The sequence below is a fragment of the Bradyrhizobium sp. dw_411 genome (genome assembly GCF_018449695.1).
Taxonomy (GTDB): Bacteria; Pseudomonadota; Alphaproteobacteria; order Rhizobiales; family Xanthobacteraceae; genus Bradyrhizobium.
Window position 1 is genome coordinate 172,881 of record NZ_JAAVUY010000012.1, and the last position, 56,346, is coordinate 229,226.

Annotated in this window: 58 protein-coding genes and 1 tRNA gene (2 of these 59 running past the window's edge); 40 read left to right on the plus strand and 19 right to left on the minus strand. The window is 61.3% G+C overall.

The window, feature by feature from the left end; genetic code table 11:
• Together HB676_RS21325 and HB676_RS21330 are read left to right on the plus strand one after the other, a co-directional pair.
• On the plus strand, positions 1-52 hold the final stretch of the coding sequence (locus HB676_RS21325; protein WP_213740128.1) for an acetyl-CoA C-acetyltransferase. The gene continues 1,157 nt to the left of window position 1, outside the view; 52 of the gene's 1,209 nt are visible here — the last part of the coding sequence; its start codon lies beyond the left edge, outside the window; the stop codon is at positions 50-52.
• 155 nt (positions 53-207) lie between these two features.
• Positions 208-2,427 (plus strand): 3-hydroxyacyl-CoA dehydrogenase NAD-binding domain-containing protein, encoded by a 2,220-nt coding sequence (locus tag HB676_RS21330; protein ID WP_213740130.1) that lies wholly within the window; start codon positions 208-210, stop codon positions 2,425-2,427.
• Between the two features lie 149 nt (positions 2,428-2,576).
• On the opposite strand, the gene gstA is transcribed toward HB676_RS21330, so the two are convergent.
• On the minus strand, positions 2,577-3,191 hold the full coding sequence (gstA, locus tag HB676_RS21335; protein ID WP_213740132.1) for a glutathione transferase GstA: 615 nt from the start codon (positions 3,189-3,191) through the stop codon (positions 2,577-2,579).
• A 127-nt stretch (positions 3,192-3,318) separates the two neighbouring features.
• Here gstA and HB676_RS21340 point away from each other — a divergent pair, with 127 nt between their 5' ends.
• The 3 genes from HB676_RS21340 (at position 3,319) to HB676_RS21350 (ending at position 5,986) form a co-directional block, all read left to right on the plus strand.
• On the plus strand, positions 3,319-3,807 hold the full coding sequence (locus HB676_RS21340) for a helix-turn-helix domain-containing protein (RefSeq protein WP_213740133.1): 489 nt from the start codon (positions 3,319-3,321) through the stop codon (positions 3,805-3,807).
• Positions 3,808-3,903: 96 nt separating this feature from the next.
• A complete protein-coding gene (locus HB676_RS21345) occupies positions 3,904-5,274 on the plus strand; it encodes a glutamate--cysteine ligase (RefSeq protein ID WP_213740134.1) in 1,371 nt (456 codons plus the stop codon).
• Between the two features lie 217 nt (positions 5,275-5,491).
• Entirely contained in the window at positions 5,492-5,986 is a 495-nt protein-coding gene (locus HB676_RS21350; protein ID WP_249780375.1) for a PAN domain-containing protein, read from the plus strand.
• Between the two features lie 65 nt (positions 5,987-6,051).
• Here the strand turns inward: HB676_RS21350 and lepB are convergent, their stop codons facing one another.
• The 3 genes from lepB to HB676_RS21365 form a co-directional block, all read right to left on the minus strand.
• Complete coding sequence (lepB, locus tag HB676_RS21355; RefSeq protein ID WP_213740136.1) at positions 6,052-6,843, minus strand: signal peptidase I; 792 nt, start codon at positions 6,841-6,843, stop codon at positions 6,052-6,054.
• Positions 6,843-8,267 (minus strand): metalloprotease TldD, encoded by a 1,425-nt coding sequence (tldD, locus tag HB676_RS21360; protein ID WP_213740137.1) that lies wholly within the window; start codon positions 8,265-8,267, stop codon positions 6,843-6,845. The genes lepB and tldD overlap by 1 nt, the downstream gene beginning before the upstream one ends.
• 159 nt (positions 8,268-8,426) lie before the next feature.
• Positions 8,427-9,002: an invasion associated locus B family protein gene (locus HB676_RS21365; protein ID WP_213740138.1), complete on the minus strand. Its 576-nt coding sequence runs from the start codon at positions 9,000-9,002 to the stop codon at positions 8,427-8,429.
• Positions 9,003-9,477: 475 nt separating this feature from the next.
• Here HB676_RS21365 and coxB point away from each other — a divergent pair, with 475 nt between their 5' ends.
• From coxB to HB676_RS21405, 8 genes are all read left to right on the plus strand, one after another.
• Complete coding sequence (gene coxB / locus HB676_RS21370; RefSeq protein WP_213740140.1) at positions 9,478-10,320, plus strand: cytochrome c oxidase subunit II; 843 nt, start codon at positions 9,478-9,480, stop codon at positions 10,318-10,320.
• A 108-nt stretch (positions 10,321-10,428) separates the two neighbouring features.
• Entirely contained in the window at positions 10,429-12,051 is a 1,623-nt protein-coding gene (ctaD, locus tag HB676_RS21375; protein WP_213740142.1) for a cytochrome c oxidase subunit I, read from the plus strand.
• Between the two features lie 62 nt (positions 12,052-12,113).
• On the plus strand, positions 12,114-13,052 hold the full coding sequence (locus HB676_RS21380) for a heme o synthase (protein ID WP_213740144.1): 939 nt from the start codon (positions 12,114-12,116) through the stop codon (positions 13,050-13,052).
• An 18-nt stretch (positions 13,053-13,070) separates the two neighbouring features.
• Positions 13,071-13,238 carry a CoxF protein gene (locus tag HB676_RS21385; RefSeq protein ID WP_213740146.1) on the plus strand — a complete coding sequence of 56 codons (168 nt, stop codon included), beginning with the start codon at positions 13,071-13,073 and terminating at the stop codon, positions 13,236-13,238.
• A gap of 19 nt (positions 13,239-13,257) precedes the next feature.
• Complete coding sequence (locus tag HB676_RS21390) at positions 13,258-13,884, plus strand: cytochrome c oxidase assembly protein (RefSeq protein WP_213740148.1); 627 nt, start codon at positions 13,258-13,260, stop codon at positions 13,882-13,884.
• A gap of 96 nt (positions 13,885-13,980) precedes the next feature.
• Positions 13,981-14,838: a cytochrome c oxidase subunit 3 gene (locus HB676_RS21395; RefSeq protein ID WP_213740149.1), complete on the plus strand. Its 858-nt coding sequence runs from the start codon at positions 13,981-13,983 to the stop codon at positions 14,836-14,838.
• A gap of 215 nt (positions 14,839-15,053) precedes the next feature.
• The gene (locus HB676_RS21400; protein WP_213740150.1) at positions 15,054-15,440 is read left to right on the plus strand and encodes a DUF983 domain-containing protein; all 387 of its coding nucleotides are present in this window, start codon (positions 15,054-15,056) and stop codon (positions 15,438-15,440) included.
• Positions 15,440-16,222, plus strand: coding sequence for an SURF1 family protein (locus tag HB676_RS21405; protein ID WP_213740151.1), 783 nt, complete (start codon positions 15,440-15,442; stop codon positions 16,220-16,222). The genes HB676_RS21400 and HB676_RS21405 overlap by 1 nt, the downstream gene beginning before the upstream one ends.
• A 95-nt stretch (positions 16,223-16,317) precedes the next feature.
• Here the strand turns inward: HB676_RS21405 and HB676_RS21410 are convergent, their stop codons facing one another.
• Positions 16,318-16,491, minus strand: a complete 174-nt coding sequence (locus tag HB676_RS21410) for a hypothetical protein (RefSeq protein WP_213740152.1) — start codon at positions 16,489-16,491, stop codon at positions 16,318-16,320.
• A 541-nt stretch (positions 16,492-17,032) separates the two neighbouring features.
• Here HB676_RS21410 and thrC point away from each other — a divergent pair.
• From thrC to HB676_RS21430, 4 genes are all read left to right on the plus strand, one after another.
• Positions 17,033-18,451, plus strand: coding sequence for a threonine synthase (thrC, locus tag HB676_RS21415; RefSeq protein WP_213740153.1), 1,419 nt, complete (start codon positions 17,033-17,035; stop codon positions 18,449-18,451).
• A complete protein-coding gene (locus HB676_RS21420) occupies positions 18,448-19,737 on the plus strand; it encodes a pitrilysin family protein (RefSeq protein ID WP_213740154.1) in 1,290 nt (429 codons plus the stop codon). Before thrC ends, HB676_RS21420 begins: the two co-directional genes overlap by 4 nt.
• A 126-nt stretch (positions 19,738-19,863) precedes the next feature.
• Entirely contained in the window at positions 19,864-20,451 is a 588-nt protein-coding gene (locus HB676_RS21425) for a GNAT family protein (RefSeq protein ID WP_213740155.1), read from the plus strand.
• Positions 20,452-20,566: 115 nt separating this feature from the next.
• A complete protein-coding gene (locus HB676_RS21430; protein ID WP_249780376.1) occupies positions 20,567-21,364 on the plus strand; it encodes a hypothetical protein in 798 nt (265 codons plus the stop codon).
• A 95-nt stretch (positions 21,365-21,459) separates the two neighbouring features.
• Here HB676_RS21430 and HB676_RS21435 read toward each other — a convergent pair whose 3' ends face one another.
• From HB676_RS21435 to HB676_RS21455, 5 genes are all read right to left on the minus strand, one after another.
• A complete protein-coding gene (locus HB676_RS21435) occupies positions 21,460-21,945 on the minus strand; it encodes an ATP F0F1 synthase subunit B (RefSeq protein ID WP_213740157.1) in 486 nt (161 codons plus the stop codon).
• A 5-nt stretch (positions 21,946-21,950) separates the two neighbouring features.
• A complete protein-coding gene (locus tag HB676_RS21440; protein ID WP_213740159.1) occupies positions 21,951-22,508 on the minus strand; it encodes a F0F1 ATP synthase subunit B' in 558 nt (185 codons plus the stop codon).
• A gap of 65 nt (positions 22,509-22,573) precedes the next feature.
• The gene (locus HB676_RS21445; RefSeq protein ID WP_009796340.1) at positions 22,574-22,801 is read right to left on the minus strand and encodes a F0F1 ATP synthase subunit C; all 228 of its coding nucleotides are present in this window, start codon (positions 22,799-22,801) and stop codon (positions 22,574-22,576) included.
• Between the two features lie 55 nt (positions 22,802-22,856).
• Positions 22,857-23,600 carry a F0F1 ATP synthase subunit A gene (locus HB676_RS21450; protein WP_213740161.1) on the minus strand — a complete coding sequence of 248 codons (744 nt, stop codon included), beginning with the start codon at positions 23,598-23,600 and terminating at the stop codon, positions 22,857-22,859.
• A gap of 64 nt (positions 23,601-23,664) precedes the next feature.
• Positions 23,665-24,048 carry an AtpZ/AtpI family protein gene (locus HB676_RS21455; protein ID WP_213740162.1) on the minus strand — a complete coding sequence of 128 codons (384 nt, stop codon included), beginning with the start codon at positions 24,046-24,048 and terminating at the stop codon, positions 23,665-23,667.
• Positions 24,049-24,394: 346 nt separating this feature from the next.
• On the opposite strand from HB676_RS21455, the gene HB676_RS21460 reads away from it, so the two are divergent.
• The 3 genes from HB676_RS21460 (at position 24,395) to HB676_RS21470 (ending at position 26,293) form a co-directional block, all read left to right on the plus strand.
• Positions 24,395-25,018, plus strand: coding sequence for a 2-hydroxychromene-2-carboxylate isomerase (locus HB676_RS21460; RefSeq protein ID WP_213740164.1), 624 nt, complete (start codon positions 24,395-24,397; stop codon positions 25,016-25,018).
• A 60-nt stretch (positions 25,019-25,078) separates the two neighbouring features.
• Positions 25,079-25,663, plus strand: a complete 585-nt coding sequence (locus HB676_RS21465) for a hypothetical protein (protein ID WP_213740166.1) — start codon at positions 25,079-25,081, stop codon at positions 25,661-25,663.
• A gap of 156 nt (positions 25,664-25,819) precedes the next feature.
• A complete protein-coding gene (locus HB676_RS21470; RefSeq protein WP_213740167.1) occupies positions 25,820-26,293 on the plus strand; it encodes a secondary thiamine-phosphate synthase enzyme YjbQ in 474 nt (157 codons plus the stop codon).
• Between the two features lie 84 nt (positions 26,294-26,377).
• Here the strand turns inward: HB676_RS21470 and HB676_RS21475 are convergent, their stop codons facing one another.
• On the minus strand, positions 26,378-28,003 hold the full coding sequence (locus HB676_RS21475) for an MFS transporter (protein WP_213740239.1): 1,626 nt from the start codon (positions 28,001-28,003) through the stop codon (positions 26,378-26,380).
• A gap of 382 nt (positions 28,004-28,385) precedes the next feature.
• Here HB676_RS21475 and HB676_RS21480 point away from each other — a divergent pair, with 382 nt between their 5' ends.
• Positions 28,386-29,060, plus strand: a complete 675-nt coding sequence (locus HB676_RS21480; RefSeq protein ID WP_213740168.1) for a response regulator transcription factor — start codon at positions 28,386-28,388, stop codon at positions 29,058-29,060.
• Between the two features lies 1 nt (position 29,061).
• Here HB676_RS21480 and HB676_RS21485 read toward each other — a convergent pair whose 3' ends face one another.
• From HB676_RS21485 to hemA, 3 genes are all read right to left on the minus strand, one after another.
• Positions 29,062-32,571 carry a hybrid sensor histidine kinase/response regulator gene (locus HB676_RS21485; RefSeq protein ID WP_213740169.1) on the minus strand — a complete coding sequence of 1,170 codons (3,510 nt, stop codon included), beginning with the start codon at positions 32,569-32,571 and terminating at the stop codon, positions 29,062-29,064.
• A 172-nt stretch (positions 32,572-32,743) separates the two neighbouring features.
• Positions 32,744-33,073: a GlpM family protein gene (locus HB676_RS21490; protein WP_213740170.1), complete on the minus strand. Its 330-nt coding sequence runs from the start codon at positions 33,071-33,073 to the stop codon at positions 32,744-32,746.
• Positions 33,074-33,088: 15 nt separating this feature from the next.
• Positions 33,089-34,318, minus strand: coding sequence for a 5-aminolevulinate synthase (gene hemA, locus HB676_RS21495; RefSeq protein ID WP_213740171.1), 1,230 nt, complete (start codon positions 34,316-34,318; stop codon positions 33,089-33,091).
• Between the two features lie 198 nt (positions 34,319-34,516).
• Here hemA and HB676_RS21500 point away from each other — a divergent pair, with 198 nt between their 5' ends.
• The gene (locus HB676_RS21500; protein WP_213740172.1) at positions 34,517-34,780 is read left to right on the plus strand and encodes a hypothetical protein; all 264 of its coding nucleotides are present in this window, start codon (positions 34,517-34,519) and stop codon (positions 34,778-34,780) included.
• A gap of 48 nt (positions 34,781-34,828) precedes the next feature.
• Here HB676_RS21500 and HB676_RS21505 read toward each other — a convergent pair whose 3' ends face one another.
• On the minus strand, positions 34,829-36,355 hold the full coding sequence (locus HB676_RS21505) for an amidohydrolase family protein (protein WP_213740173.1): 1,527 nt from the start codon (positions 36,353-36,355) through the stop codon (positions 34,829-34,831).
• 228 nt (positions 36,356-36,583) lie between these two features.
• Here HB676_RS21505 and HB676_RS21510 point away from each other — a divergent pair, with 228 nt between their 5' ends.
• Positions 36,584-37,033, plus strand: coding sequence for a cupin domain-containing protein (locus tag HB676_RS21510; RefSeq protein WP_213740174.1), 450 nt, complete (start codon positions 36,584-36,586; stop codon positions 37,031-37,033).
• Positions 37,034-37,137: 104 nt separating this feature from the next.
• On the opposite strand, the gene HB676_RS21515 is transcribed toward HB676_RS21510, so the two are convergent.
• Together HB676_RS21515 and HB676_RS21520 are read right to left on the minus strand one after the other, a co-directional pair.
• Positions 37,138-38,199 (minus strand): MBL fold metallo-hydrolase, encoded by a 1,062-nt coding sequence (locus tag HB676_RS21515; protein WP_213740176.1) that lies wholly within the window; start codon positions 38,197-38,199, stop codon positions 37,138-37,140.
• Between the two features lie 201 nt (positions 38,200-38,400).
• Positions 38,401-39,129, minus strand: coding sequence for an outer membrane beta-barrel protein (locus HB676_RS21520; protein WP_213740179.1), 729 nt, complete (start codon positions 39,127-39,129; stop codon positions 38,401-38,403).
• Between the two features lie 444 nt (positions 39,130-39,573).
• Between HB676_RS21520 and HB676_RS21525 the strand changes: the two genes are divergently transcribed.
• The 10 genes from HB676_RS21525 (at position 39,574) to HB676_RS21570 (ending at position 49,191) form a co-directional block, all read left to right on the plus strand.
• On the plus strand, positions 39,574-40,764 hold the full coding sequence (locus HB676_RS21525) for an adenylate/guanylate cyclase domain-containing protein (protein ID WP_213740181.1): 1,191 nt from the start codon (positions 39,574-39,576) through the stop codon (positions 40,762-40,764).
• A 180-nt stretch (positions 40,765-40,944) separates the two neighbouring features.
• Complete coding sequence (locus tag HB676_RS21530) at positions 40,945-42,228, plus strand: hypothetical protein (protein ID WP_213740183.1); 1,284 nt, start codon at positions 40,945-40,947, stop codon at positions 42,226-42,228.
• On the plus strand, positions 42,228-43,400 hold the full coding sequence (locus HB676_RS21535; protein ID WP_213740185.1) for a restriction endonuclease: 1,173 nt from the start codon (positions 42,228-42,230) through the stop codon (positions 43,398-43,400). The genes HB676_RS21530 and HB676_RS21535 overlap by 1 nt, the downstream gene beginning before the upstream one ends.
• A gap of 160 nt (positions 43,401-43,560) precedes the next feature.
• Entirely contained in the window at positions 43,561-44,484 is a 924-nt protein-coding gene (locus HB676_RS21540; RefSeq protein ID WP_213740187.1) for a LysR family transcriptional regulator, read from the plus strand.
• A gap of 336 nt (positions 44,485-44,820) precedes the next feature.
• Positions 44,821-45,696, plus strand: coding sequence for an ABC transporter ATP-binding protein (locus tag HB676_RS21545; protein WP_213740188.1), 876 nt, complete (start codon positions 44,821-44,823; stop codon positions 45,694-45,696).
• 3 nt (positions 45,697-45,699) lie between these two features.
• A complete protein-coding gene (locus HB676_RS21550) occupies positions 45,700-46,467 on the plus strand; it encodes an ABC transporter permease (protein ID WP_213740190.1) in 768 nt (255 codons plus the stop codon).
• A gap of 43 nt (positions 46,468-46,510) precedes the next feature.
• The gene (locus tag HB676_RS21555) at positions 46,511-47,539 is read left to right on the plus strand and encodes an ABC transporter substrate-binding protein (RefSeq protein WP_213740192.1); all 1,029 of its coding nucleotides are present in this window, start codon (positions 46,511-46,513) and stop codon (positions 47,537-47,539) included.
• Positions 47,540-47,591: 52 nt separating this feature from the next.
• A complete protein-coding gene (locus HB676_RS21560; protein WP_213740193.1) occupies positions 47,592-48,068 on the plus strand; it encodes a nucleoside deaminase in 477 nt (158 codons plus the stop codon).
• A 17-nt stretch (positions 48,069-48,085) separates the two neighbouring features.
• A complete protein-coding gene (locus HB676_RS21565; protein WP_213740194.1) occupies positions 48,086-48,586 on the plus strand; it encodes a thiamine pyrophosphate-binding protein in 501 nt (166 codons plus the stop codon).
• A complete protein-coding gene (locus HB676_RS21570) occupies positions 48,583-49,191 on the plus strand; it encodes a thiamine pyrophosphate-dependent enzyme (protein ID WP_213740195.1) in 609 nt (202 codons plus the stop codon). The genes HB676_RS21565 and HB676_RS21570 overlap by 4 nt, the downstream gene beginning before the upstream one ends.
• Positions 49,192-50,215: 1,024 nt before the next feature.
• Here HB676_RS21570 and HB676_RS21575 read toward each other — a convergent pair.
• Positions 50,216-50,290: transfer RNA gene (locus HB676_RS21575), tRNA-Thr, on the minus strand.
• Between the two features lie 352 nt (positions 50,291-50,642).
• Between HB676_RS21575 and HB676_RS33900 the strand changes: the two genes are divergently transcribed.
• The 6 genes from HB676_RS33900 to HB676_RS21600 all read left to right on the plus strand — a co-directional run bounded on the left by HB676_RS33900 (position 50,643) and on the right by HB676_RS21600 (position 55,456).
• Entirely contained in the window at positions 50,643-50,867 is a 225-nt protein-coding gene (locus HB676_RS33900) for a hypothetical protein (protein WP_249780377.1), read from the plus strand.
• Positions 50,868-50,920: 53 nt separating this feature from the next.
• Positions 50,921-52,633, plus strand: coding sequence for an FAD-dependent oxidoreductase (locus HB676_RS21580; protein ID WP_213740196.1), 1,713 nt, complete (start codon positions 50,921-50,923; stop codon positions 52,631-52,633).
• A gap of 87 nt (positions 52,634-52,720) precedes the next feature.
• Positions 52,721-53,029, plus strand: coding sequence for a UBP-type zinc finger domain-containing protein (locus HB676_RS21585; RefSeq protein WP_213740197.1), 309 nt, complete (start codon positions 52,721-52,723; stop codon positions 53,027-53,029).
• A gap of 46 nt (positions 53,030-53,075) precedes the next feature.
• Entirely contained in the window at positions 53,076-53,903 is an 828-nt protein-coding gene (locus HB676_RS21590) for an alpha/beta hydrolase (RefSeq protein WP_213740198.1), read from the plus strand.
• A 139-nt stretch (positions 53,904-54,042) separates the two neighbouring features.
• Positions 54,043-54,546, plus strand: coding sequence for a hypothetical protein (locus tag HB676_RS21595; RefSeq protein WP_213740199.1), 504 nt, complete (start codon positions 54,043-54,045; stop codon positions 54,544-54,546).
• Positions 54,547-54,631: 85 nt separating this feature from the next.
• On the plus strand, positions 54,632-55,456 hold the full coding sequence (locus HB676_RS21600) for an alpha/beta hydrolase (RefSeq protein ID WP_213740201.1): 825 nt from the start codon (positions 54,632-54,634) through the stop codon (positions 55,454-55,456).
• 30 nt (positions 55,457-55,486) lie between these two features.
• Here HB676_RS21600 and HB676_RS21605 read toward each other — a convergent pair whose 3' ends face one another.
• On the minus strand, positions 55,487-56,113 hold the full coding sequence (locus tag HB676_RS21605) for a TetR family transcriptional regulator (protein WP_346347398.1): 627 nt from the start codon (positions 56,111-56,113) through the stop codon (positions 55,487-55,489).
• A gap of 104 nt (positions 56,114-56,217) precedes the next feature.
• Between HB676_RS21605 and HB676_RS21610 the strand changes: the two genes are divergently transcribed.
• On the plus strand, positions 56,218-56,346 hold the 5' end (the start) of the coding sequence (locus tag HB676_RS21610; RefSeq protein WP_213740203.1) for an SDR family oxidoreductase. Its footprint extends 810 nt past the window's final position; the window shows 129 of its 939 coding nt (coding positions 1-129); its start codon is at positions 56,218-56,220; its stop codon lies beyond the right edge, outside the window.

Here is a 56,346-nt window from a genome sequence, read left to right on the forward strand (position 1 = left end):
GCTGTGCATCGGCGGGGGCATGGGCACCGCGACGATCATCGAACGGGTGTGACGACGTATAGCCGTAGGGTGGGTTAGCCGAAGGCGTAACCCACCGATATCGGCGTTAGTGGGAATGGTGGGTTACGCTTCGCTAACCCACCCTACGATCCGCGATCAGAGACAACCGCCGCGCCGATGGGCTGCCGGCATCGAGGGAGCGACAACATGGCCTTCAAGAATTTCAAGGTTGAGACCGACGCCGATGGCATTGCGCTGGTGACGTGGGACATTCCCGGCCGTTCGATGAACGTGCTCGACGAAACCACGATTACCGAACTTGAGGAGATCGTGAAGCAGACTTCGGCCGATGCCGCCGTCAAGGGCGTCGTTGTTACCTCCGGCAAGGAAGCGTTCTCCGCCGGAGCTGACCTGTCGATGCTGGAGGGCATGAACCACCGCTACATGGATCTGCTCAAGGCAAAGGGCGAAGTCGCCGCCAACCAGATGCTGTTCGACGAGAGCCGCAAATCCTCGCTGGTGTTTCGTGCCATCGAAACATCGGGCAAGCCGTGGGTGGCCGCGATCAACGGGCTCGCGCTCGGCGGCGCGTTCGAATTAACGCTGTCGTGCCACTACCGCGTCGCCGCGGCCAACCCGAAAACCCGGCTTGGGCTGCCTGAAGTGAAGGTCGGGCTGTTCCCCGGCGCCGGCGGCACCCAGCGCGTGCCGCGCATCGTGCCGCCGCAGGACGCGATGCAATTGCTGCTCAAGGGCGAGGCGATTAATCTCGACAAGGCCAAGGCGCTGAAGCTGGTCGATGCGGTCGTGCCCGCGGCCGATCTGATCCACTCAGCCAAGGGCTGGATCAAGGGCGGCGGCAAGGCCGTCGCGCCCTGGGATGACAAGGCATTCAAGCTGCCGGGCGGCCCGGTCTACTCAAAAGCTGGCATGATGATGTTCCCCGCCGGCAACGCGATCTTCCGGCGCGAAACCTATGATAATTATCCGGCGGCGCGCGCGATCATGCAGTGCGTCTATGAAGGTTTGCAGTTGCCGATCGATGCGGCGCTGCGGGTTGAATCGCGCTATTTCGCCCAGATCCTGCGCAGCAAGGAAGCCGCGGCGATGATCCGCAGCCTGTTCCTGTCGATGCAGGAATTGAACAAGGGAGCGCGGCGTCCGCCCAATGTACCGGCCACCAAAGTGAAGAAACTCGCCATCATCGGCGCCGGCTTCATGGGCGCCAGCGTCGGCTATGTCTCGGCGCGCGCCGGCATCGACGTGGTGCTGATCGACCGCGATCAGGAAAGCGCCGACAAGGGCAAGGGCCACGCCAAGTCCGTGATCGACGATCTGATCGCCAAGGGCCGCGCCAAGGAAAGCGATCGTGACGCGATCCTGTCGCGCATCAGCGCCACTGCGGATTACAGCGTGCTCAGGGATTGCGATCTCGTGATCGAAGCCGTGTTCGAGGATCGCAAAGTCAAGGCCGAAACCTATGCCAAGGCGCAGCCGCTGCTGAAGCCCGACGCGATCTTCGCCTCCAACACCTCGACATTGCCGATCAATTCGCTGGCAGAGGAGTTCAAGGACCAGGGCAAGTTCATCGGCATTCACTTCTTCTCGCCGGTCGAGAAGATGATGCTGGTGGAAATCATCGTCGGCAAGAACACCGGCGATGTCGCGCTCGCGACCGCGCTGGATTATGTGCGCGTGATCGGCAAGACGCCGATCGTGGTCAATGACAGCAGAGGCTTCTTCGCCAACCGCTGCGTGCTGCGTTTCACCGCCGAAGGCCTGGAAATGCTGATGGAAGGCGTGCCGCCGGCGATGATCGAGAACACCGCGAAGATGGCGGGCATGCCGGTCGGGCCGTTGTCGCTGTCCGACGAAGTGGCGCTCGATCTCGTGCTCAAGATCATGAAGGCCACCGAGGCCGATCTCGGCGCCAATGCGATCGATCAGGCCCAGAAGAAATTGCTGGTCGAGATGGTCGAGAAACAAGGCCGCTTCGGCCGCAAGAACGCCAAGGGATTTTACGACTATCCCGAGAAGGGCAAGGGCTCGAAGAGCCTGTGGTCGGCCTTGGGCGGCCTGCAGCCGAAGCATCTCGATCCGGATACGCTCGATGTCGAGGAGATGAAGCAGCGCTTTCTCGTCGTGCAGGCGGTGGAAGCCGCGCGCACCGTGGAAGATCACGTCATCACCGACATGCGCGAGGCCGATGTCGGCTCGATCCTGGGCTTTGGCTTCGCACCGTTCACCGGCGGCACGCTGTCCTATATCGATTTCATGGGCACGAAGAACTTCGTCGCGCTGTGCCACAAACTCGAAGCCAAATACGGCTCGCGCTTTACCCCGCCGAAGCTGCTGATCGAGATGGCGGAAAAAGGCGAGACCTTTTACGGCCGCTTCCCGCCGAAGAAGAAAGCCGAGGCGGCGTAGCGTCGTTCGTCATTCCGGGATGGTGCGTTAGCACCAGACCCGGAATCTCGAGATTCCGGGTTCGATGCTTCGCATCGCCCGGAATGACAGCCAAACAAAAAAGGCCGGATCATCGATCCGGCCTTTTGACTGATAAGTGCGCAAATACCTTACGCCGCCTTCATCAGGCCTTCCTTGGTCAGGGCTTCCTGCACCTTCGGGCGCGCGGCGACGCGGGCCTTGTAGGCGACGAGGGTCGGCAGCCCCGAGAGATCGAACTTCATCCGGTCGGCCCAGCACAGCATCGTGAACAGATAGGCGTCGGCGACGGTGAATTGCTTGCCCATCAGGTAATCCCGGCCGGCCAGCGCGCCGTCGATATACTTGAACTTGCCCATCACCCGGTCCTTGAAGAACGCTTTGGTTTCGTCGGGGAGTACCGGGCTGAACATCGGGCCGAAATTCTTGTGCAACTCGGCGGTGATGTAGTTAAGCCACTCCAGCAATTTATAGCGCTCGGCGCTGTCGCGGGCGGGCGCGAGGTTCTTGGCCGCGACGCTGTCGGCGATCATCTGCACGATAACGGGACCTTCGGTCACCAACTCGCCGCTGTCGAGCGCCAGCGCGGGCACCTGGCCCTTCGGATTTACTTTCAGAAAATCGTCACCATTTTCGAGCTTCTTGGCGCGAAGATCGACCTTCACGAGATCGTAGGGCAGGCCGGCTTCCAGGAGCGCGATGTGGGGCGAGAGCGAGCAGGCGCCGGGTGAATAATACAATTTCATTGGAATTTCCCTCCCTGGGATTGCTGGTGTCGGGCGGCCGCGTAACTAAATGCATATGCATGTAATAGTCAACATTGATGCAGCTGCATTAAGTGCGCTACATTATACGCACATTATGGACCGGGCCATGAAACGCAAACCATCGACCGAGGCGACCGCCGCCTGGATTCGCCTGATGCGAATCCAGAGCCGGGTGCTCGATGCGGTCGAACAGGATCTGAAGAAAGCGGGATTTCCGCCGCTGGCCTGGTATGACGCTTTGCTCGAATTGTCGCGCGCGCCGTCGGGCGAGCTGCGTCCGGTGGAACTCGAGCGGCAGATGCTGATCCCGCAATACTCGACCTCGCGGCTGATCGACCGGCTGGTGGACGAAGGCCTGGCGGCGCGCCGCGAATGCAAGATCGACAAGCGCGGCCAGTTCGTCGAGATCACCGAGACCGGACGCGAGCTGCAGAAGAAGATGTGGAATGCCTATTCCGCTGCGATCGAAAAACATGTCGGCTCGAAATTGTCCGACGCCGATGCTGTGAAGCTGTGTGGACTACTCGACCGGCTCGGCTGCTCGTGCGAAGAGGCGCAGCTGCCTGCCGTGAGAGACAGCGCGTCCGCCCGATGATAGTGATTTTACCCCCTGGGTTTGCGGACGACGTTGTCCGTAACCTTCCCCGACACCGTGCGCGTTCGGTCGAAACGCCCCACATCCGGAATTTGTATGGCGCGTGACCAGATCGATATGACACCGCTGCAGTCGCGTGACGAGTTGGTCGCGTGGCTGGCGGCGGGCGTGAAGCCTAAATCCGAATTCCGGATCGGCACCGAGCACGAAAAGACGCCGTTTACGCTGCAGGGCCATCGCCCCGTCGCCTATGAAGGTGCGCGCGGCATCGGCGCGCTGCTGGAAGGCATGCAGCTTTTGCTCGGCTGGGAGCCGATCACCGAGCACGGCAATATCATCGGCCTCTATGACGTCACCGGCGGCGGTGCGATTTCGCTGGAGCCTGGCGGGCAATTCGAACTGTCGGGTGCGCCGGTCGAGACCGTGCACCAAACCCAGTCCGAGCTGATGGCGCATCTGGCGCAGGTGCGCGAGGTCGCAGCCCCTCTCGGCATCGGCTTTCTCGGATTGGGCATGACGCCGTCGTTCTCGCGGGCGCAGGTTCCGATGATGCCCAAGGGCCGCTACAAGATCATGACCGGCTATATGCCGAAGGTTGGCCGATACGGCCTCGACATGATGTACCGGACCTGCACGGTGCAGACCAATCTCGACTTTTCCTCCGAAGCCGACATGGTCAAGAAGCTCCGGGTGTCGGTGGCATTACAGCCGATCGCGACCGCATTGTTCGCCAATTCGCCGTTCACCGAGGGCAAGCCCAACGGCTTCCTGTCGTTCCGCTCCGAGATCTGGCGCGATACCGACAACGCGCGCTCGGGGATGATTCCGTGGGCGTTCGAGGACGGCATGGGGTTCGAGCGCTGGGTCGATTATGCGCTGGACGTGCCGATGTATTTCGTCAAGCGCGGTGACGATTATATCGACGTGTCGGGATCGTCGTTCCGCGATTTCTTCGCAGGCAAGAATCCGGCATTTCCCGGCGAGCGTCCGACGCTGTCGGACTGGGCCAATCATCTGTCGACGATTTTCCCCGAAGTGCGCTTGAAGCGTTATCTGGAAATGCGCGGCGCCGACGGTGTGCCGTGGGGACGGCTGCCGGCGCTGCCGGCGTTCTGGGTCGGATTGCTCTATGACGACACCAGCCTCGACGCCGCCTGGGATATCGTCAAGCACTGGAAAGCGCACGAGCGCCAGGCGCTGCGCGATGACGTGCCGCGGCTCGGCTTCAAGGCCCGAATCAAGGATCGCTATTTGTTCGAAATCGCCAAGGAATGCCTGGCGCTGTCGCATGCCGGGCTGCGGCGGCGCGGTCACGTCGATCTCCTCGGTCATGACGAAACGCGCCATCTCGAGCCGCTGGACCGCATCATCGAAGCCGGTCATACCCCGGCCGAGGAGATGCTGGAGAAATTCCACGGCGCCTGGCGGGGCTCGGTCGAGCCGGCCTATGACGAATACGCGTTCTAGCGCCTGACCGGTCGCATTTGTTGCAAATGCCCGGATCTCAACGGGAAAACCCGTCCATCGACGGGTTTTGGGGCCGTTCATCCGCCGTACAGGTTCATGGCGATCAAATGGCGGGCCGCGAAACGCGGCTAGTCTAATCAGTTGAAAGCGATCGCGAATGTGGGGAGGCCGCCTGCTCAGGGCGTGTTTGATGGTGCTTGCCATGTCGGCGGCCGTCATGGCCACGCGACCTGCACAAGCCCAGACCAATTTCGATCGTCCAGGCGGCGATTATCAGAGTTCGCTGGTGCCCTCAGGCGATCCGGCCGATTGCGCGCTGGTGTGCGAACGGGACCGGCGCTGCCGGGCCTGGAGCTTCAACTATCCAAGTGACACGGCCGGCAGCGCGGTCTGTTGGCTCAAGAACAGCGTGCCGGCCCGCATCGAGGATATCTGCTGCGTCTCGGGCGTGCGCGGCGCCGGCGTGGTCGAGCCGCGCAACGGCGCGGTCGAGACTTCGATCGACCGGTTCGGCGGCGACTATCGCAGTTTCGACCTCAAGGGCGGCGAGGGCGACGATGCCTGCAAGGCGGCCTGCGCCGGCGACAATAAATGCCGGGCCTGGACCTATGCGCGGCGGGGCTATGTCGGAAAAGAACCGCACTGCTTTTTGAAAAAGGACATCAAGCCGCCGCGCCGCAAGGCGGGGTTTATTTCGGGCGTGGTGAGGTAACTCGCGTCGCCGTGAATGGTGGGCACGCTTGCGCTTTGCCCACCCTACGGTCTGCGATTTCGCGTTCAATGCACCGCGGTGAAGAATCGCGCCATCCGGAAACCGGACAGCCAGGTCCACACCGGCTGGCTGCGGATGCCGAGATCCCACGATCCGACGACGGCATCGGCGCGGCCGACCAGATTGTCCATTGGCAGCAACCCGACGCCGCCTTCGCGGACCGGGACGCGGCTGTCGGCGGAATTGTCGCGATTGTCGCCCATCACGAACAGGCGGCCTGACGGCACCGTCACTTCAGGCGTGTTGTCGAGCCGGCCATTGTCGCGCAGCTTGAAGATCGCGTGCGTCACGCCGTTCGGCAAAGTCTCGATGTAGCGATAGGCCGGCTCTGCCCCGCCGCTGTCGTCCTCGGCTTCGCCGATGCCATCGGGCTTGAGCGAGGCGGCGCGATCATTGATGAAGAGCTGGCCCTGTCGCATCTGGATGCGGTCGCCGGGGAGACCCACCACGCGCTTGACCCAGGCTTGCGAGCGATCGCCCGGCCAGCGGAACACCACGACGTCGCCGCGCTGCGGCGTTCCGCTGAACACGCGCCGCGTTTCGGGCAGGTTGATCTGGATCGGCAGCGAAGAGGTGCCGTAGCCATAAGGAAATTTCGAGGCCAGCAGCGCGTCGCCGATCAAGAGCGTCGGCTCCATCGAGCCTGACGGCACATAGAATGGCTCGGCGATCGCGCCCTTGGCGAGGAAAACGATCGCCAGCGCTGCAGTGAACTGCAGGATCTGGACGCCCCAACTGCTCGCCTTCGACGCTATGGAAGACTTTTGAGAACCCTGAGATTCTTGCTCGACGCTCACTAGCCTGTTCCTCCGACCGTAATACGTTCCATCCGCAGCGTCGGCTGGCCGACGCCGACCGGCACGCCCTGGCCGTTCTTGCCACAGGTGCCGATCCCGGTATCGAGCGCAAGATCGTTGCCAATCATGGTGATTCGATGCAGGTCGGTCGGCCCGTTGCCGATCAGCATCGCGCCCTTCAGCGGCGCGCCGAGTTTGCCGTTCTCGATCTTGTAGGCCTCGGTGCACTGGAACACGTATTTGCCCGAGGTGATGTCGACCTGTCCGCCGCCGAAATTCGCGGCGTAGATGCCGTTCTTGACCGAGGCCAGGATTTCCGCCGGGTCGCGCTGGCCTGCCAGCATATAGGTGTTGGTCATGCGCGGCATCGGCACATGGGCATAGCCCTGGCGGCGGCCATTGCCGGTCGGCTTCATGTTCATCAGCCGGGCGTTCTGGCGGTCCTGCATGTAACCGACCAGAATGCCGTCCTCGATCAGCACGGTGCGGTTGGTGGGTGTGCCCTCATCGTCGATCGACAGCGAGCCGCGCCGCGACGCCATGGTGCCGTCATCCACCACCGTGACGCCCTTGGCCGCGACCTGCTGGCCCATCAGGCCGGCGAATGCCGAGGTTTGCTTGCGGTTGAAATCGCCCTCAAGGCCGTGACCGACAGCCTCGTGCAGCATCACGCCGGGCCAGCCGGCGCCCAGCACCACATCCATTTCGCCCGCCGGGGCGGGAACCGATTCCAGATTGACCAGCGCCTCGCGGATCGCGCCGTCGGCGGCCTCGCGCCACGCTTTGGTCTCGATGAAGCGGGCATAGCCCTCGCGGCCGCCATAACCCTTGCTGCCGCTCTCCTGACGGTCGCCTTGTCCCGCGACCACGGAAATATTGACGCGCACCAGCGGGCGGATATCGCGGTAGCTCTCGCCATCCGGCCGCATGATTTCCACCACCTGCCAGGTCGCACCCAGGCTGACCGTCACCTGCCGCACGCGCGGGTCCTTGTCGCGCACATAGGCGTCGATCTCGGCCAGCAGCTTGACCTTGGATTCGAAGCCGGGCGCATCGAGCGGGTTGTCATCGCCATAGAGCCGCACATTGGTATGGGCCGGCGCGGCCGCAAAGGTCCCGCTATAGCCGCCGCGCACCGCATGCACGGCGTCCGCGGCGCGAATCAGCGCCGGCAGCGAGACGTCGGAGGAATGCGCATAACCGACCGCGTCGTCCTTGACCGCGCGCAGGCCGAAACCCTGCGAGGTGTCGTAAGTGGCCTGCTTGAGCCGGCCATTGTCGAACATCAGCGCTTCGGTCTGGCTGTATTCCAGAAACAATTCGCCATCATCGGCCCCCTCCAGCCCGCGCGCGATTTCGTTGCGGACGGAATCGCGGTCGAGGTTGGCGCGCTCAAGGAGAGAGGTTGTGGCGGGATTGGTCATGAAGGCTCCGATCGAAGACAGATGCTCCTCGCGTCCCCGCCCGGTGCGCCGATCGCGCCCCGGATGTGGAGACCGATAATTGAAGAGCTTTGAAGATAGTCACGCTTGCCGGAAAAGGGGAGGGCCTGCCTCGGGTTCATCGCCGCAAAGCGGGCCCTGTCACGGCAACTTGTCATACCCATCGGCGAGCCCGTTCAAACTCAGCGGGAACCCGATGCCCTCTTCGGGGGTCTCGAAAATGATAAAAGTCGCGGTTTTGGCGGTGCGGAACTGGCCCAGCAGCTTGTCGTCCATCACAACCTCGGCCACGCAGCCGTTGGGCAGGCATCGGACAAAGCCGGCGCGGCCGACATCGACATTGTCGAGTTTGAGGCCGAGCCCCGAGGGCAGCAGCACGCCCAGGGGCGCCACCACCCGCATCAGCTTGCTCTTCTGGTCCGCGGTTTTCAGCACGATGACGGTAAGACCGGCATTGGAGCGGTCCTCGGCTACCACGCTCTGAATCAGGGCGCACTGCTCGCCTTGTGCGCCCGGCGGGGTGTCGCAGCGGATTTGCCAGTCGCCATGAACCGACTTCACCGCGCCTTGGGCGCTGGCGGCGGCGTTCAGGCCAAGCAGGAACATGAGGGCGAGGCTTGCCCTGGTAAGGAGGCTTGCCCCGGTAAGAAGGCTTGGAGCGATAAATGCCTTGCCGCGGCTGGCGGCGCTTCTTGCCGGGTGTTTCGAAGGCCCCATCAGGGTCGATCCCTCTAATATGTCCAATATGTCCTGGGCAATCTCAGTCCGAGACATTGGACTGATAGGCAATGACGGCGTCTTGAAGGCGATTTCGCGCCGGCAGGGACGCGGCGCAAGTCGCGAATCAGCTTCCTGTGGAGCACTGCGTCTGTGCCTACATCGGGCAATCTGGCTGTCAAGCCGCGTCGGGCTGCAAAACCGGCAGTTTTGCCTGTTGTCACGGGAAAATGTGACATCCGCATAATAGGCGCAGATGCAATGCTGTGTACCCTACTACTGCATTGCGAGAGCCGTCGAATTATGGTTTGAGAGGCTGGATTTCGACGCGTTCTAACGATCTGGCCCAGGGTACTTCCGAAGTACGTTGTACTTCCAAAGTATGTCCAAGGCCGTTTGTCAGGAGGCGGATCGTGCAGCATTTGTCGCCATCCGGCGGAATGCTTTGGGGTTCTATCAAGGGAGCGCGAGCGGCATGAAGATGTCGATGGGCCAAACGGGCCGGCGATTGCTGGGATTAGCGGTGGCCGGCGTTGCGCTGGTCACCTGCGGAGCGGCATTCGCCGAATTGGGGCAGCCGGCGCCATGGGAATACAAGCTGCAGGAAGCGGCCACACCGGTGATGGAAAACATCACCTGGTTCCATAATTTCCTGCTCGTCCTGATCACCCTCATCACGCTGTTCGTGCTGGTGCTGCTGGTCCTCGTCGTTGTGAAATTCAACGCCAAGGCCAACCCGGTCCCCTCCAAGACTACCCACAACACCCTGATTGAAGTCGCCTGGACGCTGATCCCGGTGCTGATCCTGGTGGCGCTGGTGGTGCCGTCGTTCCGGCTGCTGTTTCTCGAGCTGGACGTTCCCAAGGCCGATCTCACCGTCAAGGTGACCGGCAAGCAGTGGTACTGGAGCTACGCTTACCCGGATAACGGCAAGTTCGAATTTGATTCGCTGCTGGCCCAGGACAAGCAGCCCCGCCTGCTCGGCGTCGATAACGAGATGGTGGTGCCGGTCAACAAGATCGTCCGGATCCAGACCACCGGCGCGGACGTCATCCACTCCTTCGCGGTACCGTCCTTCGGCATCAAGATCGACTCGGTGCCGGGCCGCCTGAATGAAACCTGGTTCAAGGCCACCAAGATCGGCATGTTCTACGGCCAGTGTTCGGAATTGTGCGGCAAGGATCACGCCTTCATGCCGATCGTGGTGCGGGTGGTGAGCGACCAGGACTTCGTGGCCTGGGTCGAGACGGCGAAGAAGAAATTTGCGACCAACCCGGCGAACTCGTTCGCTTCGGCTGGCGCGGCGGCAGCGCAGTAAGCCAAGGCTTCTAAACAAGGCTCTAAACAAGCCAAGGCTTACGTGCTTTCAACGGACAAGGGCGACGGGACCGCAAGGTCCGACAAGACTGCAAGGCAGGATTTGAAAATGGCAACGACCGCAGCGACAGCTCACGACGATCACGCTCATGACGACCATGAGCACGCCCATCCGACCGGATGGCGGCGCTACGTCTATTCGACCAACCACAAGGACATCGGTACGATGTACCTGGTGTTCGCGATCATCGCCGGCATCATCGGCGGCGCGATGTCGATCATGATCCGCATCGAGCTGATGTATCCCGGTGTTCAGTTCTTCCACGAGACCCATACCTACAACGTGTTCGTGACCTCGCACGGCCTGATCATGATCTTCTTCATGGTGATGCCTGCGATGATCGGCGGCTTCGGCAACTGGTTCGTGCCGCTGATGATCGGCGCGCCCGACATGGCGTTTCCGCGCATGAACAACATCTCGTTCTGGCTGCTGCCGGCGTCCTTTGCGCTGCTCCTGATCTCTACCTTCGTCGAGGGTGAGCCGGGCGCCAACGGTGTCGGCGCGGGCTGGACGATGTACGCTCCGCTGTCGACCTCGGGCCATCCGGGACCGGCGGTCGATTTCGCGATCCTGGCGCTGCATCTGGCCGGCGCCTCGTCGATCCTGGGCGCGATCAACTTCATCACCACGATCTTCAACATGCGCGCGCCGGGCATGACCCTGCACAAGATGCCGCTGTTCGTGTGGTCGATCCTGGTTACCGTATTCCTGCTCTTGCTGTCGCTGCCGGTGCTGGCCGGTGCGATCACCATGCTGCTCACCGACCGCAATTTCGGCACCACCTTCTTCTCGGCTGAAGGCGGCGGCGATCCGGTCCTGTTCCAGCACCTGTTCTGGTTCTTCGGCCATCCCGAGGTTTACATCCTGATCCTGCCGGGCTTCGGCATGATCAGCCAGATCGTCTCGACCTTCTCGCGCAAGCCGGTGTTCGGCTATCTCGGCATGGCCTATGCGATGGTGGCGATCGGCGGCATCGGCTTTGTGGTCTGGGCGCATCACATGTACACCGTCGGCATGTCGTCGGCGACGCAGGCCTACTTCGTTGCCGCGACCATGGTGATCGCGGTGCCAACCGGCGTGAAGATCTTCTCGTGGATCGCCACGATGTGGGGCGGCTCGATCGAATTCAAAACGCCGATGCTGTGGGCGGTTGGCTTCATCTTCCTGTTTACGCTCGGTGGCGTCACCGGCGTCGTGCTGGCCAATGCCGGCGTCGACCGCGTGCTGCAGGATACCTATTACGTTGTCGCGCACTTCCACTATGTGCTGTCGCTCGGCGCAGTGTTCGCGATCTTCGCCGGCTGGTACTACTGGTTCCCGAAGATGTTCGGCTACATGTATTCGGAGAAAATCGGCAAGCTGCACTTCTGGGTCACCTTCATCGGCGTCAACCTGGTGTTCTTCCCGCAGCACTTCCTCGGGCTCTCCGGCATGCCGCGCCGCTACGTCGACTATCCCGACGCGTTCGCCGGCTGGAACTTCGTGTCCTCGGTCGGTTCCTACATTTCGGGGTTCGGCGTGCTGATCTTCATCTACGGCGTGATCGACGCGTTCGTCCGCAAGGAGCAGGCGGCGGACAATCCGTGGGGTCCCGGCGCCACCACGCTGGAATGGACGCTGTCGTCGCCGCCGCCGTTCCACCAGTTCGAAGTGCTGCCGCGCGTGCAGTAAGATAAATGAGACCCATGCCCCGATCGATCTGATCGGGGCATGATTTAAAGGAAGAGACCATCTTGTCGGTTGTCGATCACAACGCCATCGGACTGTCGCCCCGGATTTCGGAGGCCGAGGTTGCCGATTACATCGCGCTATTGAAGCCGCGCGTGATGTCGCTGGTGATTTTCACCGCGCTGGTCGGGCTCGTGATCGCGCCGGGTCATGTTCATCCGGTACTGGCGTTCACGTCGATCTTGTGCATCGCGGTCGGCGCCGGCGCGTCCGGCGCGCTGAACATGTGGTACGAGAGCGATATCGACGCCCTGATGTCGCGCACCGCCAACCGTCCGATCCCGCGCGGCCGCATCACCCGTCCGGAAGCGCTGGCGTTCGGAACCACGCTGGCGTTTTTCTCGGTGATGACGCTGGGCATTCTGGTCAACTGGGTGGCCGGCGGGCTGCTCGCGTTCACGATCTTTTTCTATGTTGGGATCTACACGATCGGGCTGAAGCGCTGGACCGCACAGAACATCGTGATCGGCGGCGCTGCCGGCGCGTTGCCGCCGGTAGTAGCCTGGGCGGCGGCGACCGGATCGCTGTCGATGGAGCCGGTGCTGCTGTTCCTGATCATCTTCTTCTGGACCCCGCCGCATTTCTGGGCGCTGGCGCTGTTTCGCAGCGACGACTATGCGCGAGCCGGGGTGCCGATGCTGCCGGTCGTCGCCGGTCCCGATGCGACGCGGCTGCAGATCCTGCTGTACACGATCGTACTGGTCGCGGTCGCCTTTGTGCCCTGGCCGCTTGGTTATTTCGACGCGGGTTACGGCGTGATGTCGCTGGTTCTCGGCGCCGGCATGCTGGCGCTCGCGATCAATGTCTACCGCCGCCGCGAGGGCAGCGAAGCGCTGCGCGCGACGCGCCGGCTGTTCGCGTTCTCGATTGTTTATTTGTTTATGCTGTTCGCGACTTTGCTGGTCGAGGTCGTCGTTCACGCCATCGCACCGTCACTCTGGTAGGGGGCGCATGGCGAAAGAATGGATGACAAGCAACAGCCGCCAGATGGAATCGTCCTCACCGAGGCGCAACAAAAAAGCCGCCGTCAGCGCTCGATCGCGATCGCGCTGGCGCTTGGCGTTCTTGTCATACTTTTTTTCGCCGTCACCATGGTCAAGGGGCCGGCCGTCCTAGTGCGGCCCATGTAACCGGGACGATGTGAACGACATGGACAACAAGCCGACGATGCCGCAACCGACTGCAAAAAGACGAGGTCTGGGCCGCGATGCCACGGTCGCCGCGCTGTGCGGTTTCGTGGTGGTGCTGATGGTCGGCGCGTCCTATGCGGCGGTGCCGTTTTATAACTGGTTCTGCCGCACGACCGGCTTCAACGGCACCACGCAGGTCGCGACATCGGCGCCGTCGGGTGCGCCGCTGGCGCGCAAGATTGCTGTGCGTTTCGATTCCAACGTCGCGGGCGGGCTGCCCTGGAAGTTCGAGCCCGAGCAGACCGAGATCGAGGTCAAGATCGGCGAAGTCGTCACTGTGTTTTACACCGTGACCAATCAATCGGCGCGGACCACGAGCGGGCAGGCGGCCTATAATGTGGCGCCGCTGACGGTCGGCGCGTATTTCCAGAAGATCAACTGCTTCTGTTTCACCGAGCAGACCATGGCGCCCGGTGAAAAGCGCGAAATGCCTGTCGTGTTCTATGTCGATCCGGCGATCATCAAAGACAGCGACAATGACGGGCTGAATACCATCACCCTTTCCTATACGTTCTATCCCGTGCGCGAGCCGGCCCCCAAGCCGCTGGCAGCAAGCGAACTGGACAAGGCTAAGGGAAACCTCTGAGACGCCTCTAAGACCTGGGATGACCGCGATCCCGGGATTTGATTTTGAGACCCATACGTGCCGAATACGAGCGGCATCGTTAACGGAGAGACCGCAATGGCTACGGCGCAAGTCAAGCACCACGACTATCACCTCGTCGATCCGAGCCCGTGGCCGGTCGTCGGCTCCATCTCGGCCTTTATTATGGCCCTGGGCGCGATCACCTGGATGCACCACATGACCGCGGCGGCGCCGATCATTTTCGGCATCGGCACCATCGGCGTGCTCTACACCATGGCGAGCTGGTGGACGGATGTGATCCGCGAGGCACAGTTCAAGGGTGACCACACCCGCGTGGTGCAGATCAGCCACCGCTACGGCATGATCCTGTTCATCGCCTCCGAAGTGATGTTCTTCGTCGCCTGGTTCTGGGCTTTCTTCAACTCCGCGCTGTTCCCCGGCGATCCCGTTCACATGACCCGCGACGCGCTGTTCGGCGGCGTGTGGCCGCCCAAGGGCATCGAGACCTTCGATCCCTGGCATCTGCCGCTGTTGAATACCCTGTTGCTGCTGACCTCGGGCACCACGGTGACCTGGGCGCATCACGCGCTGCTGGAAGGCGATCGCAAGGGTTTGAAATACGGCCTGATCCTGACGGTCCTGCTTGGCGCGACCTTCACCTGCGTGCAGGCTTTCGAATACAGCCATGCCGCGTTCAGCTTCGCCGGCAACATCTACGGCGCGACCTTCTTCATGGCGACTGGTTTCCACGGTTTCCACGTGCTGGTCGGCACCATCTTCCTGATCGTGTGTTTGGCGCGTGTCTATGCCGGGCACTTCACGCCGACCCAGCATCTCGGCTTCGAATTCGCCGCCTGGTACTGGCATTTCGTCGACGTGGTGTGGCTGTTCCTGTTCATCTGCATCTATGTCTGGGGACATGGCGCGGAAACCATGGCGCACGGCGCGCACTGATCTTCCAACTTACGTGCTAGAAGAGGGCGGCCGCAGGGCCGCCCTTTTCGTTTCGCCAGAGCGTTTTCGAGCGAAGCGGACACCGGTTCGCATAGCAATCAAGTTTACGCGGATTGTGTAGACTTATCTGCGGTAGAAACGCGTGAAGAAAAAAGACCGGAGCCCGGTTCTGATTCAATCAGAACCGATAAGGCTCTGGGCACGAAAGACCAGCCATGTCAGATCTGAATTTACCCACGGTGATAGAGAGCGCGATCCGCGGCATTGCCTGCAAATGTCCGCGCTGTGGCAAAGGCAAATTATATTCGGGATTCCTGACCTTGCGGCCGCGATGTGAATCCTGCGGGCTCGATTATGCCTTTATCGACGCCGGTGACGGCCCCGCCGTCTTCATCATCATGATTGCCGGCGCCATCGTCGTCGGCTGCGCGCTGATCGTCGAGATCAAGTATCAGCCGCCATTCTGGGTACATGCCGCGCTTTGGCTGCCGCTCATTCTGGCCACCACGCTGCTGCCGCTGCGCGCGATGAAGTCGCTCTTGATCGCGCTGCAATTCCACCACAAGGCTGCCGAGGGCCGGCTGATCGATCGCGAGCCGTAATGACCGGAATTTCCATATCCAGGCGCGGCGGTATTGGCTTTGGTCTTTTCACGCTGTTGATGGTGGCGTTGTTCGTGGGCCTCGGGGTCTGGCAGTTGCAGCGCCGCCTCGAGAAGCACGCGTTGATCGACGCGTTGACCGAACGGCTCGCGCTCGCGCCGGGATCGCTGCCGTCTGCCGCGCTGTGGAGCACGCTCACGCCGGCGCGCGATGAATTCCGCCGCGTCAGTTTCCCGGCGGTCTATCAATCCGCGCCGGACGCGATGGTCTACAGCTCCGGTTCGGCGGTGCGCGACGATATTTCCGGTCCCGGCACCTGGGCTTTCCTGCCGGCGCGGCTGCCGACCGGGGAGATCGTGGTGATCAACACGGGATTCGTGCAGAACACGATGCAGGACCGCGAGCAGCAGGATCGCGCTGTGACGCGGCTGATGACCACGGCGCCGGTGATGTTATCGGGCTATATCCGCTTTCCGGAAGCTGCGGGCGTGCTGACTCCGGCGGAGAATCTCCCAAAGCGGCTGTGGTTCACGCGGGATCATCTGGCGATGGCGCGGGCGCTGGGCTGGGGCGCGGATGCCAGGCCGGTGGCGCCGTTCTACATTGATCTGGAGCAGCCGGTGCCCGCCAGCGGCATTCCAAAACCCGGCCCGTTGCAGGTGCATCTCAAGGACGATCATATGCAATACGCCATCACCTGGTTCGGGTTGGCCGGTGCAGTGGTGATAGCCTTCGGGGTCTGGCTGTTCGGCCAGAAGCGGGCGTCGCGCGTCACGCGATGATCCCGGCCAATCTCAACGGCGGGTTGCCCGTATCGTATCGACTGCTGAGGTCACCGTGGCGCTGAAGTCTCGTGATTGCAGGCGGCGGTTCGGGCTTACGCGTGCTCGTCTTTGCCGCGTTTGGCCTGCGTCATCACGATCGACTGGTCGGCTTCCAGCCGCGCCATCATCAGGATGCTGGCGATAAAAGTGAGCCCAAGATCCTCCGCCTGTTCGATGGCGTTGTCGATGGCCTCGACCAGCGGTCTGTTTCTGCCCTCGCGTATCATCGATATCTCCTTTGACGTGACGTAATGCCGCTTCTTATCGAGCGTTTGAAAAGGATGCGGCTGTCAGGAAGCGCGAGCCGCTCGACTGAGAGCGCTCGCCCAGCCGGGCAGCGTCGGGCATCCACCGTCCCCTAGGTTCCGCCTGGAGATTGCAACCTCACCGTGCCACCGTCAATTAGAGATAAGGCTTACGTATGAGCCCATAACGAAAAAGTGGAATCCGTGCCGTCGCGGGGACAAAAGCGTACGCACTTCCAACGCGCCTGATGCCGGCGATGAGCGCAAGCCGAAAGTCAGCGATGGCCTTACCCGTTGTTTTACGGGGCTCGCAGAAACGGCTTTCACGCCGGAGCGTCCCACGGCACGCTCAATAACTCGAATCAGCCGGAATCGCCCGGTTGTCCGGGAGCGACGCCGGCAAGAACCGGTTTCCACTTCGGCCGAAAACGCTTTATGGTGCCGCGACTTTGCCGCCGGCATTAGTTCTATTATCGATCAATATCAAAGGCTTGGCAGGATGCCATGGCCTTTGGAGGCTGGTTTGACGCGCTACATTTCAACACGGGGGGAAGCCCCGGCCCTCGGTTTCTGCGACGTGATGCTGGCCGGGCTCGCCCGAGATGGCGGTCTTTACGTGCCGGAAACGTGGCCGCAGCTTTCGCCGCAAGCCATCGCCGGGTTTTCCGGCCGGCCGTATTGGGAAGTCGCTGTCGAGGTGATCCGCCCGTTTGTCGGCGGCGAGATTTCCGACGCGGATCTCGGGCGCATGGCCAATGACGCCTATGCGACATTCCGTCATCCCGCAGTGGTGCCGCTCAATCAGATCGGTCCCAATCAATTCCTGCTGGAGCTGTTTCACGGACCGACCCTGGCGTTCAAGGACGTCGCGATGCAGCTGATCTCGCGGCTGATGGATCATGTGCTGGCGAAGCGGGCGCAGCGCACCACCATCGTCGTCGCAACCTCCGGCGATACCGGCGGCGCCGCGGTCGATGCGTTCGCCGGTCTCGACAATGTCGATCTGGTCGTGCTGTTTCCAAACGGGCGGATCTCCGACGTACAGCGCCGGATGATGACCACCACGGGCGCCGGCAATGTTCACGCGCTCGCCATCGAAGGCACCTTCGACGATTGCCAGGCGATCGTGAAAGGGCTGTTCAACCATCACCAGTTTCGCGATGCGGTCGCGCTGTCGGGCGTCAATTCCATCAACTGGGCGCGGATCGTGGCGCAGGTGGTGTATTACTTCACGTCGGCCGTCGCGCTCGGCTCACCGGCGCGCCCGGTGGACTTCACCGTGCCGACAGGAAATTTCGGCGACATCTTCGCGGGCTTTGTCGCCAAGCGGATGGGCTTGCCGATCAGGTGGCTGCGCATTGCCGCCAACATCAACGATATCCTGCCACGCACGCTCAAGACCGGCATCTATGAAGTGCGCGAGGTTCACGCGTCGGCGTCACCCTCAATGGATATTCAGATTTCCTCGAATTTCGAACGGTTGCTGTTCGAGGCGGATGGCCGCGATGCGGCCGGTGTTCGCAGGCTGATGGCGTCGCTGAATCAGTCCGGCCGCTTCGTGCTACCGGATGCGGTACTGACCGCAATCCGCGAGGAATTCGATGCCGGCCGCGCCGACGAGACCGAAACCAGCGCTACCATCCGAGCGATGTGGCGCGAGGCCGGCACTCTCGTGGATCCGCATACCGCGGTCGCTCTCGCGGTGGCGGATCGCGACACGCCGGATTCGAAGATTCCCAATATCGTGCTGTCGACCGCGCATGCCGCGAAATTTCCCGATGCGGTGCAAGCCGCCTGCGGTGTGCGGCCGGAATTGCCGGCCTGGCTCGAAGGCCTGATGACCAGGCCCGAGCACATTAAAGTCATGAAGAACGACCAGGTTGAGGTCGAACAATTCGTGTTGTCGGTGAGCCGCGCCGCGAAGCAAGGAGTTTCCGGATGAGCGTCGATGTCACCAAGCTTCCCTCCGGCCTGACCGTCATCACCGATACCATGCCGCATCTCGAGACCGCGGCACTTGGTGTCTGGGCCGGTGTCGGCGGTCGCGACGAAAAGCCGAACGAGCATGGCATTTCGCATCTGCTCGAACACATGGCGTTCAAGGGCACCGCGCGGCGCTCGTCGCGCGAGATCGTCGAGGAAATCGAGGCGGTCGGCGGCGATCTCAACGCCGGCACTTCGACGGAAACTACCGCCTATTATGCCCGCGTCCTGAAGGCCGATGTGCCGCTGGCGCTCGATGTGCTGTCGGACATTCTCGCCAATCCGTCATTCGTGCCGGACGAGTTGGAGCGTGAAAAGAGCGTGATCGTGCAGGAGATCGGCGCAGCGCAGGACACGCCCGACGATGTCGTGTTCGAACATCTCAACGAACTGTGTTATCCGGACCAGCCGATGGGACGCTCGTTGCTGGGGACGGCGAAGACGTTGAAGGGTTTCAACCGCGATACGTTGCGGGATTACCTGTCGACGCATTATCGCGGTCCGGACATGGTGGTGGCCGCCGCCGGCGCCGTCGATCACAAGCAGGTGGTCGAGGAAGTGACGCAGCGCTTCTCCAGCTTCGAGGGCGCGGCTGCGCCCAAGCCGCAGCCGGCGATGTTCGGCAAGGGCGGCTCCCGGGTGGTGCATCGCGAACTTGAGCAGGCCCATCTGACGCTGGCGCTGGAGGGCGTGCCACAAACCGATCTGTCGCTGTTCTCGCTGCAGGTGTTCACCAACACGCTCGGCGGCGGGATGTCGTCGCGGTTGTTTCAGGAAGTCCGCGAGAAGCGCGGGCTGTGCTACTCGATCTACACCTTCCATGCGCCCTATGCCGACACCGGCTTTTTCGGGCTCTACACCGGCACGGATCCCGGCGATGCGCCGGAAATGATGGAAGTGATCGTCGACGTCATTAACGATGCGGTCGAGACATTGACCGAGGCCGAGATCGCGCGTGCCAAGGCGCAGATGAAGGCTGGACTGCTGATGGCGCTGGAGAGCTGCAGCTCCCGTGCCGAACAGCTGGCGCGCCACGTGCTGGCCTATGGACGTCCTTTGACGGTAGAAGAACTGGTCGCCCGGATCGATGCCGTGAGCGTGGAATCGACGCGGAACGCCGCGCGTGGCCTGCTGTCGCGCAGCCGCCCGGCGGTCGTAGCCCTTGGCAGCGGAAGAGGACTGGACACGGCAGTGTCTTTTGCGGAAGGATTGACCAAGTCGAAGGTCAAGGCGCGCCTTCATTAAAGGCCGGCCTGGGTTTTATTGAAGCATGATCTGCGCGCAAAACGCCCCTGCGTTTGTGGCGATGGAAACCGGTTTCCGCTTTTCCGGATCATGCGGTAGGTTCGGGGATCGGGAAGAGTAGAACCTATGGCCCTGTTTCGTTTGCCATCCAGTGGACCGGCTGCGCTTGCTCCGCGCGGCTACGGCCTGCTGCTGCGCGCGCCGCAGATGTCCGATTTTCTGCAATGGGCACATTTACGTGAATTGAGCCGTGACTACCTGACGCCGTGGGAGCCGATCTGGCCGTCCGACGATCTGACCCGCTCGGGTTTCCGGCGGCGCCTGCGCCGCTATGCAGAGGACGTCGCGGCCGACAGGTCATATCCGTTCATCGTGTTCCGGGAATCCGACGGCGCCATGATCGGCGGCGTCACGCTGGCGAATGTGCGCCGCGGTATCGTCCAGGCCGGCACGATCGGTTATTGGGTCGGCCAGCCCCATGCGCATCGCGGTTACATGACGACCGCATTGCGGGTGCTGCTGCCCTCCTTGTTCGGCGAACTCAATCTGCACCGTATCGAGGCCGCCTGCATTCCCTCCAACGCGCCGTCGATCCGCGTACTGGAGAAATGCGGCTTCAGCCGGGAGGGCCTCGCGCGGCGCTATCTCTGTATCAACGGCGTCTGGCAGGATCACCTGCTGTTTGGCCTGCTACATGAGGATTTCCGGGGTTAACCCTCGGATTCATGAATGTGACACATGCCTTTGGTTTGCCGCCATTGCGCTGCTATAAAACGCCAAAGCATGCTCCCGGCGCGCCGGATGCATGGCTGTCGGGGACATCTGGATAATGCGTATTAGGCTGATCGGGCGGAAGGCAAATACCGGTTGGGGGGACCATCTGCGTTATGCAGGCACGCTCGCCGTCGTGACTCTTCTGCTGTCCGGCTGCGGCGGCGGCAGCCTGTTCGGCGGCAGCAGCACACTCGCGCCGACGCTCGTCGCCGCCGACGGCGATACCCCTACGATCTCCGACCGGTTGAATCAGCTTCTGGGCCGGTCGCCATCCAGCGGTAGCAGCCCGTCGGCGCCAGCGCCGGTCACCGACGATACCCCTACGATCTCCGACCGGTTCAATCAGCTCCTGGGGCGATCGCCGTCGTCTCAAGCCCCGGCCCAGGCGGTGGACGGTGTCGAAATCGATTGTCCGGTCGTGAAAATTCGCGCGGGCGCCTCTACCTTTGCGGTGGGAGCGCCCGGCAAGCAGGCGGCGGGCAGCGATCTGCGCTATCAGGCGACCATCACCCGCACCGCGCGCGACTGCACGCGAAGCGGCAACCAGATCACCGCGCGGATCGGGATCGAGGGCCGCGTAATCTCCGGTCCGGCTGGCGCTCCGCCAGCCGTTGAAATTCCGCTTCGCGTCGCCGTGGTGCAGGCCGGGGTCCAGGAGCGGACGATTGCCACCAAGGTGTTCCGCACCTCGGTGTCGATGTCTGAGGGCAATGTGCCCTACAGCCTGGTGGGCGAAGATGTTGTCTATGAGTCGCCGCCGGGACGAAGCAGCGACAACTATATCTTCTATATCGGTTTCGACCCGCAGGCGCTGACGCCGGAGGCTCCTGCGAGACCTTCGCGGAAGAAATAACGGACGAGGGGATCGTCCGCCTTCGTGGATGATGGCATCAACAAAAAAGCCGGTGCGAGATCGCACCGGCTTTTTGTTTTTAGCTTGGAATTTCTTCAGTTCAGCTTTTGGCGAACTTCCGCAATGCCCTTGGCCAGGAGGTCATCTGCAACCGATCCCTTGACCGATTGCGACAGGATGGTGGTCGCGGCGGTCACGGCGGCGTTGGCGGCAGCCGAGCGGACGTCGGCCAGCGCCTGCGCTTCCGCCAGCGCGATCTTGCTCTCGGCGGTCTTGGTGCGCCGGGCAACAAAATCTTCCATCTTGGCCTTGGCTTCGGACGCGATGCGTTCGGCCTCGGCTTTGGCGGATGCGACGATGTCCTGGGCCTCGCGTTCCGCCGTGGCGTGACGCGCTTTGTATTCCGCGAGCAATTTGGCGGCCTCGTCCTTGAGGCGGCGTGCGTCGTCGAGTTCGGCCTTGATGCGATCGCGGCGGTGATCCAGCGTTGTCAGCACCGTGCGGTGAACGCCGACATAGGCGAACACACCAAGCAGGATGACAAAGCCAACGGCGACCCAGAATTCCGGTTCGGCGAACATCAAATCTATCCCTTCAAGGACGCGTCGACGGCGCTGTTCACGGACGTACCGTCGGGCGATATACCGGTGAGCCGTTGCACGATGGCGGCGGCCGCATCCGCGGCGATGCCCCGGACATTGCTCATCGCGCTTTCGCGCGTCGATGCGATGGTTTTTTCGGCGTCCGCCAGCTTGAGCGAAAGCTGCTCTTCCAGCGTCTTGCGTTCGGCTTCGGAGGCCGCGTTCAATTTGTCGCGGGTCTCGGTGCTGATCGCCTGGGCGCGGGCGCGCGCTGCCGCGAGCTCGCTTTCATAGGACTTCAGCGCGCTGTCGGACTCGTCCTTCAGCTTTTGCGCGGCGGCCAGATCGCCGTCGATCGCGTTCTGACGCGCGTCGATCACGCTGCCGACGCGCGGCAACGCAATTCGCGAGACGATCAGATAGAGCGCGACGAACGCGATCACGATAGACACCAGCTGAGAAGCGAACGTGCTCTTCTCGAACGGCGGGAAGGGAGCCTTGTGGCCGCCTTCCGTCTCGGTGTGGGCTACCGTGCCCTTGGCTTCGCCATGATCTTCAGCCACGGGTTTCTCCTGTTTGGCTCATCGAGATCCGGAACCGGAATCTCATCGGCCAGATCGGTGATGGATCAGAGCGCGAACAGCAGCAGCAGCGCGATCAGCAGCGAGAAGATGCCGAGCGCTTCCGTCACGGCGAAACCGAAAATCAGGTTGCCGAACTGGCCCTGAGCGGCCGAGGGATTGCGCACCGCAGCGGCGAGATAGTTGCCGAAGATGATGCCCACGCCTGCGCCAGCGCCACCCATGCCAATGCAGGCAATACCAGCGCCAATGTACTTCGCGGCAATCGGATCCATGAGACGAACTCCTTGTTGAGGTTTGTTAGAGAAGTGGATTTGCGTGAAAGGCCGATCAGTGGCCCGGATGAATAGCGTCGTTGATGTAGATGCAGGTGAGGATGGTGAAGACGTAGGCCTGTAGGAACGCGACCAGCAGTTCAAGCGCGGTCAGCGCGATCACCATGCCGAGCGGCAATACGGCGCCGAAGTAGCCGGCAATGCCGAGGCCCGCCAGCAGCGGAATGAAGCTTGCGAACACCGCCAGCGCGATATGGCCCGCGAGCATATTGGCGAACAGACGCACGGAGTGCGAGATCGGCCGCAGGAAGAACGAGAACACCTCGATGAACACGACCAGCGGCAGGATGAAAATCGGGATGCCCGAGGGCACGAACAATTTGAAGAATTTCAGGCCGTTCTTGTAGAAACCGTAGATCAGCACCGTCAGGAACACGATCATCGCGAGCACTACCGTGACGATGAGGTGGCTGGCAACCGTGAAGTTGTAGGGAATGACGCCGATCATATTCGATACGGCGATGAACATGAATAGCGAGAACACCAGCGGAAAGAACTTCATTCCGTCTTTGCCGGCGGTCGAGCGGATCGTGTTGGCGACGAATTCGTAGGAGATTTCCGCGATCGACTGGATACGCCCGGGCACCAGTTGCTTTCCGGCGCCGATCATCAGCAGCGAAATCAGCGCCACCGAACCGAACATGTAGGCGGAGGAATTGGTGAAGGCGATCTCTTGATTGCCGATATGGCCAATCGTGAAGAGCTTCTCGATATGGAACTGTTCGATCGGATCGATCATCCGCGAGGTATCTCTAGGCTACCGCCAGCCACGCCGGCGTTCTGCAATCAAATCTTCCGGCTTCTTAGCGGCCAGTCTTGCCCGGAGCAACACCTGCGGACCTGATCACGTTCACCACGCCGGCGATGAAGCCGATCAGGACAAACACGATGAGCCCGAAAGGTGACGTCGACAAAAACCGGTCGAAACCCCAGCCAAGCAGCGCTCCGACAACAACGCCCGCGATCAACTCCGAAGAAAGCCGGAAACCGATCGCCATCGCCGAAGCTCTGGCCGCACCGTCTCCATCTCCATCTCCATCTCCGGGTTGGTCAGTCCCGACTTTCCGGCTGTCCCGAATTTTGGACAACCGCTGATCCAGACTTCCGAGCCTTGCGGAAAGCGCAGCCTCGTCGGACGACGATTGATCGCCACTGCCATTTCCGCTGTTATTCGCGCCTTCAGCCATGCTGTGGAGACCCGAACCAATGCTGCGGTGGATGGAAATTGCGCCCGTCACCCTCAAAAGCCGCGCGGACCATACTGAGCGCATCTAATCAAGTCAAGATTGCGTCACAACCATATAAGTAATTGATTTTGATGCGTTTATAGTCGATGTCGCGGGTTCGTCATGGCGCGGTCGCCGCAGTGCAACAGCTTCACCTGCAATTGGCAAATCTGGCCGCGTTTTTGTGGCTCCTCGCGATGCCCAACGCGCCTCCAGGAGGCCAGCGATCTTGCGTCGGGCTGGCGGGTCTGTTGGGATGGGTGACAGTATTCTTATCGCTGCATTCTTATCGCTGCCCGGAGATCGCATGACGCGTCAGGTCGATTACTATTATTCGCTGCAATCCCCCTGGGCCTATATCGGGCACAAGTTTTTCCAGGAGGTTGTCGGCACGTACGGCCTCAAGGTGAATCATAAGCCGGTGGTCCTGGTCGATCTGTTTTCGGAAACCGGCGGCCTGCCGCTGTTGAAGCGCCATCCGGTGCGGCAGCGTTATCGTCTGGTCGAGCTGCAGCGCTGGCGCGACAAGCGCGGCCTGAATTTTCACCTTCAGCCGGCGAACTGGCCCTTCAATGCGCGACTGGCCGACGGCGTGGTGATCGCGGCGGTTGAGGCCGGTCACGATCCCGATGTCTTTCTGCGCAAGGCGTTCGCCGCGGTCTGGGAAGATCAATTGAATCTGGCCGATCCTGCAACGTTGATAAAACTCGCCGACGAGTCTGGTCTGCCGGGCAAGCAATTGGTAGAGCGTTCCGGAGCCGACGCGGTCAGTGCGATTTACGAGCAGAACCGGCAGGACGCGTTAACATCAGACGTGTTCGGTTCGCCGGCCTATGTGCTCGACGGTGAGGTATTTTGGGGGCAGGATCGGATCGAATTGCTCGCGGACGCGTTGAAATCCGGTCGCGGACCGTATGGCTCGCAAGTCTAGGATCAAGCGCAGGATAGCCAAGACAGGGAAGACCCAATCGGTTTTGAGGCGGAGCAACCCATGAGCATTGCGACATCGCCTTCGAAGTCCTTCACCGTCATTGCAGCCATAACCCTGATTTCCGGGCTGGGTATCGACCGTGCTGCTGCGCAGTCGATGCCCGATACCGAGAACGGCCGCTACGCGCTGTCGCCGGTTGCAGATGGGGTGGTCCGGCTCGATACCCGCACCGGCGCGGTGTCGACCTGCAGCCATGCCGGCGTGGGCTGGGCCTGCTACAGCGTGCCTGATGAGCGCGCTGCCCTCGACGCGGAAATCGGCCGGCTGCAGGCGGATAGCGAAAAATCCAAGACCGAGCTGGAGAAATCCAAAACAGAGCTGGAAAAATCAAAGACCGAACTGGAAAAACTCAAGGCCGAATTGGCGGCGCGTGAACCTGTCACCGGCAAGATCGACGAAGCGTTGCCGAAGACCGATCAGCTCAAGAAGCCGGAGCCGAAGGTGGCCGAGGGGCAGCGCCGGATCGAAATCCCGCTGCCGAGCGACCGCGATATGGATCGCGTGATGTCGTTTCTGGAGCAGGCATGGCGGCGGCTGGTCGAGATGGCCAACCGGATGCAGAAGGATGTCTCCGGGAAGATTTAGAACGGACGCGGCTCACTTCGTCGCTTCGTAGAGTGGGCAAAGGCGCGCTTGCGCCGTGCCCACCATTTCACTTGCTAAATAGGTTGGTGGGGACGCTTCGCTTTGCCCACCCTACGAAGAAGCAACATTACCGCGCGACTTGTCGAGAGATCATTTATGCCTCCACCCAAATCAGCATCCCGCACGCCGCCATCGATTGTCACCGCCGCCACGATCGTGTCGTCGCGCCTCACGGTTCAGACACCGGGGCGCAGCTTTCTCGATCTCACCGCCGAGGTCGCGGGGTTCGTGCGGGACGCCGGCGCGATCGAGGGCGCGGTGACGCTGTTCATCCGTCATACCTCGGCGTCCCTGACGATACAGGAAAATGCCGATCCGACGGTGCTGGCGGATTTGACGACCGCACTCGACCGGCTGGCGCCGGAACATGCCGGATGGCGCCACGACACCGAGGGGCCCGATGACATGCCGGCGCACATCAAGACCATGCTGACGGCGACCTCGCTGCAGATACCCGTCCTTGACGGCGATCTGGCGCTGGGAACATGGCAGGGGATTTACCTGATCGAGCACCGCGCCCATCCGCACCGGCGCGAAATCGTGCTGCAATTTGCGGGCAGGACCGGCTAGCCAAATGCAAAACCGGCCGCGGATCGCTCCACGGCCGGCTTGTTGCGTCTGTGTCGTTCGCGCGGCGAGCGCCGCGGGCGGCAATCAGTTCGACTTGATGTCGACGTCCTTGGTTTCCGGCAGGAAGAAGAAGCCGACGACCGCGGTGATCGATGCGAAGATGATCGGATACCAGAGACCCGCATAGATATCGCCGGTTGAGGCCACGATCGCGAACGAGGTCGCGGGCAACAATCCGCCGAACCAGCCGTTGCCGATGTGATAGGGCAGCGACATTGAGGTGTAGCGAATCTTGGTCGGGAACAGTTCGACCAGCATCGCTGCGATCGGCCCGTACACCATGGTGACGAAGATCACCAGGATGAACAACAGCCCGATGATCGCGGCGACCTGCGGACGGAAGATATCGAACGGATTGGCCATCTTCACGATGCCGGCATCGCCGGCCTTGGGATAGCCCGCGGCAGCAACAGCGGTCGTGATTGCCGGGTTGGAGGTCTTGGCGTCGGTGTAGGCCACGTCCTTGCCGTTGACGACAACCTTTACGCCCGAGCCGGCTGCACCAGCAACGGTCGTATACTTGACCGACGACTGGGCCAGGAAGGCGCGTGCGGTGTCGCAGGGCGACGTGAAGACGCGGGTGCCGACCGGATTGAAGAGATCGCCGCAGCCTGCGGGATCGGCGACGACTTCGACCTTGGTGGCTTCGATCGCCTTTTCCAGTGCCGGGTTGGCGTTGGACGAGATCATCTTGAAGATCGGGAAGAAGGTCAGCGCCGCGATCAGGCAGCCCGCCAGGATGATCGGCTTGCGGCCGATCTTGTCTGACAATGCGCCGAATACGATGAAGAAACCGGTGCCGAACAACAGCGACCATGCGATCAGAAGGTTCGCGGTATAGCCATCGACCTTCAGGATCGATTGCAGGAAGAACAGCGCGTAGAACTGGCCGGTGTACCAGACCACGCCCTGACCCATGGTGCCGCCGATCAGTGCCAGGATGACGATCTTGGCATTGCTCCAGTTGGCGAAGGCTTCAGTCAGCGGAGCCTTCGAGCTCTTGCCCTCGTCCTTCATCTTCTGGAACACCGGCGACTCGTTGAGGCGCAGCCGGATCCAGACGGAGACGCCGAGCAGAAGTACCGACACCAGGAACGGGATACGCCAGCCCCAGGCCGCAAAATCGGCTTCGCCGATCGCGGTGCGGGTAAACAGAATCACCAGCAGCGACAGGAACAGGCCGAGCGTCGCGGTGGTCTGAATGAACGAGGTGTAGTAGCCGCGTTTGCCCTGCGGGGAATGTTCGGCGACATAGGTTGCGGCGCCGCCATACTCGCCTCCGAGGGCAAGGCCCTGTGCCAGACGCAACGCGATCAGGATCACCGGCGCGGCAAAGCCGATCGTCGCGGCATTCGGCAGCAGGCCGACGATGAAGGTCGACAGACCCATGATCAGGATGGTGACGAGGAAGGTGTATTTGCGCCCCACGATATCGCCGATGCGGCCGAACACGATGGCGCCGAAGGGGCGCACCAGGAAGCCGGCGGCGAAAGCCAGCAGCGCGAAGATATCGCGCGTGGCCGGCGGATAGGCCGAGAAGAATTGCGCGCCGATAATGCTGGCGAGCGATCCATAGAGATAGAAATCATACCATTCGAAAACGGTGCCGAGCGATGAAGCGAGAATGACGAAACGTTCGTCCTTCGTCATGCCTCCGGTTCTCGCCTGCGGTACAGCTATTGTGGACATCTCGTTCGCTCCCCGAAATCATTGATCAAAGCTCGCCCATGCGCCGGACTTGGCCGGATTGTTCACGGGATTTATTCAACGGTAACATCGCCGTGAAACCTCTCCCAATAAGACTTTCGGCCCTGCGCACGGCAAAATCGGCAAAACGACGAACGCTGCCGACGACAGGCTGGGTCTCCGCTTCAGATTTGTTGCGACGCACAAATCGCCGGATTAACCGGTTTACCGCATGGCAACATTGTGCGCTTGCATGCAACCTCTCGTCAGTGGACAATTCCAGTCAGGAAAATGAGGTCCGCAAGCCGAGATGTTCCCGGCTCGCAACTCCTCTTGCAAGACATCAATGACTGCTGCTGCCAGCACACGCCTCATCATTGCCGACGATCATCCGCTGTTCCGCGATGCCCTGCGGCAGGCGGTGGCCAGCGTCGTGGCCTCGGCTGGAATCGATGAAGCCGGTTCGTTCGAGGAACTGACCGCTTTGCTGGAACAGGATTCCGATGTCGATCTGATCCTGCTTGATCTGACCATGCCTGGAATCTCGGGCTTCTCCGGCCTGATTTATCTGCGGGCGCAATATCCCGCGATTCCCGTGGTGATCGTCTCCGCCAGCGACGATGCCGCCACGATCCGGCGCTCGCTGGATTTTGGCGCCTCCGGGTTTATCCCCAAGCGTTTCGGGGTCGATACGCTGCGCGATGCGATCATGAAGGTGATGGACGGCGATGTCTGGGTGCCGGCGGATACCGACCTCACCGCCGTTGCCGATCCGGACATGACGCGCCTGCGCGACCGGCTGGTGACGTTGACCCCGCAGCAGGTCCGCGTGCTGATGATGTTGTCGGAAGGGCTGCTCAACAAGCAGATCGCTTATGAGCTTGGCGTGTCCGAAGCCACCATCAAGGCGCATGTGTCGGCGATCCTGCAGAAGCTCGGCGTCGAGAGCCGCACCCAGGCTGTGATCGCGGCCGCTAAAATCGCCGGCGGCCAGTGGCGGCAGGGCACGCCGACGGCGTAACCTACTCCGCCGCGACCATCTGCTGGGTGCGCCACTGGCCGAGCAGCGCCCGCAGCGAAGCCGGTTTGACCGGCTTGTTGAGCACCGCAATCTGTTCCTCGCGCGCTGCGGCCCGCACATGCGGGCTGCGATCGGCGGTGATCAGGATCGCGGGAATGCCGTCGCCAAAACGACGGCGAATCTCCCGGATCGCGGCCACGCCGTTGCCGCGGTCGAGATGATAGTCGACCAGCAAACCCGTCACCCGCTTGCCCGCGGCCTCGATCGCCTCGATGGCGGCGTCGGGATCTGCCACCGCGATCACCTCGGCGTTCCAGGCGGTGAGAAGCGTTTTCATGCCGTCGAGGATCGCCGCGTCGTTCTCGATGCACACGATCAGCGAGCCGCTCATCGGCGTCCGCGACAGTGGCGTCGCGCTGGTCACCGCGGCGGTGTGGTTGATGGCTTTGGCAATCGGCACCGTGACCGAGAAAACCGAGCCGCCGCTGATATTGGAATTGAGCGCGATGCCGTGGTTGAGAACCCGAGCCAGCCGCTCGACGATCGAAAGCCCCAGTCCGAGGCCGCGCGCGATCCGCGCGCCTTGCTCCAGCCGGTGGAACTCCTTGAAGATCTCGCCGCGCTTGAGAATGGGAATGCCGACGCCGGTGTCGTAGACGCCGATTTGCAGCGACTGGCCATGGCGGCGGCACCCGATCAGTACGCGGCCACGCGGGGTATATTTGATCGCATTGGAGATCAGGTTTTGCAGCAGCCGGCGTAGCAATAGCCGGTCGGATTCCACTGGCAGCGACGACGGCACGAAGGTCAGCTTCAACCCCTTGGCGCGCGCGATCGGCGCAAACTCGATTTCCAGCGAACGCATCAGGTCGGCCATCTTGAAGCTGGTCACCGACGTCGCCATGGCGCCGGCATCGAGCCGGGAAATATCCAACAGCGCACCCAGAATTTCCTCGATCGCTTCCAGGGAATCGTCGATGTTTTCGACCAGCCGGGAATCCTCGCCGCCGTTCTGGCGCTCGACGAGGCTCGTCACATAGAGCCGCGCCGCATTCAGCGGCTGCAGAATGTCGTGGCTGGCGGCCGCGAGAAAACGCGTCTTGGAGATGTTGGCGTCCTCGGCGGTACTCTTGGCCAGCGCCAGTTCCGAATTCAGCCGGGTAAGTTCTTCGGTACGATCCCGTACGCGCTTTTCCAGCGTGGCGTTGGAGCGTTCCAGCGCTTCGGCGGCTTCGAAAGACGGGGTGACGTCGGAGAAGGTGATGACCAGGCCGCCGCCGGGCATCCGGTTGGCGCGCACTTCGATCACCATGTGACGATCCGGCAGGCGTTCCAGATAGGGTTCGCCTTCGGTTGTATAGGCGGCGAGCCGCATCTCCATCATGGAAGCGCTGTCGCCAAAGCCCGAGGGGCTGACGGCGGCCATGAATTCCAGGATCTCCTGCAGGGGAATCCCGATCTGGATGAGGTGCGGCGGCAGCGCCAGAATTTCGCTGAACTGCCGGTTGGAACAGATCAACTGCAAATCCGCGTCGAATACCGCGATGCCCTGCCGCACGTGATTGAGCGCGGTCTGCAGGATTTCGCGGTTGAAATGAAGCGCGGCATGGGAGTCGTCGAGTAGTTTCAGGGCGGCCTTGGCAGAGACGGTGCGTTTGCGTAGCAACAGCGACATCACCAGACGCGAAGACGCCGCGCCAATCGAGGAGGCGATCAGATGCTCGGCATGCTGCAGCAGCTCGAAATCGGCTGGCGCCGCCGGGTCAAGACGGGCATGGTGGGTGATCGCAAAGGCTTCGAACGAATGCAAAGCGCGCTCGGGGCCGAGATATTGCGCCACCGTGCTTTGAATATCCTGCACCGTCACCGTGGTGCGCCAACGCCGGAATGTCGGCGTTATCGGCGCCAGCGCATGGGGCACGAACAGGTCGGCCTGCAATCGTTCGATCGAGGACGGCCGCCGCGCCAGCGACAGCACGACATAGGTCAAAATGTTGAGCGACAGCGACCACAGCGCGCCGTGCAGCAGCGGCGGCAGATCGGCGCCGAACAGCGCCTGCGGCCGCAACATCTCGATGCCGAAAGGACCGTGCTGCAGTAATTGCAGGCCCGCGATATTGCCGTCGAGAAAACTCGGCAGAAACAGCGTGTAGATCCATACGGCAACGCCGACCAGCATGCCGCCGATCGCGCCGCGCGCGGTTGCGCGTTGCCAAAAGAGACCGCCGAAGAAGGCCGGCGCGAGCTGCGCGATCGCCGCAAACGACAACAGGCCGATCGCCGCCAATTGGGTGTTGCCCAGCGCGCGGTAATAGAAATAGGCCATCGCCATGATGGCAAAAATCGCCAGACGCCTGACTCTCAGCAGGAAGTTGCCGAAATCCTTCTGGCCGGCGCGCGATTCACGGTCCCGCTGCAACACCAGCGGCATCACGATATCGTTCGAAACCATGATCGACAGCGCGACGCATTCCACGATCACCATCGCGGTCGCAGCCGACAGGCCGCCGATAAAGACGCCGACGCTCAGAAAAGCCTCGTTGGCCTCCATCGGCAGCGCCAGCACATACATGTCGCTGTCGACAGCGCCGAACGGAAAGGTCACCAATCCCGCCAGCGCGATCGGAATCACGAACACGTTGATCGCGACCAGATACAGCGGAAACAGCCAGCGTGCCCGGCCGACCTCGGCATCGCTGGAGCTCTCGACCACGCTGACGTGAAACTGCCGCGGCAACAGCATGATGGCGCAGAACGACAATAGCGTCATGGTCAGGAAATTGCCGATCGACGGCGTATATTCGATGGTGCGCAGCGCTTCCGGCGTCTTCATCGCGCGCTCGACGAGCTCGACGGGGCTGAACATCCAGAACGTGACGAAGGCGCCGGCGGCGATAAAGGCCACCAGCTTGATGATGGATTCGGTGGCGACCGCCAGCATCAGGCCGTGCTGATGTTCGGTCGCGTCGGTCTGGCGGGTTCCGAACAGCACCGCGAACGCCGCCATCGCCAGCGTGGCCACCAGCGCGATATCGCCGATGATCGGAATTGAGGAGAAGGCCTGATCCTCGCTGAGAATGGTTTCGAGTGATGACGCGACGGCCTTGAGCTGCAGCGCGATATAGGGAACCGATCCGATGATCGCGATCAGCACGACGGTGGTGGCGACCGCCTGGCTCTTGCCGTAGCGCGCGGCAATGAAGTCGGCGATCGAGGTGATGTTCTGCGATTTCGCCAGCCGGATCACGCGGCGAAGCAACGGCGTGCCGAACGCGATCATCAGGATCGGCCCGACATAGATCGCCAGGAAATCGACGCTGGTGCGGGTGGCGAATCCGACCGAGCCGAAGAACGTCCAGGAGGTGCAATAGATCGCCAGCGACAGCGGATAGATCAGCGCGCTGGCGCGTCCGCGCTGCATCGGCGACAGCCGGTCGCCGTAGCTGGCCACGAAAAACAGGAACCCGATGTAGCCGAAGGCGGCTGCGATCACGGCCCAGTCGTGCAACATCGCCGTTTTACTCCCTGCGGGCCCTAAAGCGTTTTTCGAGCGAAGTGGATACCGGTTCGCGTGAAGAAAACGCGTTAAAAATAAAGCACCCGCTTCAGGGTAAAATCTAGCGCTTTGCCCCAGCGCAGGCGACAGCGATTTTCCGGTCAAATCTGGGAAACTGGAGTTGTCGTTAAGTCCAGCGCGGGAGCAGGAAAATGCCCAGCGCGACGGCGAGCCACACCACCAGCCCGCCGGCGAGCGCGATGCGGTAGTCGACATGACCGACGGCAAAATAGCAGACGGCCAGAAAGGCGAGATACGCCGGAATGGTTTTGGCGCCGGCCATGCAGGCTTCGCGGAAGCCGGCATTGTCGCCCTTGGCGCCGACAAGCAGCAATGCGATCACGGCAAACGTCGGAAATAACGGCAGAATACCGGGAAGGATGTTGCCTCGCCTGGATAGAAGGGCAATCGCCGCTGTCACAAGGCCGCCGATGATAGCCTTCCAGACAATGTCCATCCGTCCACTAACCGCCTATTCAGCCGCCAGCGACTTGTTGCGCAATCGGAGGCCGAGACGCTCCCAGACCTGCACCAGCGCGTCGGCGAGCTGATCGATCAGGCCGTCATCGTGATAGGGCGACGGCGTGATCCGCAGCCGCTCGGTGCCCTTGGCCACGGTCGGATAGTTGATCGGCTGGATGTAGATGTTGTGCTCTTCAAGCAGGATGTCGCAGGCCCGCTTGCAATGCTCGGGATCGCCGACGAACAGCGGCACGATATGGGTGTCGCTCGACATCACCGGCAGGCCCGCGGCGGTCAGGATCGCCTTGACGCGGGCGGCGCGGTCCTGGTGGCGTTCGCGCTCCCAGCTTGAGGTCTTGAGGTGCTTGATTGCGGCTGTCGCGGCCGAACAGATCGCGGGCGGCAGCGCGGTGGTGAAGATGAAGCCCGGTGCATAGGAGCGCACGGCGTCGATGATATCGGCGGATCCCGCGATGTAACCGCCGAGACAGCCGAACGCCTTGGCGAGCGTGCCCTCCAGGATATCGATGCGGTGCATCACGCCGTCGCGCTCGGCAATGCCGCCGCCGCGTGGGCCATACATGCCGACCGCGTGAACTTCGTCGACATAGGTCATTGCGCCGTATTTCTCGGCGAGATCGCAGATCTTCGCCAGCGGCGCGATATCGCCGTCCATCGAATACAGGCTCTCGCAGGCGATCAGCTTCGGCCGGTCCGGCCCGGCGGCGCGCAGCAATTCCTCCAGGTGCGCCACGTCGCTGTGGCGGAACACCTGGCGCTCACAGCCGCCCTGGCGAATGCCTTCGATCATCGAGTTATGATTCAGCGCGTCCGACAGGATCAGGCAGTTCGGAATAAGTTTGGCGATGGTCGCGATACCGGTCTGGTTCGAGACATAGCCCGAGGTGAACAGCAGCGCGGCCTGTTTGCCATGGAGATCGGCGAGCTCCGCTTCGAGCTGCACCAGCGGATGGTGGGTGCCGGCGATGTTGCGGGTGCCGCCGGCGCCGGTACCGACCCGGGTCGCAGTCTCGACCATGGCGCCGACCACTTTGGGGTGCTGGCCCATGCCGAGATAGTCGTTGGAACACCAGATCACGACGTTGCGGGCGCCCTTCGGGGAATGCCACACCGCGTGCGGGAACCGCCCGGCGATGCGTTCGAGATCGGCGAAAACCCGGTAACGCCGCTCATCATGCAGGCGGTCGAGAGCGGCACTGAAGAACTTGCTGTAATCCATCGCAAAAAACCTGAAACGGAACCTGAAGCCGGGGCGGCGGCGTCTTTTTAGAGCTTTTCCAGGTTTAATGTCGAGCCGGAATTGAGTGTCCTGCCGCCCGTCCAGCGGGGAGCTGGGTTGTTTGCGGCAAGGATCGCCAATCCGTGCTCGTTTTGATCAATATGCGCGGTCCAGACCGGTTAGCCCGTGAGAAAGCTCATGGTTAAAGAATGCATGGATGAGTCGCGGCGAAAGGTGATGGGCGCGGTCGTAAAGGGGGTCTCTGCGGGGCTTTTGTTGCAGATTTCTCAGGGGCAGGCGTCAGACAAGATGACGCTGCAGCAGGCGCAATATCAGGGCACGCCAAAGGACATTTATAGCTGCGAACTGTGTTCGCTGTTCGAGCCGCCGAACTCCTGCAAGGTGGTGGAAGGCGAGGTCAGCAAGGACGGCTGGTGCAAGGCTTTCGCGATGGCGGATTGACGCCGCCGAAATCCCGATCGGTAATCCCGGCGGCGCTGTGGGGATAACTCAGACAAACACGGAATGGTCGATCGGTCCGTTCGGCACCACGTAGCCGTAGCGGGTATTGGACGGCTCGGGTCCGGCCTTCTCATATTCCGCCTTCATCATCGCAAAGCGATCGCCCTTGAGTTCCAGCATCGCGCGCTTGGGCTGGATATTATAGAGGCGTGCATTGTTGTCGCCGAGGATTGCGGTCTTGACCGGGCCATCGGCCGCGCCGAGTGGCGCGAAACCGAATTTCTTCTGCATCGGCTCGGGAATTTCGAGACGGCGCAGGCCCTCGATCTGCCATTGCGGTCCACCGGTCCACAGTGCGTCGGTGCCCCAGCAGACGTGTTCGACGCCGAGCCCCTTGATCAGCGTGCCCATCAGCGCCGCGCAGACATTCGGTTCGGCCACCAACGTGGTTGCGAACAATTGCCCGACATCGCCGTATACGTTGTTGACGCCATACTGGGCCGGGATGTCGGCAAGATCGCTGGTCCAGGCGATCCGGCCGGTGCGCTCGAATTCCGCCAGCGCCACCTTCGGGTCGCCGCCGACATGACGGTAGGCGGAATGATAGATGATGAAGTTGAGCTGCGGCCAGTCCTTGGCCGCCTGGCCGACATCGGCAACGTCGGCAAAGCCGCGCAGATTGGGAAACTGCTTCTCGACCCCCGGCGCGAACAGTCCCTTGTGAACGCAGACATTCTTGATGCCGGCCTTCACCATCTTCTCATAGCCCTTGTAGGCGACTTTCTCGTCATCGAGCCGCCACGGATAACGGCTGATATCTTTGTGGGTATTGTCGCCGATGGTGTAGCCCTTGCAGGATTCCGGCTTCAGTTCGAGACCGGCGTCGAGCTTTTCAAGCCAGCCGGGCTGTCCCGGCGTGAAGATGCAATGCGCAAACAGCCGCCGCGAACCGGCTTCGTCGTTGATCCGCTTGCGCGCATCCGCCATCTGCTGATTGGTCAGGAACCAGTCCTGCTCGATGTCGGAAGGCGCCGACGAGATCAGCGCGATCTTGGTATCGCTGTCGAGAAACATCTCTTTTTTGTAGTTGTTGAACTTGAGATCCTCGATGGTCTGTTCGTGGTCGTTGAGGTCCTTGTTCCAGCCGGCCTTGCCCACCGCCTTGCGCATGTTGACGAAGCTCATGATGCGGGTGTCGTCGCGCAGGAAGTGGGTATGCATATCCATGATGAACTGGTCTTTGAGCGCATTTGCGCGCTCCTGCGCCATCGCCGGGGTCGCGGCTTCGGCCGGCGTCACGTCGAACAGCGGCCCGTAAACCTGGTTCATCGCCACAAAGGACGCGGCCATGCCGGCGGCGCTCTGGAAAAACCGCCGGCGGTCGAGGCCCTGCTTGCCGCCGAGATCGTCGGCCATTGCCAGCAGACGCGATTCGACTTCGCGTTGCCGTTCGTTCTGCGGATCGGGATAAAATTCGTCGCTGGCGACGATCTGGGTCGGGATCGGTGTCGGGTACCGGCACAATTCGGACGGCATCAATGCGGCAAGTTCAGCTTCGGTCAGTTGGCTGCTCACTTTGCTTCTCCCTTGAATGCATGCTCCGCGGTGGAATTCCCCTTGGTTACACGGCCAAAGACTAGTCCCGCATTTTGCGGGATGTAAGCCCCGTTTGGTGTCATCCCTGCGCATTGCTGCTGCGATGCAGCGTTCTGCGCAGCAACATGATTTACATGTTCAGCCTCGCTGACGAGGGCTGGCAAAGCTGCTATGACGGCATGAGGTTCACTGGAACGGAGCATCGCGATGGACGCCGTCACGCCGAAAAGCTCGCAGGCCGCCGAAACCCACTCCCATCTCGTTCGTCCGCAGGACATGGAGTGGCAGAAGACCCGCTTCCCCGGCTGCGAGGCCAAGACCTTGTTGTTCGATCGGTCGACGGGATTAATGACCGCGCTGATGCGCTTTGCGCCAGGCGCCGTGCTGCCCGATCACGAACATGTTCACATCGAGCAGACCTACGTTCTTGAAGGCAGCCTGGTCGACAAGGAAGGCCCGGCACAGGGCATCGCGGCCAGCGCCGGTGAATTTATCTGGCGTGAGCAGGGCAGCCGCCATGTGGCGTGGTGCCCCGAAGGCGGATTGATGCTGGCGATCTTCCAGGTTCCCAACAAGTTCTTTGAAGCCGACGGCCGCGTCGTCGATCCCGCGGGCCAGGACTGGGACGAGACCTGGGGTCATACCCACAAGGGCTAACGCATTTTTGTTTGACGCGTTTTCTTTACGCGAACCGGTATCCACGGAGCCTGTCGTCGGGCGCGCGTTCGCGCGACCCGTTGGCTTGAAAACGCTCTGGGAATTCACGTCGTCCGGAAGTGGAGCACGCCATCGGTCTCTTTCGCCGTCAGGCGTCCTTCGACCAGCATGTAGTTGACATGGGCGATCAATTCGCCGGCGGCGAAACCCATCTGGTGCACGTCGAGCACATGCTTGTGGAATACCACCGGCACCAGTTCCTTGGAGGTCTTCGGGGTTTCCCGGCAGGCATCGGCGATCAGCCGGCAACGGTCTTCGTGATGATCGGCCAGTTGCTTGATACGCGTCTTCAATCCGTAGAACGGCACGCCATGGCCGGGCAGCACCAGCAAATCATAGGGCAGGGTGGTGGTGAGGCTTGCCAGCGACGCCAGATATTCGCCGAGCGAGTTCTGGTCGGGCTCGACCGCCCAGACGCTGACATTGGGTGAAATCTTGCTCAGCACCTGATCGGCCGACAAGAACAGCTTGTCGGCGGCGCAATAGAGCGTGACCTGATCGAGCGCATGGCCGCCGCCGGTAATGACCTTGAAGCGGCGGGTGCCGATCGAAATCTCGTCGCCATGGGAGATGCGGCGATAGGACGGCGGCAGCACCGATACCCGCTTCAGGTAATCCTGGCCGCGGCCGAGCAACTGGTCGGTCAGGCTCTCGTCCATGCCGTGACGCCGGAAGAACAGGCGCTGCGCCAGCTTGCGTTCGTCGGTGCCGCGGTTCTGGTGATAGACCGACTGCAGATACTCGACCTGCGACATGACGAGCGGACAGTTGAAGCGCTCGACCACCCATCCGGCAAGACCGACATGGTCGGGATGCGAATGGGTCACGATCAGCCGAGAGATCTTCACATGGGCGAGCGGCCCCTCGAACAACGCGGTCCAGGCCGCGATCGATTCCTCGTTGCCGAATCCGGAATCCACCATCGCCCAGCCGTCGCCGTCGGCGAGCAGATAGATGTTCACGTGATTGAGACGGAACGGCAGCTTCAGCCGCACCCACAAGACGCCGGGCATCACCTCGACGACCTGGTCGGGGCCGGGATGATTTTCCCAGGGGTACCGCAGTGCCTCGGCCGAGGACTGAATTGCTTCCGGTTTTGAATTCATCGTTTTGCGCCGCAAATTGCCGATGATCCGGCTTAGCCGCACTATCGGCGCGGCGCCAGCCGAAAACAATTGCGATCTCGGCAAAGCATAAGAGCGATGCGACGCAAAAAGGCCGGCGCGAGGCCGGCCTTTTCAGACTTCAGATCAGTACTTTAGTCAGACTGCAGGGCAGGCCGATCAGTACTTGGCTACTAGTACTTCTCAGTACTTGGCGACGACCGGGCCACCCCAGTTGAAGCGGTAGTTCAGGCCCGCCTTGATCACGTGATCGTCGGTGCGGAAGTTGCCGAACGGAACCAGAGCGGCCGGAGCGACGAACGAGCTGTTGCCGAAATTATAGTACTGGTACTCGACCTTGGCCGACCAGTTCTGGGCGAACAGGTATTCGAGGCCGGCGCCGACGGTGTAACCATCGCGATGGCCACCGCTGAAGCCGAAAGCAACCGGGCCAGCAGCCGACACCAGCGATTCGTTGTTGTCGGAGTAAGCGTAACCGCCCTTCACGTAGAGCAGGGCCGGACCCCAGGTGTAGCCGACGCGGCCGGTCACCGAACCCAGCGCGCGCTGGTTGTTGGTGTAGGTCAAGCCGCCCGGGAAGATGATGCCGCCGTTGTTGTTGGCGAGCCAGCTATACTGGCCTTCCGCACCGATCACCCAATTCGGGGCGAACTGGTAGTCAGCGCCGACCTGCACGCCGCCGAGGAAGCGGCCGTCGCCGTTGTTGCCGGTGGTGAGGCCACCGAAATTGCTGTCGCCGTTAAAGGCGCCCCCGATGTGACCGCCGATGTAGAAGCCGGTCCAGTTGTAGAGCGGAGCGGCATAGACCGGAGCCTTGGTGTAGGGGGCGCGGGCCGAAAGATCGGCGGCAAGTGCTGACCCGGTCGCGCCGAGGGCGACGAAGGCCACAGTGGTGAGCAGGAACTTCTTCATTGGTTTGTTCTCCAGAACGATATTGAGTTTTGGCGTTTTTCAAGTTGGCCGAATGAACGGCGAGGCGCGCACTTAGCCAGCTTTTGACTAAAAAGCTGTCACTTATCGGTCACACCAAACGAGAACCCGACGGGAACTCAACCTATTGGGGAACAACAATTTTTCGTGCTTAACGGGGCCTTAATCAAACCCAAAAGAAGCCTTAATTTCAGGCCGTCAGGCGTTGTTCGGAGGCAACAGCGGGAACTGAAATGGCGATGCTCGAAAAGCCGCTTCGAGCGCTCTCTTTATGCTGTTGTGGAGCCGATCAATGCGCGGATTGGCTTCGTCAGTCCGGTCGGCCTCACTCTGGGTCTTCAATCCTCATCATCCGGGCCTCTCGCCCGTGCGTCGAAACGCCCCTGCCGCTGGTGGCGGACCTGATTTCGGATAAGGTCGCCCCGCATGGACACTATGCTGACAGCGTCGAGCGTTTTGAGCAGCGCCATCATCGAGTGGCTCGCCGACGAAGCGTTGCAGCAATCCGAGCCGGCAAAACTCCTTGGCGAACTTTGCCTGCGGCTGCGCGCGGTCGGAATACCGGTGATGCGGTCGCAACTCGCGTTCCGGGTGCTGCATCCGCTCTACGACGCCAGCACCTTGACCTGGAGTATGAAGCGGGACGTCCTTGTCGAGCACTTTCGCCCTGAACAGACCGGCCAGGAGCAATTTCTCCGCAGCCCGGTCGGCTATGCCCTGACCAATCGCCTGCCGGTGTTCCGGCGCCGGCTGACCGGTCCGACGGCGCTGCTCGATTTCGAGGTCCTTGAGGATTTTCGCGGGCTCGGCGGCACCGATTATCTCATCTTTCTGATCAGTTTCGATCCGTCCGGACAGAACGGCGTGATCTGTTCATGGCTCGGCGACCGCGCCTCCGGCTTCACCGACGACGAGATTGCCCAGCTCCAGCGTGTGACCCGCGAACTCGGGATCGCGATGAAGTCGCGGCTCGAACATAGCGTCGCGGAAAATATCGCCCATGCCTATCTCGGCCGGCACGCCGGCCAGGCCGTGCTGAACGGCTCGATCCGGCGCGGCGATGGCGAGAAGATCACAGCCGCATTGTGGTACAGCGACCTTCGCCGCTCCACCGAACTCGCCGACCGGCTCTCGACTGAAGATTTTCTGGAGCTGCTGGGGCGCTATTTCGAAATGACGGCATCGGCGGTACTCGACCATGGCGGCGAGGTTGTGTCGCTGATCGGCGACGCGGTGCTCGGCCTGTTCCGCGTCGAAGGTTCACCGCAGGAAGCCTGCGCGCGTGCGCTTGCCGCCGCCCATGAAGCCCGCCGGCGGCTTGAAGTCTCGCTGTCGAATAATGCCGGGGGGCCTGAACTCGACTTCGGCATCTCGCTGCATCTGGGCCAGGTGATTTACGGCAATGTCGGCGTGCCCGAGCGTCTGCAGTTCACGGTCGTCGGCGCCGCGGTCAATGAAGTGGTCCGGGTGCAGGACCTGACCAAGCAGCTTGGCTGTCCGCTACTGGCCACCGAGACTTTCGCGGACGCCGTGGCCGAATCCTGGCAGCCGCTCGGCGAGCATCGGTTGCGCGGCCGCGAGATCCTGATGCCGATCCTGACGGTGCCGGTTGGTTGAGAGGCGCGATCAGGAAGCAAGGACGGTGCTCTCCAATTAGCGTTCTGTATCTGGTTGGGGTGCAGTTGCTACGCCGCTCTGGTAGCTTAGGAATTCCTGAGGACGACTGACGGACAGCTTGCGGAGGATCGAGTTAGGGTAGATTGTCTCCGCCCCGCAACCATAGATTAGTGACGCATAATGAATACACGGTACGAGAATATTCCGAAGAAGGAAAAGGGAGCGTGGGTAGTCCATCATTCGCAAAAGACTGCGTCAACCCAAAATGCTTCGGCTGAGTTCCCCGCCATCGATGCTGCGGGCAAAGCTTCGTCACTGCTCTCCCGGTTTGCTGCCAACGAGGAATTGTTGATCCCTAAGAAGCGCGTCGATGCATTTGCGCAGGCAGCGGGCCTGAACCCCAAGACAGAGCTAGTCTCCTTGCTGGCCATGCTCAAACGAAGACGGGTGATCGACACATCACAAAATGGCGACGTTGTTGCCCTTGGTCTTACCACCGGTGTAACGGTCCAACATGCTTGTGATATATTTGAGGAACAGGACCCGACAGCCGAGGAGCGAGCGGCAATCGTGCTCGCAGATGTCGCTTCAGTATCGCCTGTCATGCAAAAGGAAAGTATCGAGCTGATTGCGGATGAATTCTCGCTTTCGTCGCGACGTGTTGGCGAACTCCTCGAACGCTCAGAGTTGATCGGTTTCGTCGATGCTGAAGCCGTTGACGGAAGCCGTATGTACTTCAACGGAAATCTTTTCCGTCGCGACAACATCAACAAGGTGAGCCGGGTTCTTGGTTCGTTGTCTCAGGCTGACCATACCAAAGTGGCAGAGTTGGACGCGGTTCTTCAGAAAAAGGGATGTGTTACGTTGCCGGAAGCAGAGAGGCTTCTTGGCACTGCGCTATTTGACAAACTGCGTGCGGCAAGCATGTACGACGTCAATCACGTGATGAACGCGTCTGGCGAGCACGGCTTTGTCACGCGTCCTGCTGCCTTTCACAAGTTCAACGACCCCATGGTCGATGATGCGTTTGATCTCGCCAAGGCGTTGGTAGCGGCATTGACCTACGGTATGACGCTCAGGTCTCAAGGTACTGGTCGAATCGGCTCGATCGCAGCGCTTCTCCGGTCCCTCATTTCTGGCCGTGAGATTGGGCCGGCAACGGCCATCGGTGAGGATTATCGCGTGTTGGAGACGAAGGGCGTAATCCAAACGCGCCCCGGTACTCAATACGGATACCTAATGAAACTACTAAAAAAAGACATTGGCGAGATGGCGCTCGCGGTGTTCACGACCGGCGAGGTGGCCTCGTCCGCCGCGCTCGACAGACCGTTTGAAGGAAACATGTCAGGTTTCGCGGGGCCCGAACAGACCCGAGATACGTTCCGGCGTAAACGTCAGACACCGGAAAGCAAGAAGATGACGCGTGATGTCCTCTCAGCGTTGCGTACAGGGGGCACATTCTGATGTCAGATGCGAACACGGGTCGCAAAGGCCTCGAACTCGAAGAGACACTCAAGGAGTACTTTTGGCAAGCCGGGTACTTCGCGGTCCGCGGAGTGCCCTACCGTCTCGATGACGAAGACGTGACAGACGTGGACGTTTGGCTATATGAGCGACCAGCGGCACTTACTCGCCGCCGCTTGATCGTCGATGCAAAAAACAAGACGAAGCCCAAGGCCGCGGAACGCCTGATTTGGGCTCGAGGGCTGCAGTCGGCGTTGAAGGTGGATGGAGCGATAGTTGCCAGCACGGACAAGCGACCCAGCTCTCGCCGCCTCGCGAAATCCGTCAGTGTAACGTTGCTGGATGGTGACGCACTCAACAAGCTCGCGAGCACGCCGAAGCTTAGATTAGGCGATCAACATTCATCTGAGGAATATGATGGTTTGTTCAAGACCGTCGATACGGCGCGAAGAAGCGCTGATTGGCGGTCGGCGTTATTGGCCGCCCGCTCGTCGCTGCTTACCAGTTTCGGCATCCATTCCGCGAATATGACGCTGCGCGTTGCGGGTTTTTTTGGTGAGCAGGCTGTACTGGCCGCCCCAAAATCAGACCAGGCGCAAGTAGCTCTTCGGGGCTTCTATTCGGCGTGCGCTTACGCGGCTATTGGGCTAGATTTTGTGCTCGCCGATCTTGCTTTCCAGTCACATGATGAGCGACGCGCTGCACTGGTTAGTGGGGTGCGCTATGGCCAGACCAATTTGCTGGAGGCTCTAACGCCCGTTCGCACCGCTATTGGCCTTGTTAGGCAGCACGTCTCCAATGGAGGTAGTATTGCTGCTCAGGTTGAGCGCGGCTTCGATCAACAAGCTGCTAAGGTCCCAGCGGAAATCATAGCGGACTACGTGGCACGACTAAATGCTACCGATGCTCTATACACCGTCGCACGGGAGCTTGAGCGTAATGCGTTCAAAATCGATATATTACATTATGATGCCCTGACCGTAGAGGCGCGTTCGCTATTAGGCGTTTTTTTGGATTTTCATGGCATTTCCCGTGAGAAGATAGCTAATGCTGCACGTGGCACTGTCGCCCAACAGGCGCACGCCACACAACAAAACGGCAATCTTTTTTCAGATGATACGCTTAAGTCCACGAAGCCGGAGGAGCATCCTGTTACCGAACAGAAACATTGATCCTTCCGAGCGCGATCCACCTGCTCGCAAATAGTTGTTCCCATATCCGTTCATTCTGGATCTCATCGTTGAGATTTGGGCAACAACTCGGGGCGGGTGCTGTTACAGTCCCGGAAGAAGCTGAATCCGCCGGTGCGGCAGTTTCCACCGGAGGGCATCGATGGATGCGAACAGGCTCGGTCTGGTTTCGGCCCGGCTGCATTATTTTCAGACCGTCGCGCAACTCGGCTCGATCAGAGGTGCGGCCAAGGCGCTCAACGTCGCGCCTTCGGCGATCAGCCGGACCATCCAGGCGCTCGAAGAGGTGCTTGGGCTGCCGTTGTTCGAGCGGGTTCGACAACGCCTCAAACTAACCAGCGCCGGAGAGATACTGGTCTACCACGCGCGGGCGAGCGCGTCCGAGCTCAATCAGGCCTGTTCGATCATCAACGACCTCACCGGCCTGCGGCGCGGCAAGATCGGCGTTTCCGCCGTCGAGAGCGTAACGCGGGGATTGCTGCCGCGGATATTGGCCGCATTCTGGCAACGGCTTCCCAATGTCGCGGTTGAAGTGCGGACCGTCGGTTCGAGCGAAGCCTTGCGGCTGGTGGCCGAGGGCGAAACCGAACTCGGCATCGCCTTCGATGCCCGCATCCCGAAGGGCACGCAGCGGCTGGCCGGTGCAAGCCTGTCGCTCGGCGCGCTGTTGTGGCCGGGCCATCCGTTGGCCGGACGCAAGGAAGTCCGGTTGAACGACTTTGCCGGCGAGCGGGTGTTTCTGTCGGACGCCACGCTGGCGCTGCGATCGTCGATCGAAGGCGCGCTATTGGATAGCCGCATCGAATTCGATCCAAGGGCCGTGACCAATTCGATCGACCTGATGGCCAAATGCGTCACCGCGAAACTGGGAGTCGCGTTTCAAACGCGGGTCGGGGTCGAAAGCGAGCTGCTGCGCGGCGAGTTGCTGTTCGTGCCACTTCGCGACCCGGCGATGCGTCCACGGCGCCTTCTACTGGCGTCGCGCGCGAAAACCTTCCCAACCGAGCCGCCTGCGCTTCTATCGAAACTTCTGAGCACGGCGATCGGTCAACTCGACGGGATGTGAAATCGACTCCCGTTGTTGCCTATATGAGAACATCACGATCATAATTAAGTGGCTATCTGGAACGCCAGAGGGCCTCTAGGTTTTCTCCCTGGAGCGTTTCGAGCGAAGTGGATACCGGTTCGCGTGAAGAAAACGCGTCAAAACAAAAGACTAGAGCCCGGTTCTGATTCAATCAGAACCGATAAGGCTCTAGAGGATCCATCGATGCGTTCTCGGGAAGTCGCACAATTCAAGCAACGTCGCCCCGCTCACGCGAGGGCGCGTTCCGCGGCCGACGCCTCGATTGCGGCTGGCCCGTCCATTGCTTGTGAAAGCCTCGATCAGCGAGGACATGCAATGAATAACGCGGCCCGATCGGGACCGAAACTTGTTGTCGAGGCCGACCGGGTTCCAGTTTCTTCCGAACAGCCGGGCAAAGTAATCGAACTCGAAGCTGTCTCGGTCCGCTACGGAGCGGGCCGCAGCGCCACCACGGCGCTAGGCGAGACCACACTCGATGTCCGCAAGGGCGAGTTCATTTCCTTTGTGGGACCGTCGGGCTGCGGCAAATCAACGATCCTGCGGCTGGTCAGCGGTCTGGTTCGACCGACGAGCGGTGTCGTCGTGGTCGGCGGGCGGGAGGTCGCCGCCAAGACGCTGCGAGTCGGGATGGCGTTTCAGAACGCCAGCATGATGCCGTGGCTCACGGTGGAGCGAAACGTGATGCTGCCGCTCAAGATCGTGCAGCCGTTTCGCTCCGAATACCGGCGCAAGCGAAAGACCGAGTTTCGCGATCGCGTCCGCAGTCTGTTGGCGCAAGTCGGCCTCGATGGTTTCGCCAATCATTTCCCGTGGCAATTGTCGGGCGGAATGCTGCAGCGGGCCAATCTCTGCCGCGCGCTGGTGCACGATCCGCAATTGCTGCTGCTCGACGAACCCTTCGGCGCGCTGGATCAGTTCACCCGGGAAGAACTCTGGGGGACCTTGCAGGCGCTGTGGCTCGACAGGCGTCCGACGGTTCTTCTTGTGACGCACGACCTGCGCGAGGCCGCTTATCTGGGGTCACGAATCTGCGTCATGAGCCCGCGTCCCGGCAAGATCATCGACGACACGCCGGTTCCCTTTTCGTATCCGAGAACGCTGGCGATGACCTACGAGCCTGACTTTGTCGCGCTCGGCCGGCGGATGCGTGAGCTGATCGCCCCGCTGCAGCCTGCCGGCGCGGGAGTTTGAACCATGGCACGCTTTACCCGGGTCTTGTCCGCCACCGCCGTGATCTTCGGCTTCTTCGCGATCTGGGAATTGCTCTGCCGCCTGCTGCATGTGAGCGATCTGGTACTGCCGCTGCCGAGCCAGGTGCTGGTGACTTTGGTCACGCGATTTCCGGATCTGTGGCCCCATCTCGCCCAAACCATCACCAGCACATTGACGGGCTTCGCGCTCGGCGTTGTCGCGGGCGTGGTGACCGGCGTCATGATCGGAAGTTCGCGTCTCGCTTATGACACGATGTATCCACTGCTGATCGGTTTCTCGTCGGTGCCGAAAGTGGCGATCATTCCGATCTTCGTGATCTGGTTCGGCGCCGGGACATTTCCGGCGGTACTCACCGCGCTTTCGCTTTCGATATTTCCCGTTGTCGTGAATGTCGCGACGGGAATTTCGACCAGCGAACCCGAACTCGAAGACGTGCTGCGGTCGCTGGGCGCCAGCCGGGGCGACATTCTGTGGAACGTGGCGCTGCCGCGTACGCTTCCTTATCTGTTTGCCTCGCTGAAGGTTGCCATCACCGTCGCCTTCATCGGTTCGATCACGTCGGAAACCATCGCCTCGAATTACGGCATCGGCACCGTGATGATGGTGGCGTCCGCCAATTTCGACGTCGCGCTGCTGTTTGCGGGCCTCGCACTGATCTCCATCACCGGCATCGCGCTTTACGGCCTGTTCTCATTCGCAGAAGCGCGTCTCACCGGCTGGGCCACACGCCAGAGCGCGGTGGCCGCATGACATCAGATCATTTTCATTTTCGAACCTGCATGGAGTTGTCAGCATGAAACGCTCGTCCGTTTGGGCTCTGGCCTGCGTGGCGGCTGCCGCGATGATCGGAGCGGCCCATGCCGAGCCGATAAAAATCCGCTTTATCCTGGACTGGAAAGCCCAGGGGCCGGGCGCCTGGTATTACGTCGCGCGGGACAAGGGTTATTTCCAGGCCGAAGGGCTTGATGTCACCATCGACCAGGGCGACGGGTCCGCCGCGGCCGTCAGCCACATCATGACCGGTGCCTATGAGGCCGGGTTCGGCGACATCAATGCGGTGATCCAGAACGCTGCCCAGCGTCCCGGCGAACAGCCGGTCCTGGTCTACATGCTCTACAATCGCGCGCCTTACGCCTTGATCGTCAAGGCGGACGGCCCGATCAAGACGCTCAAGGATATGGAAGGCCACACGCTGGCCGCGCCGGCGGGGTCGGCGACCGAGCGCATGTTCAAGCCGCTCGCGCTCAAGAACGGTGTCGATGCCTCGAAAGTGAAAGTGCTCAACGCCGCGCCAAACCTGATCGAGCAATTGCTGGTCAACGGGCAGGCCGATGGCATCGCGCAATTCTCGCCGACCAGTTACATGAATTTTCTGGCGATGAGAAAATCGCCGGAGACGGATTTCCGGTGGTTCTTCTACAGCGAAAATGGCCTCGATCTCTATTCCAACGGCATCCTGGTTTCCCAGAAGCTGCTGAAGGAAAATCCCGACGCGGTACGTGGTCTCGTCAAGGCGTTGAACCGCGCCATCCTCGAGGTCGCGGCCAATCCCGATGAGGGGATCGCGGCGCTCAAGAAGGTAGAGCCGCTCACCAATGTCGAGCTTGAGAAGCAGCGGCTGGTCTACACGATCGATCATCAATTGCGCACCGATGAAGTCACCCGGCTCGGCCTCGGCGACCTCGACGACACCAGGCTGCAGGCCGCGATCACGACCGTCGCGGAGGCCTACGCGCTGCCGCGTACGCCTGCGCTCGAAGAGGTCTTCAGCCGTGCGTTCCTGCCGCCCAAGGCCGATCGCGCATTGCCGCCCGCCCACTGAACCGCGCGATCGGTTAACCGCATCACACAGAATCAAATGACGGAGGATGAAATTGGAAGCAGATCATAATCATTTCATGGCGATCGCCATCGAGGAAGCCAAGGCCGGCGCGGCGCAGGGCGAGCAGCCCTTCGGCGCGGTGGTGGTCTGCGACGGCGAAGTGGTGGTGCGCAGCCGCAGCCTGAAGGTTTCGACATCCGACACCACGGCCCATTCCGAAACGCTCGCGATCAAATATGCGACCCAGAAGCTCGGGCGGCGCGAGCTTCCTGATTGCACGTTCTATGCGACCTGCGAGCCCTGCCCGATGTGTCTTGGCGCCATCCTTAATGGCGGCATCAAAACGCTGGTGATCGGCGCGCGCAACCGGGACATCAAGCAACTCGCCAAGGTCGCCTTCAATTTCAAGGATTACACGGTCGAGCGTTTTGCCGAGATGACCGGGTGGGATTTGAAAGTGATCGAGGGTGTGCGATCCGCCGAATGCATCGCGCTATACGCCTCATCCGCGGTCGAATTGACCCGCTGAAAATCCGGATTGCACATATGCAACAGAACATTGTGGCGCGGGTCATTGCCGGGCTGAAGGCGGCCGGGGTCAGTGTCGTCTGCTATCTGCCGGATTCGCTGTTCAAGGAGCTCTATCCGGCGCTCGATCAGGATCCCGATATCAGGACCATCCAGGTCACCAATGAGGGCGAGGGTGCCGCGATTTGCGGCGGCCTGTTCCTGTCGGGCAAGCGCGCGGCGCTGATCATGGAAAACTCGGGCTTGCGGGCCTCGATCGAGCCACTGGCCCGTATGGGCATGGGCGCGGGAATCCCTGTCGTCATGCTGATGAGCTATCGCGGCGATCTCGGCGAGAACAATTGGTGGGCGATCCCGCACGGCATGACGATGGAGCCGCTGCTGGAGGCGATGCGCATTCCCTACCGCGTGGTTGACCGGGAGGACGACATCGAGCGCTCGATCCAGGATGCGTTCCACTGGTCCTATGCGGCCTACTATCATTCAGCGATCGCGCTGACCGGAGCGCTGGTGCGATGAAGCGATATGATTGCATGGAGCGCCTCGGCGCCTTGCTGAAGAACGAACTGGTTATCCTCTCGCTCGGCGCCAGCGTCGACGAATGGTACAATGCCGCGCCTCACATGCGCGCCGCGAGCCTGTTCCAGCAACAACTCGGCTGTGTCACGCCGCAGGCCTTTGGCCTCGCGGTCGGATTGCCGCATCGGCGCGTGGTGTCGCTCGATACCGATGGCGGCATGATGTTCAACCTGGGCATTCTGGGAACGCTGGCCAACGAGCAGCCGCGCAATCTGCTGATCGTGGTCTGGGATAACGAGTGCTATCAGTCGATCGGCGGCCCGCCCACCCACACCGCCAAGGGACGGGTGGACATTGCCAGGATCGCGCAGGGCGCCGGTATCGAGCAGGCCTATACGGTGCGCGATCTCGACGCCTTCGCAGCCCATTGCCGGATGGGCCTCGCCGCCGATGTGCCCTACCTCGTGGTCGCGAAGGTCGAAGCCAGCGTGCAGCCCGGCATCCGGCGCAAACACAGCGACGGCCGCGAAGACAAATACATCTTCGTGCGCCACGTCGAGGCCACCGAAGGCATCACGATCATGGGGCCGAGCGAGCATAATTGAAGGGCTGGGGCGGCCGGAAGGCTTGATTCGCCGAAAGAGATGGTGTGGCCGCGCTAGCCCTTTTTTGGTTGGCAGACCTACGTTAATCAGGCCGCGGTGGTAGCAAATTTCAGAGTCTGTAGCGGCGAATTTGAAAATAGGTGTCAGCCACACGACGTGTTTATTGGATGCAGTGATCCCGATGCTTGGGCGGTAGATGCGTGCGTCAAGTTCAGTAAGGCTGTACTAGCAGTGCATGATGGAAACATGTGCGGCGCTACGCCTCAAGCACAGCAAAAAGCCGCAGGCATTCTCGCACTGCGGCTCGCCGGGTTCGAAAATGCGTAGTTATGAAATTAACCCAGCCCCGGTATGCGCACCTAAAACCAACGGTCGCCAGACGTAAACCAAAATTAGCTGTTCCAAATGCAGGAACAACACGCATTGTTGCAATGCGGTCACATGCAGGTGGCAGCGGAAGCTGCCAAACAACGCGAAGCAAAAAGCCACCACCGGGTTGAGACGGGGATGGCTTCTTTACTAAAGGGCATGATACGCAGCCCGAGGTTAATGTGACGGCTTGATGTAAAGAAAAGGTTAGATGGCTCACTAGTCGTCTAAATCTTCGTAAGCGTTGCTCAGTCCCAAAAGTCTAGCGGCAAGGCCTCGTTTACTTGAGGCCGTGCTGAGCGATTGGTCGCCGTCTTGATTGCCAATTCGGCACTCACCAGATTCTAACTCTTCGGCATCGGATAGTTGTTGTGCTGCTTGGCTACGGTATCCGTCGATTAATTTACGGAACATGGCTTCCCTCACTGATTCGAGTGTGTCGGCCCTCCCAAACAATCCTGAGCTCGAGGACGCCACCCGGCAACAGCGCGAACAAGAAGTTCTGCAGGTTTGAACAGAACATCGCGCGAACCTAACGCACGGATTTTGCACGTAACTGCACGCCATTTCGTGCTTTGTTCTGCGCAAGGATGCCAAATAAAGGCATCCGGGAGTGATCGGCAAAGTCGAAAATCGTTGAATTAAAAGGCAAAAATGGTGCTGCCAGACAGGATTGAACTGTCGACCTCTCCATTACCAATGGAGTGCTCTACCACTGAGCTACGGCAGCGTGCCCCGGATACGGGAATCGGCCAAAAGGCCTCAACAAGGCGCGCCGATCCTTGCCACAAGGCCCGGGGGCGCGCAAGCGCGGGAAATGGCCCGCAGGGTCGTCAAAACGGTCATAATGAGGGCAGGATGCCCACCTTGGCCTTCAATTGAGCCAGTTATGGGCCGATCCGGTTCCCGATTTCCAGATAGTCTCGAAAATCTGCGCCTCAGTCGTCGTTATCGGCGAGGTCCCGGAATCGGCGATTGCACGGCGGGCAAGCGAAACACACTATGTTCCGATAGCGAGGGAGGCCGTCAGGCCCTTTTCCCCTGACATTATTCAGGCAGCGATGCGTTCGAACAGGTCGGCGATGAAAGATGACAAGGACAAACGCAAGGGGCCATCGGGAAAGCCCGAAAATCCGCGCCAAAATCCGCGCAAGGATTCGAGGGAGGACCGGCTGAAGCTCGCATTGCGCGAAAATCTCAAGCGGCGAAAATCGCAGGCCAGAGGGCGAGACGATTCCGCAGGTGCGGCTTCCAACGCCGATCGAGCCATCCTACATCATGACGGCGACAAGGCACCGAGCGAGTAGGATCGTTCCGCGCGGGAATTGTTGATCGTTGTATTCGAGTGGGGCGAGACGGAATGGTTGCAGACATCACGGCAGGCGACAAGACGGATGATGGTGTTGCGGCCATAACTGCGTTTCCGCGTCATGAGCAGACATTTCCGGCGCTGACGCCGCAGGAAATCGCCCGCATGCGCCGGTTCGGCGAGGAGCGTCATTACAAAGACGGCGAAAAGCTGTTCGAGACCGGCAAACCCGGACCCGGCATGTTTGTGCTGTTGTCCGGCCATGTCGCGATCACGCAGCGCGACGGCCTCGGCCACATCACGCCCGTGATCGATCAGGGGCCGGGGCAGTTTATCGCTGAAATCGGCCAGCTCTCGGGCCGGGTCGCGCTGATCGATGGCCACGCCGAGGGCGATGTCGAAACGCTCTTGATCCCGCCGGAGCGCCTGCGCGCACTGCTGGTGGCTGAGGCGGATCTCGGCGAGCGCATCATGCGCGCGCTGATCCTGCGCCGCGTCAACCTGATCAGGGGCGGCGTTGGCGGCCCGGTGCTGATCGGTCCGTCCTATTCCAGCGGCGTGGTGCGCCTCGACGGATTTCTCACCCGCAACAGCTACCCACATCATCTGCTCGATCCGGCCACCGATACCGATGCGGCCGAACTGATCGCGCGTTATTCGCCCTCGCCGGGCGATTTGCCGCTGGTGGTGCTGCCCGACGGCACGGTGCTGCGCAACCCCAGCGAATCCGAACTGGCGCGCGCGATGGGCATGGTGCGCGCCCTTGCCAAGGACAAGGTCTATGACGTCGCCGTCGTCGGCAGCGGCCCGGCCGGACTGTCGACCGCGGTCTATGCTGCGTCCGAAGGATTGGCGGTCGCGGTGTGCGATACCAGGGCGTTCGGCGGCCAGGCCGGAGCCAGCGCACGCATCGAGAACTATCTCGGCTTTCCGACCGGCATTTCCGGACATGCATTGACCGCCCGCGCTTTTAACCAGGCGCAGAAATTCGGCGCGGATATCATGATCCCGGTCGAGGCCAAGTCGCTCGATTGCTCGCGCAATGACGGTGCCTTCGGCCTGACGCTCGACGACGGCGAGGTATTGCGCGCGCGCTCGATCGTGGTCGCGAGCGGCGCGCGCTACCGCCGGCCCGAGATCGAGAACCTCGCCGACTTCGAGGGCCGCGGCGTCTGGTATTGGGCCTCGCCGATCGAGGCGCGGCTGTGCGCCGCGCAGGAAGTCGTGCTGGTCGGCGGCGGCAACTCCGCTGGCCAGGCGGCGGTGTTCCTGTCGAGTCATGCCCGCAGGGTCCACATGATGATCCGCGGCGGCGGCCTCGGCTCCAGCATGTCGCGCTATTTGATCGAGCGTATCGAGGCCGCGTCGAATATCGAACTCGTGTTCAATACCGAGGTGGTTGGGCTCGAAGGCACCAAGGACGTTGCGCTGGAGCGCGTGCGCTGGCGCAGCCGGCTATCGGGGGAATGCAGCACCATCGATATCCGCAATCTGTTCCTGTTCGTGGGCGCCGATCCCGCCACCGGCTGGCTCGATGGCTGCGGCGTGATGGTGGATCGCGGAGGATTCGTGGTGACCGGCGAACACTGCAAAAAGAGCAACGCGGTGGCGTCGCCGTTGGAAACCTCGGTGCCCGGCGTGTTCGCGGTCGGCGATGTGCGTTCGGGTTCGGTCAAGCGGGTCGGCGGCGCCATTGGCGAGGGTGCGCAGGTGGTGGCGGCGCTGCACGGATTTCTCGGCGATGCCGCCAAGCCGGCGCTTTAGCGCAAGAATGACACGAGAATGCGCAAGAAGAATAATTGAGTGTAGTTCAATTCCGCCGGGACAGATCGAACGAAAAGGGGATTGAGGATGTCAAAAGGCTGCACCGACATCGCGGGCATTCGCGATGTTACGCCGAGCGCGCTCGGTTGCGAGGAATGCCTGAAGAGCGGCAGTGAGTGGCTGCATTTGCGGATCTGCCGCACTTGCGGTCATGTCGGCTGCTGCGACGATTCGCCCAACACGCATGCCACCAAGCATTTTCACGCCACTGGACATCCGATCATCGAAGGCTACGATCCGCCGGAAGGATGGGGCTGGTGTTATGTGCACGAAGTCCTGTTCGATTTGTCGAAACGGAAAACGCCGCATAACGGGCCGATCCCGCGTTACTATTGAAGGCGTTACTATCGAAGCGTGGTTTTGAGGCGGGAGCGAATATCGGATGGAAAGCAGATTTGCCGACGTTGATGGTGCGAAGCTGCACTATTTGATAGAAGGCAAGGGCGATCCGATCGTGCTGCTGCATGGCTTCGCCGAAACCAGCCATATGTGGCTGCCGCTGATATCGAAGCTTTCCGATACGCACACCGTGATTGCGCCTGACCTGCGCGGCTTCGGCCAATCGTCCGCACCCGCGGACGGATACGCCAAAGCGGCCATGGCGCAGGACATCCATGCGCTAGTGAAAAGTCTCAAATACGAGCGCATCCGCCTGGTCGGCCACGACATCGGGTTGATGGTCGCCTACGCCTATGCGGCGCAATATCCCGGCGAAGTCGATCGGCTTGTGCTGATGGAAGCGTTCCTTCCGGGCGTCGGCGACTGGAATAGCGTCTTCCTGCTGCGCGATCTCTGGCATTTCCATTTCTATGGCAAGACGCCACTGGCGCTGGTCACAGGCCGTGAACGCATTTACCTCGAACACTTCTGGAATGATTTTGCCGCCGATCCCGCCAAATCGATCCCGGAAGCCGATCGCGAATTCTATGCCCGCGAATATGCAAAGCCCGGCCACATGGCCGCCGGGATGGAAGTTTTCCGGGCCTTCCCGGGGGATGCCGGGGACTTCGCAGGATTTGCAAAGACCAAATTGACGATGCCGCTGCTGGTGCTTTCCGGCGAAAAAGCCGGTGGGCCGTTCCTGATCGAGCAAGGCAAGATGGTGGCAACGGATGTCGAGGGCGTCCTCGTCAAGGGATCAGGCCACTGGTTGATGGAAGAGGCGCCTGACCAGATCATCCCGAAGCTGGTTGAATTTCTCAAGCGCTAAAGCGCCGGCGCGCATTGTGTGACAATCGTGCGAGGCGTCAGGCGATCACTCAGGGTTGCTCGCCGACAGGCGGCACGCCTGTGGCAATTTCCTCGGAGGAGTCGTAGCATTCACCCGATTTCAGCAGGGGGAGCGCGTCATGGTCTTGGGGATGAGTTTAGCTACTTTCACGATGGTTCACGTCGTCATCAGCCTGATCGCTATCGCGTCGGGCTTTGTGGTCCTGTCCGGGTTGCTCGGCTCCAACCGGATGGCGGGCATGACCGCGCTGTTCCTGCTCACGACGATCCTGACCAACGCGACGGGTTTTCTGTTTCCATTTGAGAAGCTGCTGCCGTCGCACGTCATCGCCTTGCTCTCACTGGTGCTGCTGGCGATTGCCTGTATCGCGCTTTACGGCATGAAGCTGTCCGGTGCGTGGCGCTGGATCTATGCGGTGACCGCGCTGCTGTCGCTTTACTTCAACGTCTTCGTGCTGGTGATCCAGAGCTTCCTCAAGATTCCGGCATTGACGGCGCTGGCGCCGGGTAATCCCCCGGCGGGACCGGTATTCGCCGTGGTCCAGGGCGTCGTGCTGGTGTTCTTCATCGTCGTGATCATCGGTGCGATCAGGCGCTTCCGGCCGCTTGTAACTTACGCTTGATCGTTCGACTTCGTCATTCCGGGTATACCGCTTTCGCCGTCCCGGAATGACGGATTGAAAATAGTTCGCCCAAAAGGAGTCTCCCATGCCCACAATCCAGACCAAAGACGGCGTCGCGATTTACTACAAGGATTGGGGCAAGGGTCAGCCCATTGTGTTCAGCCATGGCTGGCCGTTGTCATCGGATGACTGGGACGCGCAGATGCTCTTCTTCCTCAATCACGGCTATCGCGTCGTCGCCCATGACCGCCGCGGCCATGGCCGCTCCAGCCAGACCGGTGACGGTCACGACATGGATCATTACGCCGATGATCTTGCTGCGGTCACGGCGCATCTCGATCTGAAGAACGCCATTCATGTCGGCCATTCCACCGGCGGCGGCGAGGTGGTGCATTATCTCGCGCGGCACGGCGAAAGCCGGGTGGCGAAGGCCGCCATTCTTTGCGCGGTGCCACCGCTGATGGTGAAGACGCCGGCCAACCCCAACGGCCTTCCCAAGGAAGTGTTTGACGGATTTCAGACCGCGCTGGCCGCCAACCGTTCGCAATTCTATCGCGACGTCGCCTCGGGTCCGTTCTATGGCTACAACCGGCCGGGCGCCAAGGCATCAGAGCCCGTGATCCAGAACTGGTGGCGTCAGGGCATGATGGGCGGCGCAAAAGCGCATTACGACGGCATCGTTGCGTTCTCGCAGACTGATTTCACCGAAGACCTCAAAAAAATCAGCGTGCCCGTGCTGGTGATGCACAGCGAGGACGATCAGATCGTTCCCTATGTCGCGGCGGGGCCGTTATCCGCAAAGCTTTTGAAGAACGGCACGCTGAAAACCTATAAGGGTTTTCCGCACGGCATGCCGACCACGGAAGCGGCCACAATCAACGCCGACCTGCTGGCCTTCATCAAGGCGTAATGCATCGATTCGTTCGCTGGATGCGGGCGATCAATCGAAGATCGCCCGTATCGCGGCGAATGTCCGCTTCACCAGGGCTTCCGGCTTTTCACGCGCGCCTTCGGCGGTCCAAACTTCGCCGCCGATCCGCATCGCGCCGGTTGCGATCATCGCGACCAGCCGGGCCCCGAGCTTTTCGGTCTTGTGACCCGCGCGCTTGCCGAGCGCCTCCGCCAGAGCGCGTTCAAGTTTCTCGTATTTGACCTGATCGCGTGCCTGCAAGGCGGGGTTGTCGCATTTAAGCTGCGCCATCGCGATCGCTTCGCCGGGCTCGAGTTGCCGGACCATCGCGGAAATCGCGTTCTCCGCGGCTGATAGCATGGATTCGCTGGCGGGCCGGGCGGCGACCGCGGCGATTAACGCCGCCGTGCTCTCCTCCTGCCAGGCAAACACCACGTCTTCCTTCGACTCAAAATAGTGGAAGAAACTGCGGCGAGATATATCGGCGGCCGCCGCGATGTCATCGAGCGTGGTCGCTTCGAAGCCGCGCTCGAGAAACAGCGCCATCGCCGCCCGGGTCAGCCGCTCGCGGGTCTGCTGCCGCTTGCGCGCCCGTAGCCCCGGGGCGCTCGCGGCCAGTTTTTCCTTTGATATCAGCGGCTTGGGTTTTTTACGCACTTTCGCAATTGACCCCAAATCTTCACCTCTTGCAAATTTGCACTAAGTGCACAGTTAGAGCTGGCGGCCGGTGTCCGCAACGAATCGAGCAGGGAGATATAAGCATGGCCGACTGGAGCACTGCAGACATTCCGCCCCTCAACGGCAAAACCGCCGTCATCACCGGCGCCACCGGTGGCCTCGGCTACGAAACCGCGCTGGCGTTGGCCGGTGCCGGCGCCAATGTGGTGCTG

Bases quoted from the DNA above. Each gene is read 5' to 3' on its own strand.
- HB676_RS21395 (WP_213740149.1), top strand. From the start codon at position 13,981: ATGGCTACGGCGCAAGTCAAGCACCACGACTATCACCTCGTCGATCCG.
- coxB (WP_213740140.1), top strand. From the start codon at position 9,478: ATGAAGATGTCGATGGGCCAAACGGGCCGGCGATTGCTGGGATTAGCG.
- HB676_RS21385 (WP_213740146.1), top strand. From the start codon at position 13,071: ATGGATGACAAGCAACAGCCGCCAGATGGAATCGTCCTCACCGAGGCG.
- HB676_RS21450 (WP_213740161.1), bottom strand. From the start codon at position 23,600: ATGATCGATCCGATCGAACAGTTCCATATCGAGAAGCTCTTCACGATT.
- HB676_RS21585 (WP_213740197.1), top strand. From the start codon at position 52,721: ATGTCAAAAGGCTGCACCGACATCGCGGGCATTCGCGATGTTACGCCG.
- HB676_RS21525 (WP_213740181.1), top strand. From the start codon at position 39,574: ATGGACACTATGCTGACAGCGTCGAGCGTTTTGAGCAGCGCCATCATC.
- ctaD (WP_213740142.1), top strand. From the start codon at position 10,429: ATGGCAACGACCGCAGCGACAGCTCACGACGATCACGCTCATGACGAC.
- HB676_RS21550 (WP_213740190.1), top strand. From the start codon at position 45,700: ATGGCACGCTTTACCCGGGTCTTGTCCGCCACCGCCGTGATCTTCGGC.
- HB676_RS21330 (WP_213740130.1), top strand. From the start codon at position 208: ATGGCCTTCAAGAATTTCAAGGTTGAGACCGACGCCGATGGCATTGCG.
- HB676_RS21430 (WP_249780376.1), top strand. From the start codon at position 20,567: ATGCGTATTAGGCTGATCGGGCGGAAGGCAAATACCGGTTGGGGGGAC.
- HB676_RS21520 (WP_213740179.1), bottom strand. From the start codon at position 39,129: ATGAAGAAGTTCCTGCTCACCACTGTGGCCTTCGTCGCCCTCGGCGCG.
- HB676_RS21340 (WP_213740133.1), top strand. From the start codon at position 3,319: ATGAAACGCAAACCATCGACCGAGGCGACCGCCGCCTGGATTCGCCTG.
- HB676_RS21485 (WP_213740169.1), bottom strand. From the start codon at position 32,571: ATGTTGCACGACTGGGCCGTGATCGCAGCCGCCTTCGGCTACATCGGG.
- HB676_RS21345 (WP_213740134.1), top strand. From the start codon at position 3,904: ATGGCGCGTGACCAGATCGATATGACACCGCTGCAGTCGCGTGACGAG.
- hemA (WP_213740171.1), bottom strand. From the start codon at position 34,318: ATGGATTACAGCAAGTTCTTCAGTGCCGCTCTCGACCGCCTGCATGAT.
- HB676_RS21510 (WP_213740174.1), top strand. From the start codon at position 36,584: ATGGACGCCGTCACGCCGAAAAGCTCGCAGGCCGCCGAAACCCACTCC.
- HB676_RS21455 (WP_213740162.1), bottom strand. From the start codon at position 24,048: ATGGCTGAAGGCGCGAATAACAGCGGAAATGGCAGTGGCGATCAATCG.
- HB676_RS21565 (WP_213740194.1), top strand. From the start codon at position 48,086: ATGCAACAGAACATTGTGGCGCGGGTCATTGCCGGGCTGAAGGCGGCC.
- HB676_RS21410 (WP_213740152.1), bottom strand. From the start codon at position 16,491: ATGATACGCGAGGGCAGAAACAGACCGCTGGTCGAGGCCATCGACAAC.
- HB676_RS21580 (WP_213740196.1), top strand. From the start codon at position 50,921: ATGGTTGCAGACATCACGGCAGGCGACAAGACGGATGATGGTGTTGCG.
- HB676_RS21475 (WP_213740239.1), bottom strand. From the start codon at position 28,003: ATGACGAAGGACGAACGTTTCGTCATTCTCGCTTCATCGCTCGGCACC.
- HB676_RS21470 (WP_213740167.1), top strand. From the start codon at position 25,820: ATGCCTCCACCCAAATCAGCATCCCGCACGCCGCCATCGATTGTCACC.
- HB676_RS21445 (WP_009796340.1), bottom strand. From the start codon at position 22,801: ATGGATCCGATTGCCGCGAAGTACATTGGCGCTGGTATTGCCTGCATT.
- HB676_RS21540 (WP_213740187.1), top strand. From the start codon at position 43,561: ATGGATGCGAACAGGCTCGGTCTGGTTTCGGCCCGGCTGCATTATTTT.
- HB676_RS21490 (WP_213740170.1), bottom strand. From the start codon at position 33,073: ATGGACATTGTCTGGAAGGCTATCATCGGCGGCCTTGTGACAGCGGCG.
- HB676_RS21400 (WP_213740150.1), top strand. From the start codon at position 15,054: ATGTCAGATCTGAATTTACCCACGGTGATAGAGAGCGCGATCCGCGGC.
- HB676_RS21545 (WP_213740188.1), top strand. From the start codon at position 44,821: ATGAATAACGCGGCCCGATCGGGACCGAAACTTGTTGTCGAGGCCGAC.
- HB676_RS21480 (WP_213740168.1), top strand. From the start codon at position 28,386: ATGACTGCTGCTGCCAGCACACGCCTCATCATTGCCGACGATCATCCG.
- HB676_RS21460 (WP_213740164.1), top strand. From the start codon at position 24,395: ATGACGCGTCAGGTCGATTACTATTATTCGCTGCAATCCCCCTGGGCC.
- HB676_RS21350 (WP_249780375.1), top strand. From the start codon at position 5,492: ATGGCCACGCGACCTGCACAAGCCCAGACCAATTTCGATCGTCCAGGC.
- HB676_RS21600 (WP_213740201.1), top strand. From the start codon at position 54,632: ATGCCCACAATCCAGACCAAAGACGGCGTCGCGATTTACTACAAGGAT.
- HB676_RS21425 (WP_213740155.1), top strand. From the start codon at position 19,864: ATGGCCCTGTTTCGTTTGCCATCCAGTGGACCGGCTGCGCTTGCTCCG.
- HB676_RS21515 (WP_213740176.1), bottom strand. From the start codon at position 38,199: ATGAATTCAAAACCGGAAGCAATTCAGTCCTCGGCCGAGGCACTGCGG.
- HB676_RS21595 (WP_213740199.1), top strand. From the start codon at position 54,043: ATGGTCTTGGGGATGAGTTTAGCTACTTTCACGATGGTTCACGTCGTC.
- tldD (WP_213740137.1), bottom strand. From the start codon at position 8,267: ATGACCAATCCCGCCACAACCTCTCTCCTTGAGCGCGCCAACCTCGAC.
- HB676_RS21465 (WP_213740166.1), top strand. From the start codon at position 25,079: ATGAGCATTGCGACATCGCCTTCGAAGTCCTTCACCGTCATTGCAGCC.
- HB676_RS21420 (WP_213740154.1), top strand. From the start codon at position 18,448: ATGAGCGTCGATGTCACCAAGCTTCCCTCCGGCCTGACCGTCATCACC.
- HB676_RS33900 (WP_249780377.1), top strand. From the start codon at position 50,643: ATGAAAGATGACAAGGACAAACGCAAGGGGCCATCGGGAAAGCCCGAA.
- HB676_RS21435 (WP_213740157.1), bottom strand. From the start codon at position 21,945: ATGTTCGCCGAACCGGAATTCTGGGTCGCCGTTGGCTTTGTCATCCTG.
- HB676_RS21535 (WP_213740185.1), top strand. From the start codon at position 42,228: ATGTCAGATGCGAACACGGGTCGCAAAGGCCTCGAACTCGAAGAGACA.
- HB676_RS21555 (WP_213740192.1), top strand. From the start codon at position 46,511: ATGAAACGCTCGTCCGTTTGGGCTCTGGCCTGCGTGGCGGCTGCCGCG.
- HB676_RS21500 (WP_213740172.1), top strand. From the start codon at position 34,517: ATGGTTAAAGAATGCATGGATGAGTCGCGGCGAAAGGTGATGGGCGCG.
- HB676_RS21365 (WP_213740138.1), bottom strand. From the start codon at position 9,002: ATGGGGCCTTCGAAACACCCGGCAAGAAGCGCCGCCAGCCGCGGCAAG.
- HB676_RS21590 (WP_213740198.1), top strand. From the start codon at position 53,076: ATGGAAAGCAGATTTGCCGACGTTGATGGTGCGAAGCTGCACTATTTG.
- HB676_RS21405 (WP_213740151.1), top strand. From the start codon at position 15,440: ATGACCGGAATTTCCATATCCAGGCGCGGCGGTATTGGCTTTGGTCTT.
- gstA (WP_213740132.1), bottom strand. From the start codon at position 3,191: ATGAAATTGTATTATTCACCCGGCGCCTGCTCGCTCTCGCCCCACATC.
- HB676_RS21570 (WP_213740195.1), top strand. From the start codon at position 48,583: ATGAAGCGATATGATTGCATGGAGCGCCTCGGCGCCTTGCTGAAGAAC.
- HB676_RS21530 (WP_213740183.1), top strand. From the start codon at position 40,945: ATGAATACACGGTACGAGAATATTCCGAAGAAGGAAAAGGGAGCGTGG.
- HB676_RS21390 (WP_213740148.1), top strand. From the start codon at position 13,258: ATGGACAACAAGCCGACGATGCCGCAACCGACTGCAAAAAGACGAGGT.